This is a genomic window from Arthrobacter sp. FW305-BF8 (assembly GCF_021789315.1).
In the GTDB taxonomy this organism is placed as follows: Bacteria; Actinomycetota; Actinomycetes; order Actinomycetales; family Micrococcaceae; genus Arthrobacter.
Genome location: NZ_CP084561.1, coordinates 287,173 through 343,568 on the forward strand (window position 1 = coordinate 287,173; position 56,396 = coordinate 343,568).

Annotated in this window: 52 protein-coding genes, 2 pseudogenes and 2 riboswitches (2 of these 56 only partly in view); of the genes and pseudogenes, 20 read left to right on the forward strand and 34 right to left on the reverse strand. The window is 66.2% G+C overall.

Annotated features, from left to right (window positions below):
• Positions 1-121: the start of a DUF6919 domain-containing protein gene (locus tag LFT45_RS01295; protein ID WP_236806167.1), read on the reverse strand. 494 nt of this gene lie to the left of the window's left edge; 121 of the gene's 615 nt are visible here — the first part of the coding sequence; it begins with the start codon at positions 119-121; the stop codon falls past the left edge of the window.
• A gap of 189 nt (positions 122-310) precedes the next feature.
• On the opposite strand from LFT45_RS01295, the gene LFT45_RS01300 reads away from it, so the two are divergent.
• On the forward strand, positions 311-1,333 hold the full coding sequence (locus tag LFT45_RS01300) for an ABC transporter substrate-binding protein (RefSeq protein ID WP_236806168.1): 1,023 nt from the start codon (positions 311-313) through the stop codon (positions 1,331-1,333).
• 74 nt (positions 1,334-1,407) lie between these two features.
• Here the strand turns inward: LFT45_RS01300 and LFT45_RS01305 are convergent, their stop codons facing one another.
• The 3 genes from LFT45_RS01305 to LFT45_RS01315 all read right to left on the reverse strand — a co-directional run bounded on the left by LFT45_RS01305 (position 1,408) and on the right by LFT45_RS01315 (position 4,644).
• Positions 1,408-2,052, reverse strand: a complete 645-nt coding sequence (locus tag LFT45_RS01305) for an NADPH-dependent F420 reductase (protein WP_236806169.1) — start codon at positions 2,050-2,052, stop codon at positions 1,408-1,410.
• Positions 2,053-2,119: 67 nt separating this feature from the next.
• Positions 2,120-3,145, reverse strand: coding sequence for a LacI family DNA-binding transcriptional regulator (locus tag LFT45_RS01310; RefSeq protein ID WP_236806170.1), 1,026 nt, complete (start codon positions 3,143-3,145; stop codon positions 2,120-2,122).
• A 146-nt stretch (positions 3,146-3,291) separates the two neighbouring features.
• Entirely contained in the window at positions 3,292-4,644 is a 1,353-nt protein-coding gene (locus LFT45_RS01315) for an MFS transporter (RefSeq protein ID WP_236806171.1), read from the reverse strand.
• Between the two features lie 205 nt (positions 4,645-4,849).
• On the opposite strand from LFT45_RS01315, the gene hisD reads away from it, so the two are divergent.
• The 3 genes from hisD to LFT45_RS01330 are packed head-to-tail and all read left to right on the forward strand — an operon-like array spanning position 4,850 to position 7,961.
• On the forward strand, positions 4,850-6,196 hold the full coding sequence (gene hisD / locus LFT45_RS01320) for a histidinol dehydrogenase (RefSeq protein ID WP_236806172.1): 1,347 nt from the start codon (positions 4,850-4,852) through the stop codon (positions 6,194-6,196).
• 9 nt (positions 6,197-6,205) lie between these two features.
• Positions 6,206-6,952: an SDR family NAD(P)-dependent oxidoreductase gene (locus LFT45_RS01325; RefSeq protein ID WP_236806173.1), complete on the forward strand. Its 747-nt coding sequence runs from the start codon at positions 6,206-6,208 to the stop codon at positions 6,950-6,952.
• A 43-nt stretch (positions 6,953-6,995) separates the two neighbouring features.
• Complete coding sequence (locus tag LFT45_RS01330; RefSeq protein WP_236806174.1) at positions 6,996-7,961, forward strand: 3-hydroxyacyl-CoA dehydrogenase family protein; 966 nt, start codon at positions 6,996-6,998, stop codon at positions 7,959-7,961.
• Between the two features lie 25 nt (positions 7,962-7,986).
• Here LFT45_RS01330 and LFT45_RS01335 read toward each other — a convergent pair whose 3' ends face one another.
• The 6 genes from LFT45_RS01335 to gcvP form a co-directional block, all read right to left on the reverse strand.
• Positions 7,987-8,559: an MOSC domain-containing protein gene (locus LFT45_RS01335; protein WP_236806175.1), complete on the reverse strand. Its 573-nt coding sequence runs from the start codon at positions 8,557-8,559 to the stop codon at positions 7,987-7,989.
• Positions 8,560-8,603: 44 nt separating this feature from the next.
• A complete protein-coding gene (gene lipA, locus LFT45_RS01340; protein ID WP_236806176.1) occupies positions 8,604-9,623 on the reverse strand; it encodes a lipoyl synthase in 1,020 nt (339 codons plus the stop codon).
• A gap of 40 nt (positions 9,624-9,663) precedes the next feature.
• Entirely contained in the window at positions 9,664-11,076 is a 1,413-nt protein-coding gene (locus tag LFT45_RS01345) for an L-serine ammonia-lyase (protein WP_236806177.1), read from the reverse strand.
• A gap of 158 nt (positions 11,077-11,234) precedes the next feature.
• Positions 11,235-11,618 (reverse strand): glycine cleavage system protein GcvH, encoded by a 384-nt coding sequence (gene gcvH / locus LFT45_RS01350; protein WP_236806178.1) that lies wholly within the window; start codon positions 11,616-11,618, stop codon positions 11,235-11,237.
• A gap of 29 nt (positions 11,619-11,647) precedes the next feature.
• Positions 11,648-12,784 carry a glycine cleavage system aminomethyltransferase GcvT gene (gene gcvT, locus LFT45_RS01355; protein WP_236806179.1) on the reverse strand — a complete coding sequence of 379 codons (1,137 nt, stop codon included), beginning with the start codon at positions 12,782-12,784 and terminating at the stop codon, positions 11,648-11,650.
• A 3-nt stretch (positions 12,785-12,787) separates the two neighbouring features.
• On the reverse strand, positions 12,788-15,691 hold the full coding sequence (gene gcvP / locus LFT45_RS01360; protein ID WP_236806180.1) for an aminomethyl-transferring glycine dehydrogenase: 2,904 nt from the start codon (positions 15,689-15,691) through the stop codon (positions 12,788-12,790).
• A gap of 148 nt (positions 15,692-15,839) precedes the next feature.
• Positions 15,840-15,940: riboswitch (glycine riboswitch) on the reverse strand.
• A 204-nt stretch (positions 15,941-16,144) separates the two neighbouring features.
• Positions 16,145-16,242, forward strand: a riboswitch (glycine riboswitch).
• 145 nt (positions 16,243-16,387) lie between these two features.
• Between gcvP and cycA the strand changes: the two genes are divergently transcribed.
• From cycA to LFT45_RS01375, 3 genes are read left to right on the forward strand one after another with little or no spacing between them, the layout of a single operon-like run.
• Positions 16,388-17,887 (forward strand): D-serine/D-alanine/glycine transporter, encoded by a 1,500-nt coding sequence (gene cycA / locus LFT45_RS01365; RefSeq protein WP_236806181.1) that lies wholly within the window; start codon positions 16,388-16,390, stop codon positions 17,885-17,887.
• The gene (gene purU, locus LFT45_RS01370; RefSeq protein ID WP_236808772.1) at positions 17,887-18,843 is read left to right on the forward strand and encodes a formyltetrahydrofolate deformylase; all 957 of its coding nucleotides are present in this window, start codon (positions 17,887-17,889) and stop codon (positions 18,841-18,843) included. Before cycA ends, purU begins: the two co-directional genes overlap by 1 nt.
• Positions 18,844-18,874: 31 nt before the next feature.
• Positions 18,875-19,684: a methylenetetrahydrofolate reductase gene (locus LFT45_RS01375; RefSeq protein WP_236806182.1), complete on the forward strand. Its 810-nt coding sequence runs from the start codon at positions 18,875-18,877 to the stop codon at positions 19,682-19,684.
• A gap of 286 nt (positions 19,685-19,970) precedes the next feature.
• Here LFT45_RS01375 and LFT45_RS23220 read toward each other — a convergent pair whose 3' ends face one another.
• Genes LFT45_RS23220 through LFT45_RS01405 form a run of 7 tightly spaced genes read right to left on the reverse strand, consistent with a single transcriptional unit; the run spans position 19,971 to position 26,470 of the window.
• Positions 19,971-20,093, reverse strand: coding sequence for a hypothetical protein (locus LFT45_RS23220; protein ID WP_272912735.1), 123 nt, complete (start codon positions 20,091-20,093; stop codon positions 19,971-19,973).
• Positions 20,094-20,097: 4 nt separating this feature from the next.
• Positions 20,098-21,513: an NtaA/DmoA family FMN-dependent monooxygenase gene (locus LFT45_RS01380; protein ID WP_236806183.1), complete on the reverse strand. Its 1,416-nt coding sequence runs from the start codon at positions 21,511-21,513 to the stop codon at positions 20,098-20,100.
• Positions 21,514-21,523: 10 nt separating this feature from the next.
• Complete coding sequence (locus LFT45_RS01385) at positions 21,524-22,705, reverse strand: LLM class flavin-dependent oxidoreductase (RefSeq protein ID WP_236806184.1); 1,182 nt, start codon at positions 22,703-22,705, stop codon at positions 21,524-21,526.
• On the reverse strand, positions 22,702-23,547 hold the full coding sequence (locus LFT45_RS01390) for a DUF1684 domain-containing protein (RefSeq protein WP_236806185.1): 846 nt from the start codon (positions 23,545-23,547) through the stop codon (positions 22,702-22,704). Before LFT45_RS01390 ends, LFT45_RS01385 begins: the two co-directional genes overlap by 4 nt.
• A complete protein-coding gene (locus LFT45_RS01395; RefSeq protein ID WP_236806186.1) occupies positions 23,544-24,593 on the reverse strand; it encodes an ABC transporter substrate-binding protein in 1,050 nt (349 codons plus the stop codon). Before LFT45_RS01395 ends, LFT45_RS01390 begins: the two co-directional genes overlap by 4 nt.
• Positions 24,594-24,602: 9 nt before the next feature.
• Entirely contained in the window at positions 24,603-25,412 is an 810-nt protein-coding gene (locus tag LFT45_RS01400; protein ID WP_272912736.1) for an amino acid ABC transporter ATP-binding protein, read from the reverse strand.
• 5 nt (positions 25,413-25,417) lie between these two features.
• Entirely contained in the window at positions 25,418-26,470 is a 1,053-nt protein-coding gene (locus LFT45_RS01405; RefSeq protein ID WP_236806187.1) for an amino acid ABC transporter permease, read from the reverse strand.
• 260 nt (positions 26,471-26,730) lie between these two features.
• Between LFT45_RS01405 and LFT45_RS23320 the strand changes: the two are divergent.
• Together LFT45_RS23320 and LFT45_RS01415 are read left to right on the forward strand one after the other, a co-directional pair.
• Positions 26,731-27,291: pseudogene (locus tag LFT45_RS23320) on the forward strand (FAD/NAD(P)-binding protein); the annotation flags it as partial.
• A gap of 1,407 nt (positions 27,292-28,698) precedes the next feature.
• Positions 28,699-29,226 (forward strand): GNAT family N-acetyltransferase, encoded by a 528-nt coding sequence (locus LFT45_RS01415; RefSeq protein ID WP_236808776.1) that lies wholly within the window; start codon positions 28,699-28,701, stop codon positions 29,224-29,226.
• Here the strand turns inward: LFT45_RS01415 and LFT45_RS01420 are convergent.
• The 4 genes from LFT45_RS01420 to LFT45_RS01435 form a co-directional block, all read right to left on the reverse strand.
• A complete protein-coding gene (locus LFT45_RS01420; protein WP_236806188.1) occupies positions 29,175-30,464 on the reverse strand; it encodes an ammonium transporter in 1,290 nt (429 codons plus the stop codon). The genes LFT45_RS01415 and LFT45_RS01420 overlap by 52 nt on opposite strands.
• 233 nt (positions 30,465-30,697) lie before the next feature.
• Complete coding sequence (locus tag LFT45_RS01425; protein ID WP_236806189.1) at positions 30,698-31,879, reverse strand: hypothetical protein; 1,182 nt, start codon at positions 31,877-31,879, stop codon at positions 30,698-30,700.
• A complete protein-coding gene (locus LFT45_RS01430) occupies positions 31,876-34,086 on the reverse strand; it encodes a multicopper oxidase family protein (RefSeq protein WP_236806190.1) in 2,211 nt (736 codons plus the stop codon). The genes LFT45_RS01425 and LFT45_RS01430 overlap by 4 nt, the downstream gene beginning before the upstream one ends.
• 310 nt (positions 34,087-34,396) lie before the next feature.
• Positions 34,397-36,010, reverse strand: coding sequence for an FG-GAP-like repeat-containing protein (locus tag LFT45_RS01435; protein WP_236806191.1), 1,614 nt, complete (start codon positions 36,008-36,010; stop codon positions 34,397-34,399).
• Between the two features lie 82 nt (positions 36,011-36,092).
• Here LFT45_RS01435 and LFT45_RS01440 point away from each other — a divergent pair, with 82 nt between their 5' ends.
• The 7 genes from LFT45_RS01440 to LFT45_RS01470 all read left to right on the forward strand — a co-directional run bounded on the left by LFT45_RS01440 (position 36,093) and on the right by LFT45_RS01470 (position 44,218).
• Positions 36,093-37,103 carry a LacI family DNA-binding transcriptional regulator gene (locus LFT45_RS01440; RefSeq protein WP_236806192.1) on the forward strand — a complete coding sequence of 337 codons (1,011 nt, stop codon included), beginning with the start codon at positions 36,093-36,095 and terminating at the stop codon, positions 37,101-37,103.
• A 106-nt stretch (positions 37,104-37,209) separates the two neighbouring features.
• A complete protein-coding gene (araB, locus tag LFT45_RS01445; RefSeq protein WP_236806193.1) occupies positions 37,210-38,961 on the forward strand; it encodes a ribulokinase in 1,752 nt (583 codons plus the stop codon).
• The gene (locus LFT45_RS01450) at positions 38,958-39,668 is read left to right on the forward strand and encodes an L-ribulose-5-phosphate 4-epimerase (protein ID WP_236806194.1); all 711 of its coding nucleotides are present in this window, start codon (positions 38,958-38,960) and stop codon (positions 39,666-39,668) included. Before araB ends, LFT45_RS01450 begins: the two co-directional genes overlap by 4 nt.
• A 63-nt stretch (positions 39,669-39,731) precedes the next feature.
• Complete coding sequence (araA, locus tag LFT45_RS01455; RefSeq protein ID WP_236806195.1) at positions 39,732-41,252, forward strand: L-arabinose isomerase; 1,521 nt, start codon at positions 39,732-39,734, stop codon at positions 41,250-41,252.
• 11 nt (positions 41,253-41,263) lie between these two features.
• On the forward strand, positions 41,264-42,193 hold the full coding sequence (locus tag LFT45_RS01460; RefSeq protein ID WP_236808784.1) for an aldose 1-epimerase family protein: 930 nt from the start codon (positions 41,264-41,266) through the stop codon (positions 42,191-42,193).
• On the forward strand, positions 42,190-43,206 hold the full coding sequence (locus LFT45_RS01465; RefSeq protein WP_442863583.1) for a LacI family DNA-binding transcriptional regulator: 1,017 nt from the start codon (positions 42,190-42,192) through the stop codon (positions 43,204-43,206). The genes LFT45_RS01460 and LFT45_RS01465 overlap by 4 nt, the downstream gene beginning before the upstream one ends.
• Before the next feature lie 19 nt (positions 43,207-43,225).
• Complete coding sequence (locus LFT45_RS01470; protein WP_236806196.1) at positions 43,226-44,218, forward strand: NAD-dependent epimerase/dehydratase family protein; 993 nt, start codon at positions 43,226-43,228, stop codon at positions 44,216-44,218.
• Positions 44,219-44,313: 95 nt separating this feature from the next.
• Here the strand turns inward: LFT45_RS01470 and LFT45_RS01475 are convergent, their stop codons facing one another.
• From LFT45_RS01475 to chvE, 4 genes are all read right to left on the reverse strand, one after another.
• Entirely contained in the window at positions 44,314-44,523 is a 210-nt protein-coding gene (locus LFT45_RS01475; protein WP_236806197.1) for a hypothetical protein, read from the reverse strand.
• A gap of 34 nt (positions 44,524-44,557) precedes the next feature.
• Complete coding sequence (gene mmsB / locus LFT45_RS01480) at positions 44,558-45,871, reverse strand: multiple monosaccharide ABC transporter permease (protein WP_236806198.1); 1,314 nt, start codon at positions 45,869-45,871, stop codon at positions 44,558-44,560.
• Between the two features lie 5 nt (positions 45,872-45,876).
• Positions 45,877-47,406, reverse strand: coding sequence for a multiple monosaccharide ABC transporter ATP-binding protein (gene mmsA / locus LFT45_RS01485; RefSeq protein WP_236806199.1), 1,530 nt, complete (start codon positions 47,404-47,406; stop codon positions 45,877-45,879).
• A gap of 121 nt (positions 47,407-47,527) precedes the next feature.
• A complete protein-coding gene (chvE, locus tag LFT45_RS01490) occupies positions 47,528-48,652 on the reverse strand; it encodes a multiple monosaccharide ABC transporter substrate-binding protein (RefSeq protein WP_236806200.1) in 1,125 nt (374 codons plus the stop codon).
• A gap of 369 nt (positions 48,653-49,021) precedes the next feature.
• Here chvE and LFT45_RS01495 point away from each other — a divergent pair, with 369 nt between their 5' ends.
• Entirely contained in the window at positions 49,022-49,594 is a 573-nt protein-coding gene (locus tag LFT45_RS01495; protein ID WP_236808798.1) for a TetR/AcrR family transcriptional regulator, read from the forward strand.
• Between the two features lie 17 nt (positions 49,595-49,611).
• Entirely contained in the window at positions 49,612-50,520 is a 909-nt protein-coding gene (locus LFT45_RS01500) for a DMT family transporter (protein WP_236806201.1), read from the forward strand.
• Between the two features lie 17 nt (positions 50,521-50,537).
• On the opposite strand, the gene LFT45_RS01505 is transcribed toward LFT45_RS01500, so the two are convergent.
• The 7 genes and pseudogenes from LFT45_RS01505 to LFT45_RS01535 form a co-directional block, all read right to left on the reverse strand.
• A complete protein-coding gene (locus LFT45_RS01505) occupies positions 50,538-51,620 on the reverse strand; it encodes an SDR family oxidoreductase (RefSeq protein WP_236806202.1) in 1,083 nt (360 codons plus the stop codon).
• 131 nt (positions 51,621-51,751) lie between these two features.
• Positions 51,752-52,057 (reverse strand): hypothetical protein, encoded by a 306-nt coding sequence (locus LFT45_RS01510; protein WP_236806203.1) that lies wholly within the window; start codon positions 52,055-52,057, stop codon positions 51,752-51,754.
• Between the two features lie 327 nt (positions 52,058-52,384).
• Positions 52,385-52,834 carry a rhodanese-like domain-containing protein gene (locus tag LFT45_RS01515; protein WP_336885595.1) on the reverse strand — a complete coding sequence of 150 codons (450 nt, stop codon included), beginning with the start codon at positions 52,832-52,834 and terminating at the stop codon, positions 52,385-52,387.
• A 183-nt stretch (positions 52,835-53,017) separates the two neighbouring features.
• A pseudogene (locus LFT45_RS01520) lies at positions 53,018-53,092 on the reverse strand (TetR/AcrR family transcriptional regulator); the annotation flags it as partial.
• Between the two features lie 98 nt (positions 53,093-53,190).
• Positions 53,191-53,487: a hypothetical protein gene (locus LFT45_RS01525; protein ID WP_236806204.1), complete on the reverse strand. Its 297-nt coding sequence runs from the start codon at positions 53,485-53,487 to the stop codon at positions 53,191-53,193.
• A 78-nt stretch (positions 53,488-53,565) separates the two neighbouring features.
• Positions 53,566-54,621 (reverse strand): LLM class flavin-dependent oxidoreductase, encoded by a 1,056-nt coding sequence (locus LFT45_RS01530; RefSeq protein ID WP_236806205.1) that lies wholly within the window; start codon positions 54,619-54,621, stop codon positions 53,566-53,568.
• A 213-nt stretch (positions 54,622-54,834) separates the two neighbouring features.
• A complete protein-coding gene (locus LFT45_RS01535; protein WP_236808808.1) occupies positions 54,835-55,050 on the reverse strand; it encodes an AbfB domain-containing protein in 216 nt (71 codons plus the stop codon).
• Between LFT45_RS01535 and LFT45_RS01540 the strand changes: the two genes are divergently transcribed.
• Positions 55,025-55,345: an immunoglobulin-like domain-containing protein gene (locus LFT45_RS01540; protein ID WP_236806206.1), complete on the forward strand. Its 321-nt coding sequence runs from the start codon at positions 55,025-55,027 to the stop codon at positions 55,343-55,345. The genes LFT45_RS01535 and LFT45_RS01540 overlap by 26 nt on opposite strands.
• A gap of 63 nt (positions 55,346-55,408) precedes the next feature.
• Here LFT45_RS01540 and LFT45_RS01545 read toward each other — a convergent pair whose 3' ends face one another.
• A complete protein-coding gene (locus tag LFT45_RS01545) occupies positions 55,409-55,624 on the reverse strand; it encodes an AsnC family protein (RefSeq protein ID WP_236806207.1) in 216 nt (71 codons plus the stop codon).
• A 110-nt stretch (positions 55,625-55,734) separates the two neighbouring features.
• On the opposite strand from LFT45_RS01545, the gene LFT45_RS01550 reads away from it, so the two are divergent.
• Positions 55,735-56,268, forward strand: a complete 534-nt coding sequence (locus LFT45_RS01550; protein ID WP_236806208.1) for a GNAT family N-acetyltransferase — start codon at positions 55,735-55,737, stop codon at positions 56,266-56,268.
• Here LFT45_RS01550 and LFT45_RS01555 read toward each other — a convergent pair.
• A protein-coding gene (locus LFT45_RS01555; RefSeq protein WP_236806209.1) for an MFS transporter crosses the window boundary here: on the reverse strand, positions 56,234-56,396 show its final stretch. It continues 1,139 nt past the right edge of the window; 163 of the gene's 1,302 nt are visible here — the last part of the coding sequence; its start codon lies beyond the right edge, outside the window; the stop codon is at positions 56,234-56,236. The two genes, LFT45_RS01550 and LFT45_RS01555, sit on opposite strands and share 35 nt — an antisense overlap.

Consider the following 56,396-nt stretch of genomic DNA (forward strand, 5'->3'; position numbering starts at 1 on the left):
CCTCCAGCCACCGTGCGGTCAGCTCCCCGGCGGCGGCCAGGGTGCCCGCCTGCCGCCATACTTCGCGGTCTGCCAGGAGCCTGCCGTAGCCGTCACGTTCGGTGGTGAATTGATCGCTCATACTCGATGCTAGGCGCGGAACTGGGCTGTTGGGCAGGGCGAATGACGCCTTCGAACGCCGTGTGAATCGCGGTTACGCCGTGTATCTTCCGGTTTCCCCGCGCTTTGACCGCCGCTTTTTTGCTGCCGGATAGTTGCTGCCACAACCTTCGCATCAACTCCTTCCATCGCTACTTTCCAAGGGGCAACCATGGTCCGTCAGTCTCTCAAGTCCCACACTCCAAAGTCCCGTGCGGGCGCACTCAAGCCGGCGGTGGGCCTGGCCCTCGCCGCGACCAGCCTGCTGGCGCTTTCCGCCTGCTCCGATCCCGGGGCCGCGGCGTCCGCGGACGCGCCGGCCACCACCAACACCGCCACGTCATCAGCCAAGACCTTCAACCTCACGCCCGAACAGGACCGGTTTCCCGTCACCGTGGACCAGACGGCTGCGGCGCTGGTTCCCGAGTCGATCAAGAAGGACGGAAAGCTGACCGTGGCGGTCAGCCCGTTCGCGCCGCCGCTGGCCGTTTACGCCACCGACAACAAGACGCCGGTGGGCAACGAGGTGGACATCGCCGTCGCACTGGCCCAGACGCTGGGGCTGGAAGCCGAGATCGTTCCCACCGCCTGGGCGGACTGGCCCCTCGGCGTCGAATCGGGCAAGTACGAGGCTGTCCTCTCCAACGTCACCGTGACGGAGGAGCGCAAGCTCAAGTTCGATTTCGCCAGCTACCGGGACGACAAGCTCGGCTTCTACGCCAAGAGCGGCAGCGACATCACCAAGGTCGAATCCGCCCCGGACGTGGCCGGCAAGCGCGTCATTGTCGGCTCGGGCACCAACCAGGAGTCGATCCTGCTGCGCTGGGACGAGGAGAACAAGGCCAAGGGGCTGAAGCCGGTCGAGTTCCAGTACTACGACGACGACTCCGCCTCGAACCTCGCGCTGCAGTCCGGCCGTGCGGACCTGACGTTCGGGCCCAACGCCACGGCCGCCTACAAGGCCGCCACAGACGAGAAGACCAAATTGGTGGGCCTCGTGGACGGCGGCTGGCCGCTGAAGGCGAGCATCGCCGCCACCACCAAGAAGGGCAACGGCTTCGCCGCCGCCGCGGAGGCCGGCCTGAACCACCTGATTGAGGACGGCACCTACGGCAAGATCCTGGACCGCTGGGGCCTGTCGGCGGAGGCCGTGGCCAAGTCGGAACTGAACCCGGCGGGCCTGCCCAAGAGCTAAACCCCGGAATCGATTGCTCCGTAACTGCCCTTATCAGGCCCGAAAACGGCGGTTGCGGAGCAGCCGATGGGGTTTTAGGCGCCCGGAACCACCTTGAGTGCGGAGTTCCACTGGAACTCCGGCAACTGGTTGTTGGCCGAGAGCAGGATGTGGAGGAATCCGGCCTGCTCCAACTGCCGGGCGCGTCGCTGGGGCCCGACGACGATCGGCCGGAGGCCGCCTGCCGAGGCGAAGTCCGCGACGGCCCGCACGGCGTCCTCGTCGTCGCCCGCGATGAGGACGTCGAGCTGCTGGCCTGCGACGTCGCCGGCGACAAGCGTCCCGGCGAAGGTGGTGTTGAAGGCCTTCACCACTTTGGCCCCGGTGGATTTCTGGAGCTCTTCCGCCCCTGAACTGCCGTCGGGGACACTGAGGCCTTCGTAGGTGGACGTGTCCACCGGATTGGTGATGTCCACGTACACCTTGCCGTCCAGTGCACTGCCGTACCTGGCGACGACGTCCTTGGCCGGATCGAAGTAGACGGCGGGGATCACAATGGCACCACTAAGGTCGTCGCCCACCACGCCTGCGGTCACCTGGCCCCCAAGCTCGGCCGCGAGGGCCTCGGCCTTGGCCTTGTCCCCGTGCGCCAGCAGCTGGACGCTCTTGCCGCCCGCGATGGCGCGGGTGGCCAGTCCCCGGGCCATGTTGCCGGTTCCGATGATGGTGACGTCAGCCATTGTGTTCTTCCTTCCAGGGGGTCAATCCAGGGGTTAGGAAATCCATGTCTAGGTGGGCGACGTTACTTCAATCTCCAACAAAATCAATAGGCCGGGCAGCCGCCTCGGCGAGGCCGGTGCTGCCGCGGACGATCAAGTCGCATGGAAAATTCACCCTCCGCGGCGGCTCCCCCGGCGCATGGATGCGCTCCAGCAGCATCCGGGCTCCCACGCGTGCCATTTCGCGGCTGGGCTGGCGCACGGTGGTGAGGCTGAACGAATCCCAAGCCGCCATGTCGACGTCGTCGTACCCGATGACCCAACAGTCCTGCGCCGGAATCCGGTTGGCCTGCAGCGCGTCGAGGGCGCCGAAGGCCATCAGATCGTTGGCGCAAAAGACGGCCTGGGGCCTGTCGGCGCGGGCAAGCAGGCGGTTCATGACCTGCGCGCTGACGTCGTGGGAGAACCCTCCGTGGAAGCGGAAGTGTTCCGGAACGCCGTGGCCCCGCTCGGCCATCCTGTCCAGGAAGCCCTTGGCGCGCTCACGTGACGTGCTGGCGTTTTCGGCACCGCCGATGAAGGCCACCCGGGTCCTGCTGTTATCCAGGAGGTAGTCGGCGACGGCGGCACCGCCCTCGGTGTTGCTGCTGGTGACCTGGTCGCAGTGCAGGCCCTCCACCACGCGGTTGATCAGAACGATCGGGCTCTTCTTCTCAATGGCTGCCTGCAGCTCGACGGAATCTTCTGTTGCCGTCGTAAAGATGACGCCGTCGACTGCGTGTTCCCGGATGGCTTTGAGCGCATCGTGGTGACTGCCGCCGCCCGCGTTCCAGATCACGACACGGAAGCCTGCGGTGTCCAGCTCCCGGCTGAGTTCGTCGAGAACCTCCGGGTAGAACGGGTTGGTCAGGTCAGCGACCACCACGCCGATGGTGTTGGTCCGTCTTGTTTTCATGGCCTGCGCGCCGGCGTGGGGCACATAGCCCAGCGTTTCCATGGCCGCCTGGACACGGGCGCGGGTGGCAGGAGACAGCTTCGCGGGGGAGGACATCACCCGGGACACCGTGGCCTGCGATACGCCCGCCAGCTCTGCCACGTCGCGGCTTGTGACCATCGGGGCAATCTCCTTGCTATCTGCCGCGCCTGGCGCCGGCGTGTTGCGGATGCTTTGGTTTGTTGTTTCAGACTAGCCAATGTCCCAAGCCTGCACCGCCGGTCCCTGCGGAATGCAGGCCACCGGCGGCACAGTGGAAGAGGTGGCTACCGGCCCGTCGTGGGATCGTGCTCGGCACTCAGGCCTCGACGTAGCCGGACGCGGGGCGCCGTCTCCGGAGACCAAAGCGCACCGGCGATGGTGATGACGGACGTCACGATCATGTAGAGCGCGACCAGCCAGTACCGGTCGAAGTCCGGGCCGACCAGTGCGGTGGCGATCAGTGGTGCGAAGCCACCGGCGAAGACGGCGGCCACCTGAGGGCCAACCGATGCTCCCGAGTAGCGGAGCTTAGGCTCGAAGAGTTCGGTGAAGTAGGCGGGTTCCACGGAGTAGCAGAGGTCGCGGCCCACGTTGCAGGTCAGGATGAGCACGAGCAAAAGCATCAGGAAGTCACCGGTCTGCACGGCCCAGAAAAAGGGGAACGCCATCAGGAGCATGGTGGTTGCTCCCGCGAGGACCGTGTAGCGGCGCCCCCAACGGTCCGAAACCCAGCCCCAGAACGGGATGGAGAAGATGCCCAGGCCTGCCATGATCATGGTTGCCAGCAGGATGCTGTTCTTTTCCAGCAGTACTGCGGGACCGTACGCGAGCAGGAAGGTGGTGTAGATGTAGTAGTTCGCATTCTCGGCGAACCGCATCATGATGACTTTGAGGATGGTCAGCGGGCGGGTCTTGATGACCTTAACCACCGGCATCTTTTCGATCTCACCCTTGCGCTTGATCTCCTCGAACGCCGGGGATTCATCCACCTTGCTGCGGATGTAGAAGGAGAGCACCACCAGGAGGATGGAGACGAGGAACGGGATGCGCCATCCCCATGCCACAAAAGCCTCGGGCGAGATCAGGTAGCCCATGACGTAGAAGGCTCCGTTGGCCAGCAGCGTTCCCGCTGGTACGCCGATCTGCGGCCAGGAGCCGAAGAAACCGCGTCGCTTGGCCGGGGCAAATTCGGTTGCCATCAGGGCGGCCCCGCCCCACTCGCCGCCGACCCCGATGCCCTGCACGATGCGCAGGAGGACCAGCAGGATCGGTGCCGCGATGCCGATTGTGGCAAAGTTTGGTAGGCAGCCGATGAGGAACGTGCCGCCGCCCATCAGGCCCAGCGTGGCCATGAGCATTTTCTTCCGGCCCAGGCGGTCGCCGAAGTGGGCAAAGATGACGCCGCCGATGGGGCGCGCTGCGAAGCCGATGGCATACGTGCTGAAGGAGAGCAGAATCCCAACAAACGGACTGGCCTGCGGGAAGAACTGGCTGTTCAGGATGATCGCGGCGGCAACGCCGTACACGTAGAAGTCGTACCACTCGATGCAGCTGCCCAGCACTGAGGAAACCAGAGCTTTGCGGCGCATCTTCGGATCGATTGCCGGCGGTGCCGGTGTTGTCACGGGGGCGCTCATGTAGAGACTCCTTTGTCTTCGTCCGGACAGTGAGCCCAGCCACACCGGCTGGCTCGTGAATAGCAGTGTATACGTATGCAAAAAGCGGAAACAACCCCTTGTGCCAAAAAATGTATACGTATACACTCGATCAACATACAGGCCGGATGGCTTGGCCCAGGGCGCTACATATGTCGCCCATCAATGACGATGGAAGGTAATCCTGATGACGGTTACAAATGAAATCAGCTCGGCCGTGAAGTCCGCGATGCTGAAGGAGCCGGCCCGCAACAGCGTGGCCCGGGGGAGCACCCCGGAGGTCCGCGCCACTGTGGAAGCCGTCATTGCAGACATCCGGGAGCGCGGAGACGCAGCCGTCCGCGAGTACTCTGCCAAGTTCGACAAGCACGCCCCCGAGTCCTTCCTGCTCACTCAGGAGCAGCTCGAGGAGATCATGGCACGCGTCCCTGAGCAGACCATTGAGGACATCAAGTTCGTCCAGGAACAGGTCCGCGTCATGGCGCAGAAGCAGCGTGAGTCCCTTACCGACTTCGAAATCGAAACCATGCCCGGCGTGCTCCTCGGGCAGAAGAATGTGCCGGTCCAGGCTGCCGGAGCCTACATTCCCGGCGGGAAGTACCCTCTGCTGGCCAGCGCCCACATGACCATCATTACTGCCAAAGTTGCCGGCGTTGAGCGCGTCGCAGCGTGCACCCCGCTGATCCAGGGCGAAGTCCCGGATGCCACGGTGGCCGCGATGTACCTGGCCGGCGCCGATGAGATCTACCTGCTCGGCGGCATCCAGGCGGTAGCAGCGCTGGCCGTCGGCACCGAGACCATCAAGCCGGTGAACATGCTGGCCGGCCCCGGCAACGCCTTCGTCGCCGAAGCCAAGCGCCAGCTCTTCGGCGAGGTCGGCATCGACCTCTTCGCCGGGCCCACCGAAGTCCTGGTCGTGGCCGATGAGCACGCTGACCCGTTCATTGTCGCCGTCGACCTTCTGTCCCAGGCTGAGCACGGACCCGATTCCCCGGCCGTCCTCATCACGACCAGTGAGGAACTGGGCCGCAAGGTCATCGAGCACATCGACACGATCCTCGTGGACATGCCTACCCGCGACTACGCCGAGGCCGCGTGGCGCGACTGGGGCGCGATCCACGTCGTTGACTCCCTCGACGACGCCTACGTCCTGGCCGACGAGTACGCCTACGAGCACGTGCAGATCCTCACCCAGAACCCCCGCGAGGCCCTGGAGAAGATGCACGACTACGGCGCGCTGTTCCTCGGGGAGGGAACCTGCGTCTCCTACGGCGACAAGGTCATTGGAACCAACCACGTCCTGCCCACCCGTGGTGCTGCCCGCTACACCGGCGGACTCTGGGTAGGCAAGTACCTGCGCACCGTCACCTACCAGGAAGTGACCAACACCGAATCCAGCGCCTTCTTCGGTGAGCTCTGCGGACGCGCAGCAAGGGTGGAGCGGTTTGAGGGCCACGCACGGTCCGGAGACGTGCGCGCAGCGAAGTACCGCGGCACGTCATTGCCCTGGTCGGACCACACTTTCGACAGCTAAGGACCACGCGTGCCGAACTTCCGCCTCGACGGCAAGAAAGTACTGGTCACCGGGGCGGGCCGGGGACTCGGCAAGGCCATCGCTGATGACCTTGCCGAGTCCGGCGCCACCGTCTACGGGACCAGCCGCGACGCCGCAACGGCCCAGCAGATCAGTGAACGGTACGGGACGCCGGCCCTGGCCGTGGACCTGAGCAGCTCCGGCAACATCAGCGGGTTCGCCGAATCACTCCAGCGGGCCAGCGGCGGGATTGACCTGCTCGTCAACAATGCGGGCGTCAACGTGCCCAAGCCTGCCCTGGAGCTCACGGAGGACGACTGGGACACGGTCTTCGACACCAACCTCAAGGGCACCTTCTTCCTGACCACGGCCCTGGCACGGCACTGGGTGGCCGCCGGTACCCCTGGTGCCATCGTCAACATCGCCTCCCAGGCGGGGATCGTTGCCATTGAGGAACGGGCGGCCTACGGCACCAGCAAGGCAGGAATGATCCACCTCACCAAGATCCTGGCCCTGGAATGGGCTGCCGCGGGGATCCGGGTTAACGCCGTTGCCCCAACCTTCGTACGGACGGAACTGACGGCGTCGACCCTCAGCAGGCCCGACTGGGCAGCAGAACTGCTGTCCCGCATCCCGATCGGCCGCTTCGGCGAACCCGAGGACGTCGCCGGGGCCGTGGCGTTCCTGCTCAGCGACGCGGCATCGCTCATCACCGGCCACACTCTCGCCGTCGACGGCGGCTACACCATCCGCTGAACGGTCCATCCGACTGAAGCGGCCCATTCCTAGGAGCAGCAACGTGAACATCACGCAGACCATCTCGAAGACCGCCGTGGTCGGCGCCGGCTACATGGGCGGCGGCATAGCCCAGGTGCTGGCGCTGCACGGTTACCGGGTGACGCTCGGTGATGTCGACGGCGAAATCGCCGAACGTGCCCGCGTCCGCCTCGTGGACCAGGCCAGGGCTTTCGAGGCCCAGGGGCTGCTGCCTGCCGGCGCAGCGGACAAGGTCGGGGACAACCTCACGGCTGCCGCCAGCATCGAGGATGCTGTTGGAACGTCGGACTATATCGCCGAGGCGGTCCCGGAGGACCCAGTGATCAAGGCGGATATCCTCCGCCGCATTTCTGCAGCCGCCCCGGCGGATGCAGTCATCGGTACGAACACTTCCGCAATTCCGATCGGGGAGCTGGCCGCATCCGTCACCAGCCCGGAGCGGTTCCTCGGCGTCCACTGGATGAACCCGGCACCCTTCATCCCCGGCGTCGAACTCATCCCGGGGCCGGGAACCTTGCCTTCCGTCGTGGACCTTGCCGAGGAGCTCATCAGGACCCTTGGCAAGACGCCCGCGAGGGTTGCCGACACGCCGGGGTTCGTCGCCAACAGGCTACAGTTTGCGCTGTACAAGGAGGCGGCCCGGATCGTTGAAGAGGGCGTCGCAAACCCCTCCCAGATCGACGACGTCGTCAGCAACACCTTCGGGTTCCGCCTTGCGCTGTTCGGCCCGTTCGCCATCGGGGACATGGCTGGCCTGGATGTCTATGAGTCGTCGTTCCGGACCCTGGAAAAGGCCTACGGTGAACGGTTCGCCCCGCCCGCCGCGCTGACGGCCACGGTGGAGGAGGGCAACCTGGGCCTGAAATCCGGCCATGGGTTCCTGGACGTGGACCCGGCCGGCAGGGAAAGCCTTGTTGCCTACCGGGACAGTGCCTATGCGCGGCTCTCGCAGCTGCGCGCCGAGCTGGGCCGGGCCCCGGGCCTGTAGGCCGCTAACCCAGCCCCCGGCTCCCTTACGGCAGCCGGCTCGGCCGCAGCACGCTCGGAGCGCCCGCCTGTTCGGGCTCAAGTGGCACCGGGCTGACCAGCACCGCGGGTCCCCGGTGCAGCACGCCGTCGGACAGCGCGCGGCAGCGCATGCCCCCGCGCCCGCGCATGGCGGCGTGCGCGCCCGGCGCGAGCATCCGGTCCATCCACGCGCAGGGGTGGGCGGGCCGCCCGCCCTTGAATCGCACCACGTCGCCCCGGGATTCAAGCGCGAAGTCCTGGCCCAGGAGCGGGGCAAGGTGGGCACCCCTGAGGATCACGTTGCGCCGGGTCAGCAGCGGGTCGAAGGGGCCGGCGTCCAGTTCCACAGCCATGGCCTCAAGGGCCTCGACCGCGAACAGGGTGACGGCGGCGTCCATGTGGGCCGCCTTGCCGAAGAACCGGTCCCCAACGATGCCCTTGCCCGCCACGATCTCAACCTGGCCGGCATCCGCCGTCGGCACGTCAGCCGCGCCGTCGCGTGCGCGGCCGAAGTAGGCGTGCGCCGGTGAAACCAGCAGGTGCAGGACGTCCACGTCGTACCGGTAGGTTGCCGTCATGCAATAACGCTATACCCCAGTCAGGGCTGCGGTCGGGACAGAGGTCAGGCAGTCCGAGCGAGCAGGGAGCTGGCTTCCTGGCGGGTGGTTCCGGAGTCCTGGATGCCGTCGGCGATGTGGGCGAGTTCGGCGGGGATGTCCCGGCCCTTTTTGCGCATGGCGGTGGCCCAGAGCCGGCCGGCACGGTAGGAGGAGCGGACCAGGGGCCCGGACATGACGCCAAGGAAGCCGATCTCCTCGGCTTCGTGCTGGCGGTCCACGAATTCCTGGGGCTTGACCCAGCGGTCCACGGGGAGGTGGCGTTCGGAGGGGCGCAGGTACTGGGTGATGGTGATCAGGTCGCAGCCTGCCTGGTGCAGGTCGCGGAGCGCCTCGGAGATTTCTTCGCGGGTTTCGCCCATGCCCAGGATCAGGTTGGACTTGGTGACCATGCCCAGGTTCCGGCCCTGGGTGATGACGTCCAGGGAGCGTTCGTAGCGGAACGCGGGCCGGATCCGCTTGAAGATCCGCGGCACGGTCTCGACGTTGTGCGCGAACACCTCGGGCTTGGAGTCGCAGATCGCGGCGATGTGTTCGGGTTTGCCGGAGAAGTCCGGGATGAGCAGTTCGACGCCGGTGCCGGGGTTCAGTTCGTGGATCTTGCGGACGGTTTCGGCGTAGAGCCAGACGCCTTCGTCCTCGAGGTCGTCACGGGCCACGCCGGTGACGGTCGCGTAGCGCAGCTGCATCGACTGGACGGAGCGGGCCACCTTGGTGGGTTCGAACCGGTCCACGGGGGAGGGTTTGCCGGTGTCGATCTGGCAGAAGTCGCAGCGGCGGGTGCATTCGGAGCCGCCGATCAGGAAGGTGGCTTCCTTGTCTTCCCAGCATTCGAAGATGTTGGGGCAGCCGGCCTCTTCGCAGACGGTGTGCAGGCCTTCCTTCTTGACCAGGTTCTTGAGCTGGACGAATTCCGGGCCCATCTGGACCTTGGCCTTGATCCAGTCCGGTTTGCGTTCCACCGGGGTGGCCGCATTGCGCTGCTCGATCCGCAGCATTTTCCGGCCTTCTGGTGCCAGTGTCATTGTTCTCTTTCCCTAGTACTAAATCTGCAGGTGTGCTGAATCAGCAGGCCACGACGTTGACGGCGAGCCCGCCCATGGCCGTTTCCTTGTATTTGGAGCTCATGTCCTTGCCGGTCTCGCGCATGGTCACGATGACCTCGTCCAGCGAGACCCGGTGCGAGCCGTCGCCCCACAGCGCCATCTTGGCCGCGTTGATCGCCTTCGCGGCGGCGATCGCGTTCCGTTCGATGCAGGGCACCTGGACCAGCCCGCCAATGGGATCACAGGTCAGGCCCAGGTTGTGTTCCATCGCGATTTCGGCGGCGTTCTCCACCTGCGCCGGGGTGCCTCCCATGACTTCGGCCAGGCCAGCGGCGGCCATTGACGACGCCGATCCCACCTCGCCCTGGCAGCCCACCTCGGCGCCGGAGATGGAGGCCTGTTCCTTGTACAGCACCCCGACGGCACCGGCGGTTAGCAGGAACTTCACCACGACGTCGTCGCGGTCTTCCTGGCTGGCCTTGTCCATACCCGGAGCGAAGTGCAGCGCGTAGTACAGGACGGCCGGGATGATCCCGGCGGCGCCGTTCGTCGGTGCGGTCACCACGCGCCCGCCTGACGCGTTCTCCTCGTTAACCGCCAGCGCGATGAGGTTCACCCACTCCTGCCAGTACTTGGGGTCCCGGTAGTCCCCTCCGTGGTCACGGCCTTCCTTCAGCAGGCGTTCATGCCAGTCGGGAGCACGACGGCGGACCTTCAGTCCGCCGGGCAGCAGCCCCTCGCGCTTCAGGCTGACCTCGACGCAACCCTCCATCACGGAGTAGATGTGGAGCAGTCCCTCGCGAATTTCGTATTCGGTGCGGCTGTCTTCCTCATTGACCCGCATCACGTCGCTGATGCTCAATGACGTGTTTTGGCAGTGCTTGAGCAGCTCTGCCGCTGTGCGGAACGGCAGCGGCAGTTCCTTCTTGGACTCGTCCAGTTCCTGCTGCGCCGCATCCTCCTCGCCCTCGCGGACAATGAACCCGCCGCCCACGGAGAAGAACGTGGCCTTCCGGAGCTCGGAGCCGGCCGCATCAAAAACCGTAAATGTCATGCCGTTGGTGTGCCGCGGCAGCACGGTCAGTGGCCGCAGCACCATGTCTGCGACCCCGTACGGCAGCGGAACCGACCCGGCCAGCTGCAACGTCCCGGTCTCCGCGATCGAGCCCAGCCGTTCCTCGACCTCATCGGGAAGGATCAGCTCGGGGTGGAAGCCCTCCAGGCCCAGCAGGACCGCCGTCATGGTTCCGTGCCCGTGCCCCGTCGCCGCGAGCGAGCCATACAGGTCCACGCGCAGGGACGCCACCCGCTCGAGTACGCCGGAGGATGTCAGCTCCTCCGCAAACACCGCCGCAGCCCGCATGGGTCCAACGGTGTGCGACGACGAAGGGCCGATGCCGATCGAGAAGAGGTCAAAGACGCCAACAGCCATGGTCGGTTCCTAACTGGAGAGTTGTGGTCGGTTCGGGCTGGGGAGGGTTTGAGGTACGTGGGGGTGGAGTTTTTGTCCAGATAATGGGCTCAAAAGGGCCTCGAACTCGCGGTATCTGTACAGAAACTCCACGCCCCGCGAAGGGAGGGAGGAGCGAGCTAGAGTTCGCCGCCGTTTGCTGTTGCGTATTCTTCGGCCGACAACAGCGGGCCCTCTTCCGTGACTGCCACCTTGAACAGCCAACCGGCGCCGTAGGGGTCGCTGTTGATCAGGGCCGGATCCGTGACGACGCCGTCGTTGATCTCGGTCACTTCACCCGTGACCGGGGCGTAGAGGTCGGAGACCGACTTGGTGGATTCCACCTCGCCGCAGGTTTCGCCGGCCCTGACCGTGGAGCCGACCTCGGGCAGGTCCACGTAGACGATGTCGCCCAGGGCGTCGGCCGCGACAGCGGAGATCCCGATCCCCACAGGTCCGGCCCCGTCGGCAGCAACCCACTCGTGCTCGGCGGAGTACTTCAGTTCAGAAACAACTTTGCTCATGTGATTTTCCTTTGAGATCGAGGTGCTGGTTACTTGGAGCGCTGGTAGAAGGGCAGGGCGACCACTTCGAACCGCTCGGCCTTGCCCCGCAGGTCTACGTCCAGGACCGTGCCAACTTCGGAATAATCGACGTCGACATACGCCATCGCCACCGGGTAGCCGAGGGTGGGGGAGGGCTGGCCGGAGGTGATCTCGCCCACCAGCGTGCCGTCCTTGAGGACCGGGTAGTGGCCGCGGGCAGCGCGCCGGCCCAGGCCCTTGAGGCCCACGAGCCTTTGTCCAATGGTGGAACCGACGCCGGCTGCCTTGATCGCGGCCAGTGCTTCCCTGCCCACGAAGTCGCTTTCCTTCGCCAGCGACACCACCGGGCCCAGCCCCGCGGCGTAGGCATTGACGCGGCGCGAGAGCTCATTGCCGTAGAGCGGCATGCCGGCTTCCAGGCGCAGCGAGTCCCGGCAGGCCAGGCCCGCCGGGATCAGCCCGTGCGCGGCGCCCGCGTGCAGAAGCGCCTCCCACAACCCGGCAGCATCGTCGTTGGGCACGTAGATTTCGAAACCGTCTTCACCGGTGTAGCCGGTGCGGGCGAGCAGGAGGTCCTGACTGTTGACTTCGACTTCAACGGCCGCGTAGTACTTCAGCTCGGTCACCAGGGAGTGCTGTTCGGCCGGGACCAGCTGGAGCAGGATGGCTTCCGCGTTGGGCCCCTGCACGGCGATCAGCGACGTCTCGGCGGAGGCGTCCTCGACGGCGGCGTCGAACTTCGCTGCGCGCTCGGCGAGGGCGGCGGCCACCACCTTGGCGTTGCCGGCGTTGGGGACCACCAGGTACTTGGCTGTTCCGTCCGCAGCCGCGGGAAGGCGGTAGGTGATCAGATCGTCGATGATGCCGCCGTCGGCGTCACAGATCAGTGAGTACTTGGCCTTGCCGACGGCGATGGCGGACAGTTTGCCGGCCAGGGCGTAGTCCAGGAAGGCGCCGGCGTCCGGGCCCGTCACCCAGACTTCCCCCATGTGGGAGAGGTCGAACAGGCCTGCCGCGTTGCGCACGGCGTGGTGTTCGGCAAGCTCGGAGGTGTACTTGAGCGGCATCTGCCAGCCACCGAAATCGGTGAACGAGGCGCCGGCCTTTTTGTGCTGGTCGTAGAGGGCGGTGTAGTTCTCGGTCATTGGTCAGTTTTCCAATCCGGTGATTGAGCTTGTCGAAATCTCGAAGTCTTCGATCGGCGGGCAGGAGCAAACCAGGTTCCGGTCGCCTGCGGCGCCGTCGATGCGGCCCACCGGCGGGAAGTACTTGTCCTGCCTGAGTGACGGAACGGGGAAGGCGGCCTGCTCGCGGGGGTAGGAACGGTCCCACTGGGAACTGACGACGGCGGCTGCCGTGTGGGGTGCGTTGCGCAGCGGGGAGTTCTCCACGGTGAAGTCGCCGTTGGCGACCTGCTCGATCTCGGCGTGAATGGTGATCATCGCGTCGATGAACCGGTCGATCTCGGCCAGGTCCTCGGACTCGGTGGGCTCCACCATCAGGGTGCCGGCCACAGGGAACGCCAGCGTGGGGGCGTGGAAACCGAAGTCGATCAGGCGCTTGGCCACGTCCTCGGCGGTGACGCCGGTTTTCGCCGTGAGGCCGCGCAGGTCCAGGATGCACTCGTGCGCCACCAAGCCGCTGTCTCCCGTGTAAAGGACCGGGAAGAAATCGTTCAGCCGGGAAGCGACGTAGTTCGCGGCGAGCAGCGCGGACTTGGTGGCTTCGGTCAGGCCGTCGCCGCCCATGAGCTTTACGTAGGCCCAGGAGATGGGCAGCACGCCCGCGGAGCCGAAGCGCGAAGCGGAAATGGCGACGCCTGTTGATCCGACAGCGCCCGCTACACCACCTTCGAACGAAGCGTTGTTCGCATCGCCGGGCATGAAGGGAGCGAGGTGCGCCTTGGCCGCAACGGGGCCGACGCCGGGACCGCCACCGCCGTGCGGGATGCAGAAGGTCTTGTGCAGGTTCAGGTGCGAGACGTCGCCGCCGAACTTGCCCGGCTGCGCGAGCCCGACCAGGGCGTTGAGGTTGGCGCCGTCGATGTAGACCTGGCCGCCGGCCGCGTGGATGGCGTCGCAGACCTCGCGGACGTCGGCGTCGTAGACCCCGTGCGTGGACGGGTAGGTGATCATGATGCAGGACAGGGCGTCCTTGTGCGCCTCGATCTTGGCGTACAGGTCGGTGTGGTCGATGGTGCCGTCGGCGGCGGTGGCCACGACGACCACCTTCATGCCGGCCAGCACCGCGGAGGCCGCGTTGGTGCCGTGCGCCGAAGCCGGGATCAGGCAGATGTTGCGCTGGTCATCACCGCGGGACAGGTGGTAGCCGCGGATCGCCAGCAGCCCGGCGAGCTCGCCCTGCGAGCCGGCGTTCGGCTGGATGGACACCTGGTCGTACCCGGTGATCTCGGCGAGGTCCGCTTCCAGACCATCGATCAGTTCGCGCCAGCCCTCGGTCTGGGAATCCGGGGCGAACGGGTGGATCGATGCGAACTCCGGCCAGGAAATGGCTTCCATCTCTGCCGTGGCATTCAGCTTCATGGTGCAGGAGCCCAGCGGGATCATGGTGCGGTCCAGCGCCAGGTCGCGGTCGGAGAGCTTGCGGATGTAGCGCAGCAGCTGGGTTTCGGAGCGGTGCGTGTTGAACACCGGGTGCTCCAGGTAACCGGAGGTGCGCAGTACGGCTTCGGGGAGTTCAAATCCCGCTGCGTCCCCTACGGGACCGGCGCCGAAGGCGACGGCCACGGCGGACAGCACCTCCGCCGTCGTCGTCTCATCAATGGAGACGCCAACGGTGTCCGCATCGATGAGGCGCAGGTTGATCCCCCGGGCCTCCGCGGCGGTGATGACCTTGTGGGCTTTGCCGGGCACCCGCACAGTGAGGGTGTCGAAGAAGGAGTCGCTGACCAGTTCACGGCCCGCCGTCTTGAGCGCGGTGGCGAGGACGCGGGCGTTGTTGTGGACGGTCTCGGCGATTGCCTTCAGGCCGTCGGGGCCATGGTAAACGGCGTAGAAGGAAGACACGATGGCCAGCAGCGCCTGGGCGGTGCAGATATTGGACGTCGCCTTCTCCCGGCGGATGTGCTGCTCGCGGGTCTGGAGGGCCAGCCGGTAGGCGGGCGCGCCAGCGTTGTCCTTGGAGACGCCGACGATGCGGCCCGGGAGCGTGCGCTCCATGCCGGCCCGCACCGCCATGTAGGCGGCATGCGGGCCGCCGAAGAACAGCGGAACCCCGAGGCGCTGGGCGGTTCCGACGGCGATGTCGGCGCCCTGCTCGCCCGGAGGCGTGATCAGGGTCAGAGCCAGCAGGTCGGCGGCCACCGTGACCAAGGCGCCGCGTTCCTTGGCGGCGGCGATGACCCCGGTGTGGTCGAAGACGCGGCCCGAAACGCCGGGCTGCTGGAGGACGACGCCGTTGATGTCGCCGTCGGGAAGTCCCTTGGACAGGTCGGCGACCTCCACTTCGAAGCCGAGGGCTTCGGCGCGGCCCAGCACGATCGCGATGGTCTGGGGGAGGCAGTCGGAGTCCAGGACCGTCTTGCCGTCCTTGGCCTGCTTGTTCTTGTTGGCCCGGCGCATGAGCAGCACAGCCTCGGCCACCGCCGTCGCTTCATCCAGCAGCGACGCGTTGGCGACCGGCAGCGCGGTCAGGTCCTGGACCATGGTCTGGAAGTTCAGCAGCGCCTCCAGCCGGCCCTGCGAGATCTCCGGCTGGTACGGGGTGTACGCGGTGTACCAGGCCGGGGCTTCAAGGATGTTGCGGCGGATCACCGGCGGGGTGACGGTGTCGTAGTAACCCTGGCCGATCATCTGCACGGCGGTCTTGTTCTTGGCGGCCAGGCGGCGAAGCTCCGCCAGGACCTCAACTTCGCTCAGGGCGGCGGTGAGCAGCAGGGGGTTCTCCTGGCGGATGGACGCCGGAACGGCGGTATCCACAAGGCCGTCGACAGTGTCATAGCCGACAGTCTTGAGCATGGTGTCGATATCGGCCTTGCGCCGGGCGCCGATATGCCGGTCAGCGAAGGTTGATGGAAGAGATTGAATCGTCATGAGGAACTCCAGGTCTGGCCGGCCACGGGTGGCACGGCATGGATTGGGTTCCTCCCCGCTCTGTATTGGACCTGAGAGATTCCGCGGACATGATTCTCCGCTTGCACCGTCGGTGAGCCCGGTTACCCGAACTGCTTTCCAGAGTTGCCTAGCCGCGGCGGTACGGGGGCCTGAGAGATTCCTGGGGAGGATTTGCTCCTACGGCGCCTGCCCGGTGAATGACTGGGAGGACTCTCCCGCCACGGTTCGAAAGGCTATGAAGATGTGGGGTGATTCGGCTCACAGGTTACGGGACAATTCCGCCCAGACCAAATCGGAGGTCCCCGTTTGACATTTCTTCGTGACGGAGACCACACTGATCCGGTGGCCAGCGGGGCTGCACTGACCGGCCCGGGCCGGCAAGACGGCCGCCGCCGGCACACATACATTTTTTCAAATAACTGAAAATGCTTACGATCTGCGGCGGGAGAGCCCTGCCGGTACGTTCAGCAGGCGCCGTAGGAGCAAACCCTCCCCAGGAAACTCTCAGGCCCACGTACCGCCGCGGCGAGGCAACTCTGGAAAGCAGGCAGGCACGTCCTGTCTCACCGACGGTGCAAGCGGAAGACCATGTCCGCGGAATCTCTCAGGTCCAAGACAGAGTGGGGAGGAACCGAATCAGTGTGGCTATTTGCCACTTGAACGATGGAGTTCCTTATGACGATTCATCCCCCTGCCTCCCCAGCCGGTTCCTCAGCCGGTGAGGCTCCCCGCCTGGAGCGGCAGCTGAGCAACCGGCACATCCAGCTGATCGCCATCGGCGGTGCCATTGGCACGGGCCTGTTTATGGGCTCCGGCAAAACCATTTCCGCGGCCGGCCCGTCCGTGATCTTCGTGTACATGATCATCGGTTTCATGCTCTTTTTCGTCATGCGGGCCATGGGCGAGCTGCTGCTGAGCAACCTGAACTACAAGTCCTTCAGCGATTTCGCCGCCGACCTGCTGGGGCCGTGGGCGGGGTTCTTCACCGGATGGACCTACTGGTTCTGCTGGGTGATCACAGGAATTGCGGACGTCATCGCCATTGCCGGGTACTCCCGCGAGCTCTGGCCGGGATTGCCCCTCTGGATCCCGGGCCTGGCCACCGTGGCCATCCTGTTGCTGCTGAATCTCACCACAGTCAAGGCATTCGGTGAAACCGAATTCTGGTTCGCCCTCATCAAAATCATCGCCATCGCCGCCCTGATCATCGTGGGCATGTTCATGATCTTCAGTGGTTTCCAGAGCGACGCCGGACAGGCAAGCTTCACCAACCTGTGGAGCCATGGGGGCTTCTTCCCCAATGAATTCATGGGTTTTGTGGCCGGCTTCCAGATCGCTGTGTTCGCTTTTGTGGGCATCGAACTGGTGGGCACCACGGCCGCAGAGGCCAAGAACCCGGAGAAGAACCTTCCCAAGGCCATCAACTCCATCCCGATCCGTGTACTGCTCTTCTACGTGGGTGCCCTCATCATCCTGATGTCCGTCACGCCCTGGACCCAGTTCGCCGCCGGCCACAGCCCGTTCATTGCGATGTTCTCGCTGGCCGGACTCGGGGCCGCCGCCACGGTGGTCAACCTCGTGGTGCTGACCTCGGCGATGTCCTCGGCCAACTCCGGAATCTACTCCACCTCCCGCATGGTCTACGGCTTGGCCCAGGAAGGCGACGCGCCCGCCGCGTTCGGCAGCCTGTCCCGCCGCAAGGTACCCAACAACGCCCTGTTCCTGTCCTGCGTGCTTCTGCTCTCCGGCGTAGTGCTCATGTACGCCGGCCAGGACGTCGGCAAGGCGTTCGACATGGTCACCACCGTTTCGGCCGTCTGCTTCGTTTTCGTCTGGTCGATCATCCTCGCCAGCTACATCGCCTTCCGGCGCCGCCGCCCGCACCTGCACACGGCCTCAAAGTTCAAGATGCCGGGAGGCATCCCCATGGTGTGGGTGGTCTTCGCGTTCTTCGCCTTCGTGCTGTGGACTCTGACCACCCAGCCCGACACCCTGACCGCACTGCTGGTCACCCCTGTCTGGTTCGTCCTGCTCGGTGCGGCCTGGCTGGTTCTGCGCCGCCGGCCCGCGCACCTGGCCCGCTACGCAGCCTTCCAGGATGAACTCCAGGCTGAGGAGACCGCCGCCCGCGAGCATGCGAGCCGGCGTCTCGAGGAGAAGGAAAGCGTCAAGTGATGATCAGGACAGAGGAAAGGCCGACGGCGGCGGGCCGGGCCCGCGGGCCCCAGGATCCCGCTGCCGGCGGGGAGTTCGTGCTCACCTTCCACTGCCCGGACTCGCTGGGAATCGTCCAGTCGGTCGCGGATTTCCTGCTCAGGCAGGAGTGCTACATCGTTGACCTCAAGCAGTTCGGCGACCGCACCGCCGGGCACTTCTTCATGAGGGTCCACTTCGCCTCGACGAGTGACGCGACAGGTGACACGGCAGGTGACACCGCCGCCGTCGAACAGCCCGCCGTCGAACAGCTCCGAGACAGCTTCGCACCGCTCGCAGGCCAATGGAGCATGGACTGGCGTCTGGAGCGCCACGACCGCAAGCAGCGGATCCTGGTGATGGTGTCCAAATACGATCACTGCCTCAACGACCTGCTGGTCCGGGCCCGCAACGGCGAGCTGCCGGTGGAGATAGCGGCGGTAGTGTCCAACCACCCTGACCTGGAAGGGCTCGCAGCCTGGCACGGGCTCCCGTTCCACCACATCCCCGTGACGCCGGAGACCAAAGCCGAAGCGGAGGCCAGGCTGCTTGGACTGGTGGATGACTATGAGGTTGAGCTGGTGGTCCTGGCCCGCTACATGCAGGTTCTCAGCGACTCGGCCACCGCCCGGCTCGCCGGCAGGGCCATCAACATCCACCACTCCTTCCTGCCCAGCTTCAAGGGTGCCAAACCGTACCACCAGGCGCATGAGCGCGGAGTGAAGACTGTCGGCGCCACGGCCCATTACGTGAATTCAGAGCTTGATGAGGGACCGATCATTGCGCAGCAGGTGATTGAGGTCGACCACACCTACACTCCCGCGGACCTGGTGTCCGTGGGCAAGGACGCGGAGTGCAAGGCCCTGACGAATGCTGTTCGCTGGCACGCCGAAGGAAGAATCATCCTGTCCGGGAACCGCACGGTCATCCTCCGCTGACAAGCCCATCCAACCAGACCTGGAGTTGCTCATGACGAACCAATTGCCGGTGCGCCTGGAGATCATTCCCACCGACGGCATTGTTGCCGAAGTACAGACGCACGTTTCAGCCGGATCAACGCTGACGGTAACCTGCCTCCCGCACCACGGGGTCAAGGCCACCGTGGGGGCCTCGGTCCAGCTTGGCCAGCTGGGCTACAAGGTGATTCCCCACCTGGCCGCCCGGAGCATCGATGGCCGGGCGCAGCTGGCCGGAATGCTCCGTGACTGCGAGGCTGCGGGGATTACGGAGGTTTTCGCGATCGGAGGTGACGCTCCGGAGCCCGCCGGTCCCTACGGCAACAGCAGCCGGCTCATGGAGGACATTGCCGACCTGACCGGCGGGTCCATGGCCATCGGTGTCGCCGGATATCCCGAAGGCCATCCGAAACACAACGAGCTGCAGATGCTCGATGCACTGCTGGAGAAGCAGCATCTGGCCTCGAACGTGGTGACCCAGATGTGCTTTTCGGCGCCCAGGATCGGCTGGTACACGGAAATGCTGCGGCGCGAAGGCCTCGATCTCCCGATCTGGGCTGGGGTGGCCGGGGCCGTCCCGCGGGCCAAGCTGATCGCGCTCGCCACCAAGATCGGGGTCGGCCCGTCGCTGAAGTTCCTGAACCGGAAGGGCCCCCTCGCCCGCAGGCTCCTGAACGCCGGCAGCTATTCATCAGGGTCTCTGGTGTCCGAACTGGCCACGATGGATCCTGCACTTGCGGGCATCCACCTCTATACATTCAACAACGTCGAAACCCAGCCGGCAATGACCTGGAACCTTCCCGCGGGCGCCAAAGCCTCCTAGCCAAAGTCCGCAACCACAGCGCGAACGTACACTTGTGGCCCCTTTTCCGCCGGGAATTGGGGCCACAACTGTACGTTCGTGCTTTTTTCCTGGCCGCAACATCTTGCATTGTGGGCTGAACCCATAATGCGGGGCGTCGAGTCCGCCGTCGTCATCGAAGGCACCCCAGGTCAAACACACAGAACACGCCTACCTCGGCTTCTGACCCCGCAAACTCCCATCCGGCGCTCCGTAGGTGCCGTTTGGAGGGTGAAAAGGGCGCCTACGGAGCAATCGGCGGGGTTAATTACAGGAGCAGCTCGCGGACGGTCAGCTGGAGCCTGATCGTGTCGGCAGCCTCGTCTGACCCGCGGCTGCCCCACCCCGAGTCTTCCGCCTCGCGGTCTGCTGAGCCGTCGTCGCGTGCCACGCGCCTAGACCTCAAGTCCGACGGCGGTGTTCCCGACGGCGGCTTCTTGCCGGACCGGCGTCGCCAGGCCCAGGTTCTCCCGGAGCGTGGGGCCGGCGTACTCCGTGGGGTATACGCCGCGTTCCTGAAGTTCCGGGACGAGGTGGTTGACGATGTCGTCCAGGCCGGTGGGGATCAGCCACGGCGAGATGTTGAAGCCGTCCACCGCTCCGGTGCGGGCATACTCCGCCAGGCGGTCCGCCACCTCCGTGTAGGAACCGGTGAAGCTGGAGTCCCCGCGGCTGGTCCGGGCTGAGACGAACTGCCGGATGCTGAGGCCCTTGTCTTTGGCTTCGGCGCGCCACTGATCCGCCAACTGCTTCGCCTTGGCGCCGTGGAAGCCGCTGCCGCGGGTCTCGGAGGTCTCCTCCACCACGGGGTCGATGTCCGGCAGCGGCCCGTCCGGATCGAAGCCCTGGAGCTCGCGGCCCCAAAACTGTTCGAGATAGGCGATGGCCTGCTCGGGCCCGATCTGCAGGCTCCGCACCCAGTTCTTCTTCTCGCGGGCTTCCTGCGGGGTGGCCGCGAGAATGAACTCGCTGGCGGGCATGATCTTGAGGTCGTTCGCGCCGCGCCCGGCCTTGACCGTGCGCTCGACGATGTCGCGGCGGAAGTCGAGGGCGTCGTCGAGCTTAGGGTGGGCGGAGAAGATGACGTCGGCCTGCCGGGCAGCGAAGTCGCGTCCCTCCGGCGAGTCGCCGGCCTGGAACAGCACCGGCCGGTACTGGGCACTGCGCGGCAGCCGGGGCACGTAGTCCACCGTGTAGTGCTTGCCCTCGTGGCGCACGGGCCGGGCCGAACCGGGCGCGGCCCAGGCGGAGGCGCCGGGGCTCGAAGCGATGGCGCCGTCCTCCCAGGAATCCCAGATCCGCTTGGCCGTATTGACGAACGCTTCGGCGTGGACGTACCGGTCGGCGTGGTCCAGGTAGCCGCCGCGGCGGAAGTTCGCCCCGGTCCAGGCATTGTCCGTGGTGACCACGTTCCAGGCAGCACGGCCGCCGGAGAGCAGGTCCAGGCTGGACAGCCGGTGTGCCAGGTCGGCGGGGTCGTTGTACGTGGTGTTCTGGGTGGCCACCAGGCCGATGCGGCTGGTCACGGAGGCCAGCGCGGCCAGCATGGTTTGCGCGTCCGGCCGGCCGGCCACGTCCAGTGCATGCGGGCGGCCGAGGTGCTCGCGGAGCCGCAGCCCCTCGCCGAGGAAGAACGCGGCGAACAGGCCCCGCTCTGCGGTCTGCGCGATGCGGCGGAAGGACTCGAAGTCCGTCTGCGATCCGGACTCCGGCGATTTCCAGACGGTACCCGAATTCACGCCCTGGAAGAAGATGCCGAGCTGCAGCTGGCCGGAGGGCACGAAGCCGTTGCCGATGTGTGTGTCTGTCATGAGTCTCTCCCTAGCTATCGGCCGCGGACGATGCGCGTGCAGTTACTGATTCCGTGGCGGTGGCAGCGGTGTACCGGCTGGCCGGACGCTGCAGGCCCAGCAGGTGCCGGAAGCTGGAACCCGTCTGCTGCGGGGCGAGCACGCCCCGGCGCCGGAGGGCGGGAAGCACCAGCTGGGCCAGCTCCTCCAGGTCCACGTCCAGGACCGCCGGGTGGAGGCGAACGCCGTCGGCAGTCTCCAAAATGGAGGCCAGTAGCCCGGTGAGCTCCGCAGCGGTGCCGACGAAACGGGCACGGCTGCTCTGCCAGGGAGTGTGCGCATCCAGCTCGGCGAGGCGCCCGGCGGCGCTTTGCCCGCGGGCGTCGAGGACGACGTCGAGCTCGGCGATGATGGCCGCCGCGGGAGCGGCGGCGCGGGCCTCGGCGATCTCACCGGCCAGCAGCTCGGGCGTGGGTGCGGAGACGAGCACGGCGTCGGCCGCCCCTGCGGACAGCTGGTCAGCGCCCAGCAGGCCGGCTGGCGCGAGGACCGGCAGCTGGCCCTGCAGCGGCCGGGGAATGATGGACGGGCCCTTCACCGAGTAGCCGGCACCGCCGGACTCGACCGTGCTCTCGAAATCGACGTAATGCAGCTTGTCGACGTCGATGTATCGCCCGGTGGCGACGTCCCGGATCACGGCGTCGTCCTCCCAGGAATCCCAGAGCCGGCGGCTGACCTCGATCGAATCGGCCGCCTCCCGGGCCAGGCCGTCAGCAGAAACAAAGGAACGTCCGACGGCGGCGGCATCGGACGTCCGGTCCGAGGCGGCCACCAGCCAGCCGGCACGGCCGCCGGATACGTAGTCCAGGCTGGCCAGCTGCGTGGAGATGTGGAACGGCTCGGTGTAGACGGTGTCCACCTCGGGGACGAGCACGATGGAGCCTGTAACAGGCCCGGCAAAGGCGGCACGCTGCAGGGCGTTCAGCCGGCCAGGGATGTCCCGGCCGCCGGGATCGGAAGACGCGGGCGTCAGCGGTCCGTCCGCGAACGTGGCCACGTGGAACCCGGCCGATTCCGCGGCCAGCACCGTGGCACGGACGCGCGTTCCGTCGAGCAGTTCGGCGGGAGTGTGCCGCGCCTTGCGCCAGGCGGCGGGGTGCGCTCCGTCGCCGTCCAGTTCGAGGGCGAGGAAACCTTGGGCTGCAGTGCTCACTGTTCAGCCTGCCTTTCGTGGGGGTTCTGTTCGCCCGCTTCGATGGCCACAGTCAGGCGGTTTTCGGCCGGCGGCAGCGGGCAGGTGGCGAGGTCGGTGTAGGCGCACGGCAGGTTCACCGCGCGGTTGAAATCCAGGTTTACGCGGCCGTCGGCGTCCGGTGGGCCCACCGTGAGCGAGCGGTTCGCTGCGTAGGTGGTCTTGCCGGACGTTGCGTCCGTGAACAGCACAGACAACGTGCCCGGTGCGTGGCCGTTGAAGGCCGTGAGCGTGAGGTCCTCGCCTTCCAGCGTGAACCGGATCTCGCCGGGTGCCTCGTACACGTGCACGATGCCCTCGACGGCGGCCCCGACGGTCGTCGGCCGGGGCGACTCGAAGGCCACGTATTCGCCGTCGACGGCGTAGCGCGGGTCCGGGGCGTAGGCCGGCGTGCCGCGGTACTCGTTGAGCAGAGGGTTCTCCGGGTGCCGGGGCCGGACGATGTATTCACCGCCGCGCTTGGCGAGTTCGACGACGGCGGGACCCGCGGTGAGGTTGATGCCCTCCCGCTCGGCGATCGGATCGAAGACGACGGCCGTACCTCCGTCCTTAACTGAGTTGTCGTTCAGCTCCCGGCCGTCCCGCAGCAGGCTTTCACCGGCCTCCAAAACCACCGTGACGGCGTCATCCTGCACGCTCCAGAGGCCCGGAACGCCGTCGAGCCGGGAGGGTTCGGCACCCAGCCAGTGGAGGTGGGTGACGGCGAGGAAGCCGTGCGGATCGGCGCGGCGGCGCTCATGCGCGGCGTGCCACTGCTCCCACTCGGCCGCGAAGGCGGTGGTGGTTTCAACCTGGGACTTCACTTGGATGCCCCCGTCTCTGTTGTTCCCGTCTGCGTGGAAGCAAAGTTGGCCTCAGTCACCGTCTTGGATTCCGGCAGGGCTTCTTCGGACAATCCCCAGCGGTCCAGCACCTTGGCGTAGGAGCCGTCCTTGATGGCGGAGTTCAGCGCCTCGGTGATCACCGGCGCCAGCCCATTGCCCTTGAGCGAGGTGGCGGCCACCAGGGTCTCGGACGGCCAGCCGGCGTTGACCTTGCCGACGATCTTCAGGTCGTCCCGGGTGTTCTCCCGGTACACCGTGGAGGGGTACGGCGCGATGTTGAGATCGGTCCGGCCGGAGGACAATGCAAGGATGGTGTCGGCGTCGGACGAGTAGTACTGGAGCACAGCCGGATCCTTGCCCTCGGCTTCGAGCTCCTTGTTCCAGGCCAGCAGGATCTTCTCCTGGTTGGTGCCGGAGCCCACGGAGACCTTCAGCCCGGAGATGTCGTCGGCACCCTGGATGTTGTAGGACGAGGACTTCTTCGCCTCGAAGCCCATGTACGCCGCCCGGTAGCTGGCGAAGTCGAACAGCTTCACCCGGTCCTTGTTGATGCCCACGTTGGAGAACACGGCCTCGAAGTCGCCGGACTGGGTCTTCAGGGGCCAGTTCTCCCAGGATGTGACCTGGATGTCCAGCTCCAGGCCCAGCTTGTCCGCCACGAGCTGGGCGATGTCCAGCTCGGAGCCGATGGGCGTCTTGTCGTCCGTGGCGTGGAAGGACAGCGGGATGGAGCCGGCGGTGGTGGCCACCGTGAGCTTGCCGTCCTTGCCGATGAGCGCGGGCACCTTGGCTGCCAGTTCGGCGTCCTTTTCGGCGCGGATCCGCTGCTGGTCGGGGGAGGTGTTGTAGACGACGCCGTTGCGGGCCGCCGTCGTCGCCGCACCTGATGCGGCACCTGCTGGACCGCCCGAGGCTGCGGCGCCGGGGTCGGAGCAGGCGGACAGGGCCGCGGTGCTGAGCAGCGTGCCGAGAAGCACGACGGCGGGCAGCGCGCCGCTGGGGCGCTGGCTGGAGAAGAGTGCCATGGGGGGTCCTTAGATGTTGAAGGCGGGTTCGATCACCTTGGAGAAGAAACTCCGGGTGCGTTCTTCGCGCGGGTTCGTGAAAATGTCTTGGGGATTGCCCTGTTCGACGATCTGGCCCTGGTCCATGAACACCACGGTGTCCGCCACGTCGCGGGCAAAACCCATCTCATGGGTGACGATGATCAGGGTGGTGCCGGACTTGGCCAGCTCGCGGATCACGTCCAGCACCTCGTTGACCAGTTCGGGGTCGAGGGCGGAGGTGGGCTCGTCGAAGAGCAGGATCTTGGGGTCGAGGGCCAGCGCCCGGGCGATGGCGACGCGCTGCTGCTGGCCGCCGGACAGCTGGCGGGGATAGGCGCCGGCGCGGTCCCGCAGGCCCACCCGGTCCAGGAGTTCCAGGCCGCGCTCGCGGGCCTCCGCCTGGGACCGTCCCTGCGCGACGACGGGTGCCTCAGTCACGTTCTCCAGCGCCGTCAGGTGCGGGAACAGGTTGAAGTTCTGGAATACCATGCCGATTTCGGTGCGCTGTTTCAGGATGTCCCGTTCCGGCAGCTCGTGCAGCTTGTTGCCCTTGACCCGGTAGCCCACCAGCTGGCCGTCGATGGCGATGAACCCGGCATCCACCTTTTCCAGGTGGTTGATGGTCCGCAGCAGTGTGGACTTTCCGGATCCGGACGGGCCGACGATGACGGCCACGCCGCCGGGCTCCACCGTCAGGGAGATGCCCTTCAGGACCTCGGTGGTGCCAAATGACTTCCGGACCTTCGTGATTTCCACCAGTCCGCGGGTGGAGGCGGGGGCTTCAAGAGTTGTGCTCATCGGAATCATTTCCTTCCGGTGGTGCTGGCGGGTCCGGTGGTGCCGGCCGGTGCATGGGTGGCGAAGAACTTCCGGGCCTTCTGCAGCGGTGTGAGGGGCAGGGTGCGCACGGCTCCCTTGGAGTAGTGGCGTTCGATGTAGTACTGGAACACGCTGAGCACGGAGGTGATCACCACGTACCAGAGCGTGGCCACGAGCAGCAGCGGCAGGACCTGCTGGGTGCGGTTGTAAATCACCTGGACCGTGTAGAAGAGCTCCGAGTAGGCCAGGACGTAGACGATCGAGGTGCCCTTGACCAGGCCGATGATCTCGTTGAAGGCCGTGGGCAGGATGGCGCGCATGGCCTGGGGCAGCACGATCCGGGTGGACCTGCGCCAGGCGGGAATACCCAGGGCGGCTGCTGCCTCGAGCTGGCCCTGGTCCACGGACAGGATGCCGCCGCGGATGATCTCGGCCGAGTAGGCGGCCTGGTTCAGTGTCAGGCCGAGCACGGCGGCAGCAAACTGGCTGATCAGGGTGGTGGTCTGCGCCTCGAAGAAGCGGATGTCCGTGAACGGAATGCCTAAGCTGATCTTCTCGTAGAGGTAACCCAGGTTGTACCAGAGGAGCATCTGGACCAGCAGCGGCGTGGAGCGGAAGATCCACGAAAACGTCCAGGACACGGAGACCAGCAGCGGTGAAGCGGAAAGCCGCATGAGGGCGAGGATGAAGCCCAGGATGAAGCCGAGGACTCCGGAGATGGCCGTGAGCTTGAGGGTTTCCACCAGGCCGTTCACCACGGACTTGGCGGTGAACCACTGGGCCACCACGCCCCACTCCCAGCGCGGGTTCGTGGCCAGGGACCACGCCACCGCCGCTACTCCGAGCGCCACCAGTACGGTGCCCACCCAGCGCCACGGGCGGCGTGCAGGAACCAGGCGGTAGTCGGCGTAGTCGACGGCGGCACGAAGGTCCGCGGGGGCGGCCGGCACTGCCGGGGCTTGGGTCTCCCCGGTTTGGGTCTCGGGGGCCGGTTTCTCAGTGGGGGGTTGGGCCGTCCTGGTTGCTGCTGAACTCATGCGCCATCTCGCTTCTTCCGGCTGGTGCTTCGGGGGTAGTTGGCTGCAAATCTAGGCGCGCCCGGAAGGTCCGGCAAAGCGGTCCGTTGCAATCGTTCACGTGGCTTAGCGTGGCGTCATGAGTCGAATTCTTGCGTGGATTTACGCGCCGTTACGCGGGGTGAACGGCCGTGACAGGGCCCTCGACCGGCGGTTTGTCCAGACCCTAGATTGAGGGCCGAACCCGTTTTCAAGGGGCCCTTTCTCACCAGGAGTTTCCGATGCCAGCGCAGCACCCATCCGTGGTTTTCATTGGCGGTGGCCCGCGCACGGCCGGCATCCTCGAGCGGCTCGCGGCCAACCGGCGCGGGCTTGCGGACGACGCAGCGCAAATTCACCCCATGCAGATCCACGTCGTGGAGCCGCATGAACCCGGTTCCGGCAGGATCTGGCGCTATGACCAGGAGCCTGGCCTCATGATGAATTCCCAGGCGGCGGACGTCACCATGTTCACCGACTCCTCGGTGGTCTGCGACGGGCCGGCCATCGACGGGCCGGGGCTCGCTGCCTGGGCCGCCGGGATCCTGGACGGTTCCATCACCGACGCGCCGGCCATGCCGCCGCACCTGCAGGAACAGCTGCGCTCCCTGAAGGGCGATTCCTTTGCCACCCGCCAGATGCAAAGCAAGTACCTCGAGTGGTTCTTCCGCCGCGCCGTCCGCGCCCTCGGCAGCGACGCCCGGGTCACCGTCCACCGCGACACCGCTGTCAGCATCGATCCGCTGGGCGAACTGCGTGACGGCGGACCCGGCGAACAGCAGCCCGGCGACGGCGGGTACAGCGTGAGGCTGGCCAGCGGCGGCACGCTGCACGCCGACGTCGTGGTTACCGCGCTGGGGCACACGGACGCGGAACCGGATGCCCGCTCCGCCGGCTGGTCCGCGTTCGCGGCCAGGCACGGCGGGTTCCATGCGGCACCCAGCTACACCACCGACGTCGACTATTCCCCGATCGCCCCCGGCGAGGACGTCATTGTCTCCGGCATGGGCCTGGCCTTCGTGGACCTGCTGGTGCTTCTCACCGAAGGCCGCGGCGGCCGTTTCGAGGAGACGGCCGACGGCGGGCTGCGCTACCTTCCGTCCGGAGCCGAGCCAAGGCTGTGGGCAGGGTCGCGGCGTGGCGTGCCGTTCCACTCCAAGATCTCCGTGGCTCTGCGCGGAGAGCCGGCGGCGGCGCCGAGATTCTTCACCGCCGACGCCGTGGGCGCGCTCCTGGCGGAGCACGCCGAACTGGACTTCCGCACCCACCTCTGGCCCCTGATAGCGAAGGACGCCGGCTACGGGTATTACCGCGAGCTGTTCACCGGCAGCCCGGAGCGCGTTGCGCTGGGCTGGGACGAATTTGCCGGGCGCTTTGCCGCCCTTGACTGGTACAGCAGCGCGCGCCAGGAACTCGTCGCCGCAGCCGTGCCGGACGCGGAGCTGCACCTGGACCTCGAACGGCTGGACAAGCCGTTCAGCGGACGGTTCTTTGCCGGCCACGATGACGTCCAGGCGGCCTTGGCCGGCTACATCGAACGTGACCTCGAGCTGCGCACCGGACCGGATCACCCGGAAACGCTGGCGCTGTTCATGGCCCTGTTGAAGGTGTACATGGAGCTGGGCAGGATCGTCCCGCCCGAACGGCTGAACGCGCGCTCGCAGGAGGACGTCCACGGCTGGTGGCACGGGTTCTTCAGCTTTGTGGATTCGGGTCCGCCGCCCCGTCGCCTGCGCGAAATGCTGGCCGTACACCGTGCCGGACTGCTGCAGTTCCTGGGACCGGGCCTTGCTGTTGCCGCCGACGACGCCACCGGCGAGTTCGTGGCGACGTCGGGGCAGTCGCCGGTGACCGTCCGGGCGAAGGCCTTCATCGAGGCGCGGCTCCCCGGTCCCGCCGTGGCCCGTTCCGCCAACCCGCTGCTCCGCTCGCTGCATGGCACGGGCCTGGGCGCTGAGCAGCACCTGCTCACGTCCGACGGCGGCCACTCCACCGGCCGGCTCCTGGTCACCTCGGGCCACCGGATTGTGGGTCGCACCGGCGAAACCCGCAGCCGCCTGTTCGGAATCGGGCCCGGCACCTCCGGCTGGGGTGCGGGCGCGTTTGCCCGGCCTGGCACCAACGCGGCGCCGTTCCGGGAGAACGACGCCCTCGCGCGAAGGATCCTCACTGCAGTGTCACGCTCTCCGCTCACCGTCCTCGAGCTGCCCATGCACGATCCCCGCGTCCGGCCGCTCCTGGATGAGCTCGCCGTCGAGTACGACACCCGCTACGGCGACCTGTTCGGCCGGGGCGCGGCCGCGGAGGAACTGAACAGATACCCGGCCGCGGAATTCGAGGCGCCGGACGGCGCGTTGCTGATCATTCAGGAGAACGGCGAGTCCGTGGCGGGCGGCGCCTTCCGCCGGTACGACGCCGAAACCGCCGAATTTAAGCGGATCTGGACTCACTCGGCGCACCGGCGGCGGGGACTGGCCCGGCGGGTCCTGACAGAACTGGAGAGGCTGGCCGCGGAGCGCGGGTACCGCGGCGTCTTCCTGACCACGGGCCCGCGCCAGCCGGAGGCCAAGTACCTGTACCTGAACACCGGGTACGCCGCGCAGTTCGACCTCGCCGCCGACCCCGAGACCGTAGGGCCGCTGGCGTTCACAAAGGATCTGGCCGTCGTCCCTGCAGAGGACCCGGCTCAGGACGGGCGTGCGGCGCCCAGGTTCACGGGGTCTTCGTCTGTCAGGTAGGCGAATTCCGCGTGGGCCGCGAGGTCGATGCCGCGGAGCTCGTCCTCTTCGTGGATGCGCAGCCCCATGGCCATGTCCACCACCTTGGCAATCACCCAGGTCATGCCGAAGGAGTAGGTCAGCACGGCAACGGTCGCGACTGACTGAATGCCCAGCTGCTGCAGGCCGCCGCCGTACAACAGGCCGCTGATGCCGTTGGGCGCGCTGCTGGTGGCGAAGATGCCGATGAGGAGCGTGCCGATGATGCCGCCCACGAGGTGCACGCCCACCACGTCCAGTGAGTCGTCGAAGCCGAGGCGGAACTTCCATTCGATCGCCAGCGAGCAGACAGCGCCGGCGATCGCGCCGATGGCCACGGCGCCCAGCGGACTGACAGCGCCGCAGGCAGGAGTGATGGCCACAAGCGCGGCGATCAGGCCTGAGGCGGCGCCCATGCTGGTGGTGGCCCCGTGCCTGATCCGTTCAGCGAGTGCCCAGGCGAGCAGCCCCGCCGCGGCGGCCACCGCGGTGTTGAGGAACACCACGGACGCAGCGTGCCCGGCGGCCAGCGCAGAGCCTGCGTTGAAGCCGAACCAGCCGATCCAGAGCAGGCCCGCGCCCACCAGCACCAGGGGCCGGCTGTGCGGCTTGGAGTGTTCCATCTTGGGCCAGCCGGAGCTGCGGCCCAGGACCAGGGCCAGGGCGAGGGCGGCGGCGCCGGCGTTCATGTGCACTGCTGTTCCGCCGGCGTAGTCGATGGCCTTGATGCCATTGGCGATCCAGCCACCGGTCACCGAGCCGTCGGCGGAGTTGAACGCGAAGACCCAGTGCGCGATGGGAAAGTAGACCAGCGTGGCCCAGACGCCGGCAAACATCATCCACGCGCCGAACTTCATGCGCCCGGCGGCGGCACCGGCAACCAGGGCGGTGGTGACGCAGGCGAAGAACAGCTGGAAGGACGTGAACAGCGCTGCCGGCAGGGCGGCATCGGGATTATCCTTCAGCATCGACTCGAGGCCTGCGTACTCCGTAACGTCCCCGATCAGGCCCAGGCCGTTCACGGAATTGCCAAAGGCCATCGAGTATCCAAACAGTGCCCACAGCACGGCAACCAGGCTGGCTCCGCCGAAGCACATCATCATCATGTTCAGGATCCGGCGGGACCCCACCATGCCCCCATAGAAGAGGGCCAGGGCGGGAATCATCATGCACACCAGTGCGGAACTTGCGAGGATCCAGGCAACATCTCCAGCGTTCATTTCGAACTCCACTCAAAAAATCGGTGGGTGGCATTTTGCTGAGACCCGGACGAATGCCGTTAGTCCCCACAACATAGGACTCCGGAAACCGCGGTAGGTTTCGGGCATGTAAATTGCTTGTTACCACTGTTGGCGGGTCACCGCTTTTGCTCGTTAAAACGACGGCGGCCGGCCCCCGTCAGGGCCCGCCGCCGTCGCGTCTGTGTTGGATCACGTTGTGCAGAAAAGCGCTCCTAATGCGTGACGCTGTGGGTGCTGTTCCCTGAGGTATCCACATCGCCCAGCCAGCCGGGCACGGCGCCTGCCACGCCCAAGGATCCAATGGCGATCACCCCCACCACCGCCAGCGCACGGAGGTGGGCGGACGCGGTCGTCTGCCTCTCCGGCCCGCCGGTTTCGCTGCGCCTGGCGCGGAGCAGGACGACGGCGATCGCCAGGGTGCCCAGCTCGAGGAGGCAGGCGGCCACGTCGGCGAGGCCAACAGGCTCGGGCACATTGGGGTTGGGACCGAAGGGTAGCCCCGACGCGCGGGACCACGCCCACAAGACCAGCGGCACCACGGAGGCAACCACGACGGCACCGAGGACATTCACACCGGGCCGTCGCAGCAGCAGGACGCCGCCGGCCACCTCTGCCAGCGCCAGGGCAAGGAAGAAGACGCTGGCCACCACCCAGTGATTGAAGTGGTCCGGTATGGCCGCGAGATGGATGGCGGCGCAACCGAGCAGTGCCACCGCCGCCATCGTCTGCCTGAGGTCCGTGGCGTCTGTCCCGCCGAGGGTCCGGCCGCCTCTCCAAGCGGGGCGCAGGACATCCTTCCGCCGCCCCTTCTGCCTCCGGCTGACGTCCAGTCGCCCGCCCCGGATCGCCACAGTCCACCCGGTCACCACGAGGTTGGTGAGCAGGAGCAGGCCGACGCCATAGCCAAAGGCGGCCAGCTGCAGCCCCAGGGATGCCTGATCCAGCTGTTCCACGGACTGGACGGAGGACGCGTGGTGGAGGGAGCCCATGAGGTCGTGCTGCAGGGCGTAGTCCCAGGCTTCACTGGCGGCCAGTATGACGGTCCCGGCCACTGTGCCGGCGGCGGCAACCAGCAGGGCGGTTGTCAGGAAGGCCTTCTTGCCGGCAAGTACCGGCCCGAACCACCGCAGCGCCAGCGTCACGGCGGCGAGGACCGCCAGGACAAAGGCCGGCAGCAGTACAGTTGATTCCCGAAGCCAGCTCGCAAAGGGCTCCTGGGTGCGCTCGATGGCCCCCACGGCGCCCCGGAGCGACACCATCCAGAACCCGTCGGCGTAGGCCATCATCGCCGCCAGCGGGATGACCGTCAGCCACGGTACCGCGGGGCGGGCCGGCGCCGAAGCGCCGGTCCCGCTGCTGCTCCAGTGGGCGGTGCCCGCGGGGGCCGCTGTCATGGCGTGATCTCCCAGCCAAACATCATGGCGTGGTCCTCGTGTGCCAGGTTGTGGCAGTGCGCCACGTACGGTCCCACAAAGTCCCTGAAGCCGCGGTAGATGATCACCGACTCGCCGGGATCCAGGGCCACCAAGTCCTCACGCGACACATCGTCCGGATGGCCCTTGTCGCCGCCGCGGGTCACGTCCCTGTTGTTCCGCATGACGGTCCGGTGTTCCTCCATGTGCAGGTGGAACGGATGGACCCAGCCGCCGCCGCCGTTGCGGATCTCCCAGAGGTTGAAGCTGCCCTTCTTCTGCTGCGCAAGCGGTGAGCGGCCGGCACGGTTCTTCAGGCTCGTCGCCACGGTGTTCGGGGTGAAGGGCTTGCCGTTGATGAGCCACTCGGTTTCGCCGCCGCCCGAGCCGCGTTCCACCTCGAATATCAGGCGGTTGTCCAGCATGGTCTGCCAGTTGCTCGGCAGCGGCGGAAGATCGCGCATCTTCGTGGGGATCTTGCTGTCATCGGGAGCGTCGTCGCCGATCACGATCTTCAGTACGGGCACCTTGTAATTCGGGTCAGGCGAGAACCGGGAGGAGTTGCTCCACATCCGGCCGTTGGGCATCTTCATGACGTTCGTCAGGTAGATGACGTCGCCCTTGGTGGTGGGCGTACCGTCCTGGTACCGGCTGAAGTCCACCACCACTTCACGCCGCTTGGCCGGCCACAGCTCGAAGGAATCGCGCTTGATCGGGAACGGCAGCAGGCCGCCGTCGGACGCGATCTGGGTGAACTGCATGCACTGCTGGGCGTCCGGGATCCTGTACTGGCCCTCCAGTTCGTCGCCCTTGTAGCCGAGGGATACAGCTGTCTTGGGGCCCTTGGTGGAACTCATGAGCTTGAACTCGTAGATGCGGGCGATGGATGCGTCGAGGAAGCGGAAGCGGTACTTGCGCCGCTTCACCTCCAGCACCGGATTGGCGGTTCCGTTCACAGTGAAGATGTCGCCCACGAAGCCGTGGTTGGGGAAGTGCTTGTAGAACGTCTTGCCCCACCATTCGGGGTGCTTGGCCGGGTTCTTGGCGTCCGGGAACTCCTTCTGTACGTCGTGGATGTCCTTGTGCATGGTGACGCCGTCGTCCAGCCTGCAGTCGTAGAAGGCCAGCGGAATGTCGTAGTCGACGTCGAAGGATCCGTCCGAGTTGTCCTTGCGGACGCCGGGGAGCCGCAAACCCTTGGTCTCATCGCCCATGTCCATGCTGCCCTTCGGGTCATAGATGGGGTAGAGGCCCACCATGCCCTTGTAGACATTGGACCCCGTGTGGTCCATCCGGTGGTCGTGGAACCAAAAGAAGCTCTGCTTCTCGCGGTCGTCATTGCCGGCCGGCCAGTTCAGGTACAGGTTGTCGCAAAATGTCCCCGGCAGGTAGCCCTCATACTTGGGCCCGGAGACCATTGAGTAGTGCGGATTGCCGTCGCTCTCGGGCGCAGTGTGGCCGTTGTGCAGGTGGGTCAGGAAGGACCAGTCGGGCGAACCGAAGTCCTGGCGGTCCAGCCCCTTTTCGTTCTTATCCAACTGGTTCTCGAACCGGACCAGCACAGGCTTGCCATACTCTGCGTTGATCATCGGCCCGGGAAAGGTCCCGTTGAAGCTGTAGATGGTGCTGTATGGCAGCTTCCTGATTGTGCCGGCCGGGTAGGTCTTGCCCTTGTCGTCGAACGAGATTGTGGGCCGTCCGTTGGCGTCGATGGGCAGCACATCCGACTTGGTGAATGCATGCTCGCCCAGTTTTACATCGATCTTGTACACGAGAGGGTCGGGGGATCCGATCTGATTCGGCCAGATCTGATGCCGCTCATTCTTGAACGAGCTCTGCTGGCCCTGGCCGGGGCCGGGCGGTTCGTCCCATTCGGTGTAGCCCTTGGTGGAGCTATCACCCACGGCCGGCGTGGGAGCCAAGGCCTTGGGAATGGTCAGCTCCTCGTCGAACGGCTTCAGAATCAGCGGGCTGGTGGGGAACGATTCCACATAGAACAGCAGGTCCCCGAGGGCAGTGGACGAGGCCGCGAACGCGCCGTCAGGCGAAAGGAGCCCTTTCTGCGCAAGCAGGGGGCCCGCCCAGCCCTGCGCGGCCACGAGGGCCGCCCCGGCACCTCCGGCCGCACCCAGCCGCAAGATATTGCGGCGGGACACTTCGTTTGTGGTTTTTGCGGATTCTTCTGACATGGGTATGCGCCTCCTTCGGGGCAAAAAAGAATGGCCTGGTGGGCCCCGGTATTAGAGCTGTCTCAGGGTCCTGTCCCGGCGGTTTCTTCACCGGGTAGTCCTGGCCTTGCGGAAGCCGGTTGCGCCTGTCGTTGCCCCGCGCAACTACTGTGCGGGCCGGGGCTTGGGAAAACATTGGACGAATGCGGTGCATACCCCCTCAATGAGACGGGTATAAGGGGGTGGTCGTTCCAAGGCCGCGGCCAAGTGAAGAAAGAGCACGGGCCGGAAAAGCGGGGTTGCTGGTTAAACGTTGAATCAGAAGCCCGGGCTAGAAGAGCGGGGCGAGCCCGTTCCACCCGGCGCCGATGCGCACCCGGGAGGCGAACTGGAAAGTGCCGAGCCCGGGGTAGAGCCACAGGACGCCGGCGGCGTCGCGCGCCAGCAGGTCCGGGTTGCGGTCGCCGTTGAAGTCGCCGGGACTTACGACGGCGGTCATGACGTTCCAGCCGGAACCCACCCGGACGCGGGGGAGCCAACCGCCCGTACCCGTGCCGCGGTACAGCCACAGGACGCCGGTGGCGCGCTCGCGGGCCAAGACGTCGACGCTGCCGTCGCCGTTCATGTCGCCCGGGCCCACCAGGGCGTTGAAGATGTTCCAGCCGGAGCCCACGCGGGTCCGCGGCAGGAAGCCGCCCGTGCCGTTGCCGCGGTACAGCCAGAGAAAACCGGTGGCAGACTCTCGGGCAAGGATGTCCACACGCTGGTCACCGCTGAAATCACCCGGCCCGATGATGGCGCTGATGGCGTTCCAGCCGGCGCCGATCCTGGTCCGGGGAAGGAATCCGCCGGTGCCGTTGCCGCGGTACAGCCAGAGGATGCCGGTGGCATCCTCCCGGGCGAGGACGTCCAGCGCGCCGTCGCCGTTAAGGTCGCCGGGAGTCTCAAGGGCGCTGTAGCCCCGCCAGCCGTTACTGATCCGCACGCCGGGGAGCGGACTGCCGCGGCCGTTCCCCCGATACAGCCGCAGTTCAGCCGTCGCCGTGACCCGGGCCAGAATGTCCGTGTTCCAGTCCCCGTTGAAGTCGGCCGTCGAGCGGGACAGGGTGGACGCCGGAACCGGCAGGGGAGTGAAAGCGTAGGGGTCGCAGGTCAGGTCGTAGTCCCGGGTGTCGTCGTACCACTGGGAAAGGTACACGCGGCCGCCGGAGAAGCTTGGGGTGCGGCAAAGATTCAGGGCTTCGGCGGGGAAATCCAGCCGTCCGGCGGTGGCCCACACCGGAACGCCGGAGAGCCGCCAGGAACCGGTGATGCTGGCCCAGCCCGAAGCGAACGAGTACAGGCCATAGGAATAGCCGGAATCCCGCAGCCCGCGCATGAGGCCCTCGATGATGTACCGGTTTTCGCGCTGCTGCGCCGCGCTCGCCGTGGGCCAAGGCTGGGCCGGGCGTGGTTCGACGTCGATCCACACCACGCGCGGCGCAAACGGAACCCGCGCCAGGCTGGCAACCGCAAACCGTGCTTCGGCGTAGCCGACGTTGGAAAGCTGCCCCGCCCGGGTGGCTGCCGACCACGGTCCCGAGGACCGGTGGGCGGTGAGCTGGGCGGCCGTGGGGAAGGCGGCCATGGTGTAGGCCTGGGCCGGTTTCCGGTTGCTGGACGCCCAGGCAACCTGGCTGGCCAGGCACGGGTTCTCCGTGAAGGGCAGTCCCTTCGTCAGCCCGATCACCACGAACTGGGACGCCGCCGGCGGGAGGGGCAGGCCAAAGCCGCCCATCGACGTCGGGCACTGGGGCCAGGAGATGTCATGGCCCTTGAGTGAAACTGCGCGTGCAGGAGCGGCGCCGGGCAGGTACCCAAGGAGGAAGGCGAGCAGGAGCAGGAGGCCCGTCAGCATGTGCCGTGCGGAAGATCCGGCCCCAGAATGATGAACTTTTCCGTTCATCGCCAGCGCTCCTTTGCTCCCATCAGTTTACGTCCCGCCGCGTCTATTCGTGCTTCCGGCTTGGGTCGCGCACAATTACCCCATGGCAAAAACCAGTGCCCGGATGCCCCGGCTTGAGGATGTGGCTGAGCGTGCGGGAGTCTCGCACCAGACCGTGTCGCGGGTGATCAACAACCACCCCAACGTCAGCAAGGCCACGCGTGAGCGCGTCGAGGCGGCCATTGCCGAGCTGGGTTACCGGCGCAACACCGCGGCGCGGAGCCTGGTGACCCGGAAGTCGCAGACCATAGGAGTGCTGGGCAGCGAGCTTTCCCAGTACGGTCCGGCCAACACCTTGCTGGGCGTTGAGCATGCCGCGCGCGATGCCGGCTACTTCGTCAGCATCGCGGCCCTGCGGGCAGTGAGCCGCGAGGCCATCTTCGATGCCATCCGGCACTTCCTGGATCAGTCGGTGGACGGCATTGTGGTGATCGTGCCGCATTCCGAGACGCTCCTTGCCCTCGAGGAACTGAAACCCGGGGTGCCCGTGGTGGCCGTGGGATCGCTGGGCAGCGAGTCGGTGAGCGGCGCCATGGTGGACCAGAAGCGGGGAGCCGAGCTCGCCGTCGGGCATTTGATTGAGCAGGGCCACCGCCGGATCGGCCACATTGCCGGCCCGCAGGACTGGATCGACGCCGTGGCGCGCGCCGAGGGCTGGAGCGCGGCCCTGCGCGCGGCCGGCCTGGATGACAATCTTGTGGTCGAGGGCGACTGGAGCGCCGGCAGCGGCTATGAGATCGGGCGGAAGCTGGCTGCGGAACGGACCGCAACGGCGCTGTTCGTGGGCAATGACCAGATGTCCCTGGGCTTGCTCCGCGCCTTCAGCGAAGCGGGCGTCCGCGTGCCGGAGGACGTCTCGGTGGTGGGCTTTGACGACCAGCCGGAGTCGGGCTATTTCACGCCACCCCTTACCACCGTGCGGCAGGACTTCGAGGAGCTCGGCCGGCGCTGCATGGATCTGATGCTGAGCGCCATCGAGAACGGGGACACGGTGAGCACCACGGTGGTGGAGCCAGAACTCGTGGTCCGCGGGAGTACCGCCGCCCCTGCCTGAGGGCACCGGTCCCGAGTCAGTGATCGAGGGCACTTGACGCAGCAAGTTGTTAGCGCTCACAATAGTTTCAGCCCGGAAAGCAAACGGGCCTTTATCTGGAGGATTCATGGACGTCACAGCAGACGGCAGCGAAAACTATGTCATCGGGGTGGACTACGGCACCCTGTCCGGCCGGGCCGTGGTTGTGCGGGTCCGGGACGGCAAGGAACTCGGCAGCGGCGTGTTCGACTACCCGCACGCGGTAGTCACCGAAGCGCTCCCCGCGGATGTCGCTGGTGCTGCTGATGGAACAGCCGCCAGGCTCCCCGGTGAATGGGCCCTGCAGGTACCCAACGACTACCGGGACGTGCTGCGGCACGCTGTTCCCGCCGCGATTGCGGACGCCGGAATCGACCCGGCCGCCGTCGTTGGAATTGCCACGGACTTCACCGCCTGCACCATGGTTCCCGTCAAAGCCGACGGCACCCCGCTCAACGAACTGCCCGGCTACGCCAACCGGCCGCACGCCTACGTCAAGCTCTGGCGCCACCACGCCGCGCAGGGCCAGGCCGACAGGATCAACGCCCTGGCCGCCGAGCTGGGCGAGTCCTGGCTGCCGCGCTATGGCGGGCTGATTTCGTCCGAGTGGGAGTTTGCCAAAGGACTGCAGCTGCTGGAGGAGGACCCCGAGGCTTACGCCGAGATGGACCATTGGGTGGAGGCTGCCGACTGGATCGTCTGGCAGCTCTGCGGCAACTACGTCCGCAACGCCTGCACCGCCGGCTACAAGGGCATCTACCAGGACGGGCACTACCCGTCTGAGGAGTTCCTCGCCGCCCTGAACCCGCAGTTCAAGGACTTCGTGAGCGCCAAGCTGGACCACACCATCGGCCGCCTGGGCGACGCCGCGGGTTACCTGACCGCCGAGGCCGCCGCCTGGACCGGACTGCCGGAGGGCATCGCCGTCGCCGTGGGCAACGTGGATGCGCACGTCACCGCCCCGGCAGCGAAGGCTGTGGAGCCGGGCCAGCTCGTGGCCATCATGGGCACCTCCACCTGCCACGTCATGAACGGCGCGGAGCTCCATGAGGTGCCGGGAATGTGCGGCGTGGTGGACGGCGGCATCGTCGACGGGCTCTGGGGCTACGAGGCCGGACAGTCCGGCGTGGGCGACATTTTCGGCTGGTTCACCAAGTACGGTGTCCCGCCCGAATACCATCAGGCCGCGGCCGACGCCGGGCAGGGCATCCACGAATACCTGACGGACCTGGCGTCCGGGCAGGCGATCGGCCAGCACGGCCTGATCTCCCTCGACTGGCACTCGGGCAACCGCTCCGTGCTGGTGGACCACGAGCTTTCCGGCGTGGTTGTGGGTCAGACCCTCGCCACCCGGCCCGAGGACATCTACCGGGCGCTGCTCGAGGCCACCGCCTTCGGCACCCGCACCATCGTGGAGGCTTTCCGGGATTCCGGCGTTCCGGTGAAGGAATTCATCGTGGCCGGCGGCCTGCTGAAGAACAAGCTCCTGATGCAGATCTACTCCGACGTGACCGGCCTCCAGCTCTCCACCATCGGTTCCACCCAGGGCCCGGCCCTGGGTTCGGCCATCCACGCGGCCGTTGCCGCAGGGAAGTACGCCGATGTCCGGGCCGCGTCCGAGGCGATGGGTGCCGCACCGGGCGCCGTCTACACTCCGATCCCGGAGAACGTCGCGGCGTACGACGAACTGTTCCGCGAGTACCGGACCCTGCACGACTACTTCGGCCGGGGAACCAACGAGGTCATGCACCGGCTCAAGGCCATCCAGCGCAACGCTGCGCACCTAAACACACAGTCCCTGCAAACTGAGTCCCTGACCACTGAGGAGATTTCGGCGTGAGCGCACTGCTGGAAACCATTGCCCGTATCCGCCGTGAGGTCTGCGAACTGCACGCCGAGCTGACCCGGTATGGCCTTGTGGTCTGGACGGCAGGGAATGTCTCCGGCCGGATCCCCGGCTACGACCTCATGGTCATCAAGCCCTCCGGCGTCTCCTACGACGACCTGGCCCCGGAACTCATGGTGGTCACCGACCTCTACGGCATCCCGGTCAGCAGCCTGAGCGCAGACGCCGACGGCGTTCCGGCCCAGTGGGACAACCCGGACCTCACGCCGTCGTCCGATACCGCCGCGCACGCCTACGTCTACCGGAACATGCCCGACGTCGGCGGCGTGGTCCACACCCACTCGACCTACGCCACGGCTTGGGCAGCGCGCGGTGAGGAGATCCCGTGCGTGCTCACGATGATGGGCGATGAATTCGGCGGCCCCATCCCGGTGGGCCCGTTCGCGCTCATCGGCGACGATTCGATCGGCCGCGGCATTGTGGAAACACTGCGCGGATCCAACTCCCCGGCGGTGCTCATGCAGAACCACGGCCCGTTCACCATCGGCAAGGACGCCCGCTCGGCAGTCAAGGCCGCCGTCATGTGCGAGGAAGTGGCCCGCACGGTCCACGTTTCCCGGCAGCTCGGTGAACCGCTGGCCATCGACCCGGCCCAGATCGAGTCGCTCTACGACCGCTACCAGAACGTTTACGGCCGCTAGTTCCGGCCCCACCGCGGCCCCCACACCGCGGCCTCACACCCAAGATTTTCAAAGGAGACACCAATGCCCAGCGCCCACAACACCTCTCTCGAGCACTACGAGGTCTGGTTCCTCACCGGCAGCCAGCACCTCTACGGCGAGGATGTTCTGAAGCAGGTGGCGGCCCAGTCCCAGGAGATCGCCGCCGCCCTGAACGAGTCCTCGGACGTCCCGGTCAAGCTCGTCTGGAAGCCCGTGCTGACGGACTCGGACGCCATCCGCCGGACCGCGCTGGAAGCCAACTCGGACGATTCCGTGATCGGCGTGACGGCCTGGATGCACACGTTCTCCCCGGCCAAGATGTGGATCCAGGGCCTCGACCTGCTCCGCAAGCCGCTGCTGCACCTGCACACCCAGGCCAACGTGGAACTGCCGTGGGCGGACATCGACTTCGACTTCATGAACCTGAACCAGGCCGCGCACGGCGACCGCGAGTTCGGCTACATCCAGTCCCGGCTGGGGGTACCGCGCAAGACCGTGGTGGGCCACGTGTCCAACCCGGAGGTCGCCCGCCAGGTGGGCGTCTGGCAGCGCGCCTCCGCCGGCTGGGCCGCCGTCCGGAACCTGAGGCTGACCCGCTTCGGGGACAACATGCGCAACGTCGCCGTCACCGAAGGCGACAAGACCGAGGCGGAGCTGCGCTTCGGCGTCTCGGTCAACACCTGGTCCGTCAACGAGCTCGCCGACGCCGTGCACGCCGCCGCGGAGTCCGACGTCGACACTTTGGTTGCCGAGTACGAGCGGCTTTACGACGTAGCGCCGGAGCTCCGCTCCGACGGAGCGCGCCATGAGTCCCTCCGCTACAGCGCCCGCATCGAGCTCGGACTGCGCAGCTTCCTCGAAGCCAACGGCTCCGCCGCCTTCACCACATCCTTCGAGGACCTCGGCGAACTGCGGCAGCTGCCGGGCATGGCCGTCCAGCGGCTCATGGCCGACGGCTACGGCTTCGGTGCCGAGGGCGACTGGAAGACCGCCATCCTGATCCGCGCCGCCAAGGTCATGGGCGCCGGGCTGCCTGGTGGCGCCTCGCTGATGGAGGACTACACCTACCACCTGGTGCCCGGCCAGGAGAAGATCCTGGGCGCCCACATGCTGGAGGTCTGCCCCTCGCTGACGGCCTCCAAGCCGCGCGTCGAAATCCACCCGCTGGGCATCGGCGGCAAGGAAGACCCGGTCCGCATGGTCTTCGACACTGACGCCGGCCCCGGTGTCGTCGTCGCCCTGTCCGACATGCGCGACCGGTTCCGCCTGGTCGCCAACGCCGTCGACGTCGTCGACCTCGACGAGCCGCTGCCCAACCTGCCCGTAGCGCGGGCCCTCTGGGAACCGAAGCCCGACTTCGCCACCTCCGCCGCAGCCTGGCTGACGGCCGGGGCCGCGCACCACACCGTCCTTTCCACCCAGGTGGGCGTGGACGTGTTCGAGGACTTCGCCGAGATCGCGCAGACCGAGCTGCTCACCATCGACGAAGGCACCACCCTCAAGCAGTTCAAGAAGGAACTGGCCTGGAACGCCGCCTACTACAGGCTGGCCGGCAGGCTGTGACCGAGCCCGGGGTGGCGGCCGAGTTCAAGATCCGGGCGGGCGAGTACACCGCCGTTGTCACGGCGCAGGCCGGTGCGCTGCGGGAGCTGCGCCACCGGGGACGGGACCTCATCGTTCCGTTCCCGGAGGGCGGGCCCATTCCCGACTACAGGGGCATCGTCGCTGCGCCCTGGCCGAACCGGATCGCCGACGGCAGGTACACGTTCGACGGCGCCGAGTACGAGGTTCCGGTCAACGAAACCGACCGCGGCTGCGCCCTGCACGGGCTGGCGTTCCCCCTCGACTGGGACCTGGAGTCGCAGAACGAGTCGTCGGTGACGCTGTCCTGCACGCCACAGCCGACGGCGGGATACCCGCACGAGGTGCGCCTCGTCGTCGAGTACCGGCTGGCGGAGGACGGCCTGCACAGCCGGGTCACGGCGTCGAACCTTGGCGGTACCGTGGCACCGTACGGCGTCTGCCCGCACCCCTACCTGGTGGCTGGACCCGCGCCGCTCGATGAGTGGACCCTTCAGATCCCCGCCGGGCGGTTCCTCGAGGTCACCCCGGACCGGCTGCTGCCCAAGGAAACGCGCACCGTGGAGGGCCATGAGTTCGACTTCCGCACGCCGCGCGCCATCGGCACCACAGAGATCGACCACGCGTTCACCGACATAGCGTTCGATGGCGGTGCGTCCGACGGCGGTACGCCCGACGCCGGCGGGCAGGCCCGCGTGCTGGTCCGGGACCCGGGCGGGACCGGCGTCGGAATGGCCTGGGACCGCACCTGCCGGTGGCTCCAGATCCACACCGCCGACAAGCAGCCGCCGGCCCCCAACCGGCTGGGCCTTGCCGTGGAACCCATGACCTGCCCTCCTGATGCCTTCAACAGTGGCGTGGACCTGATCCGGCTGGAGCCGGGCGCCGCGCACGAGGCATCCTGGAGCATCTTCGCCACGTGAGCGCTCAGGCAACGCCACGTCCTCCCGTCATGGAGGACGTGGCACGCCTCGCGGGCGTGTCCCACCAGACCGTGTCGCGGGTGCTCAACACCCATCCGAATGTCAGTGCCCAGACCCGCAGGCGTGTGGAACGTGCCATCGCCGAGCTGGGATACCGCCGCAACACCGCAGCGCGCAGCCTGGTCACCCGGCGTTCACAGGCCATCGGGGTCCTGGGCGCCGGCACGGCCCACTACGGCCCGGCAAACACACTGCTGGGTGTCCAGCAGGCAGCCCGGAACGAGGGCTATTCCGTCAGCATGGCCAGCCTCAGCGAGGTGACCACCGCCGGCATCCACGATGCCCTCGAACACTTCCTGCTGCAGTCCGTGGACGGGATCGTTGTGATCGTCCCGCACGAGACGATGCTGAAATCGCTGCACACCATTGCACTGTCCGTCCCGCTGGTGGCCGTGGGGTTCGGGGCGGATGAGCACCTGACGGTCGCGGCCGTGAACCAGCGCGTTGGTGCGGCCCTTGCCGTGCAGCACCTGGTCAACCTTGGCCATACCGCGATCGCGCACGTTTCCGGGCCGCAGGACTGGATTGACGCCGCGGCCCGGACAGAAGGCTGGCGGCGCACGCTGGAGCAGGCCGGCCTGCCGGAGGGCGTGCTGATCCACGGGGACTGGAGCGCCGAAAGCGGCTACCGCGCCGGACAGGAACTGGCAGCGGCAGGCAACGTCACCGCCGTGTTCGCGGCGAACGACCAGATGGCCCTGGGTGCGCTGCGCGCGTTCAGCGAGGCAGGCCTGCGCGTGCCGGAAGACATCAGCGTGGTGGGGTTCGACGACCAACCTGAGGCCGCCTACTTTGTCCCGCCGCTGACCACAGTGAACCAGGGCTTCAAGGAGCTCGGCGCGCGCTGCATCCGGATGCTGCTGTCCGACATGGCCCATGGCCCCTCGGCAGCGGCTTCGGTCCTCAACCCCAAGCTCGTGGTGCGGGGCTCCACGGCGCCGCCGGCAGGCTGACACCCTTACTGTGGATGCCATGGGTTTAGAAATTATTGTCATCGGCGGCAGCGGCCACATCGGCACCTTCCTCGTCCCGCGGCTGGTGCGGGCTGGCCACGAGGTCATCAACATCAGCCGCGGGACCTCCAGGATCTATGCCGACGCACCGGAATGGCAGCAGGTGCGCCACGTCATTGCCGACCGGCAACAGGAAGACCGGGACGGCACTTTCGGTGACCGGATAGCGGGACTGCAGGCCGACGTCGTCGTCGATCTGGTCTGCTTCACGCTCGAGTCTGCGACCGCGCTGGTCAGCCGCCTCCGCGGCGAGATCGGGCATTTGGTGCACTGCGGCTCCATCTGGCGCTACGGCAAGAGCCTCAAGCTGCCCATCGCCGAAGGTTCCGATTCGGCCGCCGCACCGTTTAACGAGTACGGCATCCAGAAGGACCGGATCGCGCGGATGCTGAAGGAAGAGACGGCCGACGGCGGTCTGGTCACCACATCCCTGCACCCCGGCCACATCGTCGGTCCCGGCTGGCACCCCACCGGTCCGCTCGGGAACCTCGACCCGGCCGTCTGGCACACGCTTTCGGCTGGTGAGATCCTGCAGGTCCCCGGCAGCGGGGCCGAGATGATGCACCACGTGCACGCCGACGACGTCGCCCAGGCGTTCGAGAAGGCCATCGGGCACCGGAACGCGGCCGCCGGGGAGGACTTCAACATCGTCGCGCCCACCGCGCTCAGCGTCCGCGGCTATGCCGAGACCGCCGCCGCCTGGTTTGGGCAGACGGCGAGGCTGGAAACAGTCACCTGGGACGAGTTCCGCCGGTCCACCACAGCAGACTATGCCGAGTCCAGCTGGGGCCACCTCCACCGCAGCCATTGCTTCACCATCGAGAAGGCCAGGTCCCTCCTCGGCTACGCGCCGCGGTACGAGCCCGAACAGGCCGTACTCGAATCCGTGAACTGGCTCATCGAGCACGGCCAGCTCCGCGTCTCCCGTCCGCTGGGCACCCTGGCGGGCTGAACCGCCGTCGACCTTCCCTGCTTTTAAACGCCTTTTAAACGCCGAGTCCCTCCCGCGGTGATACCGGGGAGGGACTCGGTGTATTTGCTAACGCGTCAGTGGATGACTTCGCGCGTCATGCCGAACGGGACCTGCTCGGAAAGTGCGGCCGTATAGTTTCCGGGCCGGTGACGCGTGACCAGGATGCCGTGCGTGCCAGTGAGCATCGCCAGGTCCTGGAGGTCCTTCACGGCTGCTTCGAGGTGCTCGTCCAGGGCGTGCCGGCTCGTGACGCGGATGTCGATGGAATCGAGGGAGGCGGTCATGGCGTGTCCTTTCTGCTGGCGGGAGGCTGGTTGGTTAGGTGTTCTCAGGCGAACGGCTGCCGGCCGCCACCGGCGCGGCCGGTTCGGCCGGTGCCGCGGTTGCTGCCGGTGCCTTGGTTTCGGTGGCGGGCGGCGTGGTCCTGAGCTTGAAGCGCTTGGCGATGGACGATCCGCCGCCGGCGCGGTTCTTGTTGAAGATGTCGAAGCCGACGGCGAGCAGCAGCACCAGGCCCTTGATGAGCTGCTGGTAGTCGGTGCCGAGGCCGAGTATGGACATGCCGTTGTTCAGGACGCCCATGATGAGGCCGCCGATCATGGCCCCGGCCACGGTTCCGATGCCGCCCTGAACCGCCGCGCCGCCGATGAAGGCGGCCGCGATGGAGTCCAGTTCGAAGCCCGTGCCGCCGGCGGGCTGCGCCGAGTTCAGGCGGGCCGTGAAGATCAGGCCGGCCAGGGCGGCGAGGACGCCCATGTTCACGAAAAGCCGGAAGGTCACAGCCTTGGTCTTGATGCCGGAGAGCTCGGCCGCGTGCAGGTTTCCGCCGATGGCGTAGGTGTGGCGGCCGAAGATGCTGTTGTTCATCAGTGCCGAGTAGGCGATGACCAGGCCGGCGAGGACCAGCAGCACGATCGGGGTGCCCCGGTAGCTGGCGAGGAGGAACGTGATGATGAGCATCAGCACGGCGATGAACGCGGTCTTGGTGGCGAACCAGGCCATGGGTTCGTTTTCCAGGTTGAACTTGCGGCGGACGCGGCGTTCCTTGATGGACTGGAACAGGAGGGCAGCGGTGCCGCCGACGCCGAGGATCACGGTGAGCCATTCGAGCACCGAGGTGCCGCCGGAGATGTCCGGGAGGAAGCCGCCGCCGAGGGCGCGGAGTTCATCCGGGAAAGGGGTGATCTGCTGGTTCTTCAGGGTGATCAGGGTCAGGCCGCGGAAGATCAGCATGCCGGCCAGGGTGACGATGAACGCGGGAATGCCGACGTAGGCGATCCAGTACCCCTGCCAGGCACCCACGAGGGCGCCGACGAGGAGGCACGCCGGGATCGCTGCCCACCAGGCCCAGCCCCAGTGGACGATCATGACGCCGGCGACGGCGCCGATGAACCCGGCGATGGAGCCGACGGAGAGGTCGATGTGCCCGGCGATGATGACCATGACCATGCCGATGGCCAGGATGAGGATGTAGCTGTTCTGGACGACGAGGTTGCTGACGTTCTGCGGCTGGAGCAGGATCCCGTCGGTGAGGACTTGGAACAGCAGGACGATCAGGATCAGGGCGACGAAGATGCCGACCTGGCGGAGGCGGCTTGCCAGGAAGCCGAGGGATTCTCGTAGGGCGGACATGTCCGTTATTCCTTCTCTTTTGTCATGTAGTGCATGAGGGTTTCCTGGGAGGCCTCGGCGATGGGGACTTCGCCCGTGACGTGGCCCGCGGACAGGGTGTAGATCCTGTCGCAGATGCCCAGGAGCTCGGGGAGTTCGGAGGAGATCACAATGACGGCCTTGCCCTGGGCGGCGAGCTCGGCGATGATCGTGTAGATCTCGAACTTGGCGCCGACGTCGATGCCCCGGGTGGGCTCGTCCAGGATCAGCACGTCGGGGTCGGAGAACATCCATTTGCTCAAGACCACTTTTTGCTGGTTGCCGCCGGAGAGCTTGCCGGTGATGGCCGCGACGGACGGGGCCTTGATGTTCATGCTCTTCCGGTAGCTGTTTGCCACCGTGGTTTCCTGGTTGCCGTCCACCCAGCCGCGTTTGGAAAGCTTTGCCAGGGCCGCCATGGAGATGTTGCGCTTGATGTCCTCAATGAGGTTCAGGCCGTAGTGCTTGCGGTCCTCGGTGGCGTAGGCGATGCCGTGGCGGATGGCCTCGGGGACGGTGGAGGTGTTGATTTCCTTGCCGTGTTTGAACACTTTTCCGGAGACGGCCCGGCCGTACGTCCGGCCGAAGACGCTCATGGCCAGTTCGGTGCGGCCGGCGCCCATGAGGCCGGCGAGTCCCACCACTTCGCCCTTGCGGACGTTGAGGCTGGCGTTGTGGACCACGGTGCGGGTGTGGTCCTGCGGGTGCTGGACCGTCCAGTCTTCGATGCGCAGGACTTCCTCGCCGATCTGCGGTTCGCGTTCGGGGTAGAGGCTGTCCAGGTCGCGGCCCACCATGCCGCGGATGATGCGCTCCTGGGTGATCTCGCCCTGGTCCACGCGCAGGGTCTCGATGGACTTGCCGTCGCGGATGATGGTGACGGCGTCCGCTACCTTGCGGATCTCGTTGAGTTTGTGGCTGATGATGATGCTGGTGACGCCCTGGCCCTTCAGGTGCAGGATCAGGTCCAGCAGGTGGTCGGAGTCCTCGTCGTTCAGGGCTGCGGTGGGCTCGTCCAGGATCAGCAGCTTCACCTCCTTGGACAGCGCCTTGGCGATTTCGACTAGCTGCTGCTTGCCCACGCTGATGTGCTGGATGGGCGTGACCGGATTTTCGCTCAGGCCCACCCGGGCCAGCAGCTTGGCTGCTTCCAGGTTGGTCTTGCGCCAGTCGACCCAGCCGCGGGAGGCCAGTTCGTTGCCCAGGAAGATGTTTTCCGCGATGGACAGGTACGGGCTCAGTGCCAGCTCCTGGTGGATGATCACGATGCCGCGCTTCTCGCTGTCGCTGATGGACGCGAAGTCGCACGGTTCGTTCTCGAAGAGGATGTCGCCCTCGAAGGTGTTGTGGGCGTAGACGCCGGAGAGCACCTTCATCAGGGTGGACTTGCCTGCCCCGTTTTCGCCGCAGATCGCGTGGACCTCGCCGCGGTTCACGTCCAGGGTGACGTCCTGGAGGGCCTTGACGCCGGGGAAGGTCTTCGTGATCCCGCGCATCTGAAGAATGGGTACGTTCATTGGTTATTTCCCGCTGATCTGTTCGATGAGCTGATCTGTTTCGGTGGGTCGATCTGTTGGGGGTGCGGGGGCGCCTGCGGCTGCAGGCGCCCCCGCCGTGCTGCTATTTGGTGCGATGCTGCTACTTGATGTCAGCGTCGGTGTAGTAACCGGAGTCGATCAGTTCCTGCTTGTAGTTGTCCTTGGTGACAATGACGGACTTCAGCAGGTACGCCGGGACAACCTTGACCTTGTTGTTGTAGGTCTTAGTGTCGTTGACCTCGGGCTCCTGGCCCTTCAGGACGGCGTCCACCATCTTCACGGCCTGCTCGCCGAGCTTGCGGGTGTCCTTGAAGATCGTGGAGTACTGCTCGCCGGCGACGATGGACTTCACCGAGCCCTTTTCCGCGTCCTGGCCGGTCACTACCGGCAGGGCGCCCTTGGAGTAGCCGCCGGTGCTGGTCAGGGCGGAGATGATGCCGATGGAGAGGCCGTCGTAAGGTGACAGCACGCCGTCGAGCTTCTTGCCGGAGCCGTAAGCGGCGGTGAGGATGTCTTCCATCCGCTTCTGGGCGGTTGCGGCCTGCCAGCGCAGGATGGCCGCCTGCTCGAACTTGGTCTGGCCGCTGGGAACCTTGAGGGTGCCGGCATCCAGGTACGGCTTCAGGGTGTCCATGGCGCCGGTCCAGAAGAAGTTGGCGTTGTTGTCGTCCGGGCTGCCCGCGAACAGTTCCACGTTGAACGGGCCCTTGCCGTCGACCTTCTTGCCGGAGGCATCCACCAGGCCAAGGCCGGTCAGCAGGGACGTTGCCTGCTGGACGCCCACCTCATAGTTGTCAAAGGTGGTGTAGTAATCAACGTTCGGAGTGCCGTTGATGAGCCGGTCGTAGGCGATGACCTTGACGTTCTGTTCCTTGGCCTTCGCCAGGACATCTGTCAGCGTGGTGCCGTCGATGGCCGCGACGATCAGGGACTTCGCACCCTTGGTCAGCATGTTCTCAATCTGGGATACCTGGGTGGGAATGTCGTCATTGGCGTACTGGAGGTCCGTCTTGTAGCCGAGCTTGGCCAGGGAGTCCGAGACGTTCTTGCCGTCAGCGATCCACCGCTCCGACGTCTGCGTCGGCATGGAGATTCCCACCAGGGCGCCGGCAGCGTCGGCGCTGCTGGTTCCGGTGGTGGCGCCGGGGCGGCTGCCGCAGCCGGTGGCCCCCACCGTCACAGCCAGGACGACGGCGACGGCGCCCAGCAGTTTCTTGATTCTCACGTTATTCTCCTTCCGTGGCCTGGTTAAGCCACGAATCGGTGCTTGAGCGGAAAGCGTATGTACTTTCCGCCGTCGCCGGCCACTCGTGTCCGGCGTACCGAGGCCGTTCCGCAGGACCGGCACCGGAGGGCTGTCATTCCGGAGCGGAGACCCCGGCTGCTCCAACATTTCTGTTAGCGCTAACAATCTTGGACAATATTATCCGTGGTGGCGCTGTGAAGCAAGACACAAATTGGTGACGACGGCGGCTCCCGCCCGGCCCGGTTCCGTCGCCTCTTGAGGGCGGAGAAGGTGAGTAGGTAGACTGGTCTACCTACTCATCTTAGTGTTGGAGGTATTTCCGTGGCTGCATCTGAAGTCCGGCCGGCAATGAAGCGGCGGCCTGCCCGCGCGTCGCTCCTCGAGGCTGCGGCGCGGCTCTTCTATGCCGACGGGGTTTCCGCAACGGGCATCGACTCCATTACGGCTGCGGCCGGTGTGGCCAAGAAAAGCCTTTACAACAACTTCACTTCCAAGGCGGATTTGGTGGCGGCCTACCTCGCTGCCCGCCATGAGGAATGGCTAACTCTCTACCGGGGGCGGGTTGCGGCGGCGGCCACTCCCCGGGAACGGGTTCTGGCAGTGTTCGACGCCTACATTGACCACGCGAACTTCGCCTACGAACACGGCTTCAGGGGCTGCGGGCTGCTGAATGCCGCCGCGGAACTGCCCGCGGGGGCTCCGGGGCGGCAGGCCGTGCGGCAGCACAAGGAAGAAGTCGAGGGCCTCCTGCGCAAGCACGTCGCGGAGCTGCTGCGTGGGCAGGATAAGACGGCTGCCAGAGTGGCCCGGCACCTGGCCTTCCTGCTGGAGGGTTCCATGGCCAGGGCGGGCCTTGAAGGCGAAGACGGCTGCCTGCAGGAGGCCCGGATGATCGCTGCCCAGATGTTGGAGCAGCTGTGAGGGCGCTGCTTGGCCGTATGAACGGGCCCCTTCTCGGTGCCATTTTCGTTGTGGGTGCGTCGGCGCTTTGGGGCACGACGGGAACGGCTGCCACGTTCGCGCCGTCCGTGAGTCCGCTCGCCATCGGTGCGGTGGCGATGGGCATGGGCGGGCTGCTCCAGGCACTCTGCGCGGTGCAGCCGATAGCGTCCCATTGGGTCAACCTCCGCGGCCGGTGGCTGCTCGTCGTACTGGGGGCGGCCGCCGTCGCGGTTTACCCTCTCGCCTTTTACAGTTCCATGCGCCTAGCTGGCGTGGCGCTCGGAACGGTAGTCTCGATCGGCTCGGCTCCGCTGGCGTCGGCGGTTATCGAGCGGTTGGCGGAGAAGAAGGTGCTGACCCGCCGCTGGATGCTCGGCGCGCTGATCGGGGTGGCAGGCGCCGGGCTCCTGAGTTTAGCCGGTGACAGTGCGGAACGTCCCGGCGCCCTTGCCGGCACCTGGGCGGTGCCCACTGGTGTCGGTCTGGGGCTGGTGGCGGGCGTGACCTACGCGCTGTATTCGTGGGCCGCCCACCGCCTGATCAGCGGGGGAGTGCCGTCCCGGGCCGCCATGGGTGCGGTGTTCGGGCTGGGCGGACTGCTGCTGATGCCCGTGCTCGCCATGACAGGCCGGCCGATCCTTGAGTCGTGGACCAATTTCGCGGTGGGGGCCTACATGGCGCTTGTGCCGATGTTCGCAGGCTACGTCCTGTTCGGATGGGGGCTGGCCCGCGTCCGCGCCAGCACCGCAACGGGCCTTTCCCTCATGGAGACCGTCGTCGCCGCCGTGCTGGCGGTCGTGGTCGTGGGGGAGCGTTTGCCGGCGCTGGGGTGGGTCGGCGTCGTTATGGTGCTGGGAAGTCTGTTCGTCCTGACGCCCCGGGCGACCGCCAGCGCGCTCCCCTAACCGCTTCTGTCAGGCGGTCAGGGGATTATCTTCTCGGCGCGGTAACGGTCGAAAAGCCGCTGGAAGGAGTCTTCCGTGCGTCTGTAGCCGGTAAAGCCGGCCAGGCGGCTCTTGCTCATGTCTGCGAGAACCTCCATTTGGCGTCCCAGATCGGCGTCCGTGTGCCACCACGATGCCACCCGTGACAAGTCGGCCTCGGCGAGACCGTGAGTGGCGGCGATTTTGCCCCATTCCTGGTTCATGCCGTGCATCTGTTCCTCAAGCGGCCGCGGCGAACCCTCGTAGCCTTCGGCTTTCACACCAAAGTAAGCAGCCAGCTTCGGCCACATCCAGCGCCACCTGAAGACGTCCCCGTTGACCACGTTGTAGGCCTGATTGCCCGCGTTTTCTGTGGTGGCGGCCCAGATCATGTGCTCGGCAAGGAGTTCACCGTCGGTCATGTCCGTGAGGCCGTTCCATTGCGTCTCGGATCCGGGGAAGACGAAGGGCTTGCCGAGCTCCTTGCATAAGGTTGCCTGTGCCGCCAATGTCAGGCCCATGTTCATTGCGTTACCCACGGCATGACCGATCACAGTGTGCGAACGGTGCACGGACCAACGGAAACCCTGACGTTCCGCTGCCGCCCACAGCTCGTCCTCCTGCGCGTAATAGAAGTTCGGTGCCGGCAACCGGGGCTCTTCCTCGCGGAAGGGGGTGTCCGGAATGGGGCCGGCCCCGTATGACTCGAACGGGCCCAGGTAGTGCTTTAGGCCGGTCATCAGTGCCACGTGTTCGACGGGGGCATCGTTCAAAGCATCGAGCAGGTTGCGAAGCATCGCCGCGTTGACGGCGATGTTTTCTTGCTCGGTGTCCTGCCTCGCCCACGCGGTGAAAAACACGTGCGTGGGATTCTCATTGCGAAGTGCCAGGGCGAGGCTGTCCGCTGACAACAGATCCGCTGCGATGTGCCTGGCGGGCGAACCGGTTACCGGATTCCTGGACAGCGAAAGAACTGTCCAGCCACCATTCCGATTCAGTTGCTCAACAATGGCCGAGCCAGCGATGCCGCTGGCGCCTACAACCAGCGCCGTCCTCGGGTGATTGACGGTGGGGGTGGTCATCGGTACCTGACTTTCTTGCTCATGCCCGCCAGTGTAGCCTTCGGGGCACGGCCGTCGCGGGGTCAGTTCCCTTACCTGTTTCAACCCGTCCTATTTGAATCCCGATAATGGGGATTCCGGTGACCCGAGGATCAGGACGCCATGGTGGTCTGGAGTGCACTCGGCAGCCGAATACAGAGCGCGAGGTGGGAACCGACCTGGAGGGCTTTCTGCAGGCGCGGAAGGTGGAGTTCGATGTCTCGTGCGACGGCACTTGCGGCGGCCCAGTCGCCCAGCGCCAAGGCCAGCTCAAGTTCACTGCACAGCTGGTTCATTCGTAGCGCACCGACCAGCCACGATTTCGTCTTCAAGTTCAGTGAAGCATCCAGTGCCAGATCCCTGTCCCGGGCACGAACGGTGCACACGATCTGTTCAACGAACCCGGGGAGAAGGGCCATGTAATCAGCGGTAAATGACTCTGCCGCCGCCAGTGAAGCTTGCCCCACGAGTTTCTGGAGGTGTTGTACTTCCAGCGTCAGCCTAACTCCCTCGTTCAGTTGTTTCCCCCTGCGCACTACGCAACTCCTTCCCCGCCCACATCGGGTGTGCATCCCGGTCCAGGTGCCAGAAGCCGTATCATTTCGGCGGCTGTCAGCCTGATGTCCTGCACCCTTGCAGGCTATGGCCAGTGTGCTTGGCCGGCATCAATGATGGCGCAGCCAACGCGCAGTATGAGATCAAGAAATTGCAAGCCTTACGGCCGGGTGCATCTTGTCCGGTGTAGTTTAGTCGGACTGCCTGCACAGTGCTGCCCAGGCTTGAAAACCGCCGATAAGGTCGGTCGCGCGCGTCAGCCCCAGCCGCTGCAGGGTGTGTGCTGCGAGGCTGGAGCTGTAGCCCTCATTGCAGACGACTACGATCCGCCGTGCGGGGTCGTCAGCGATCGGGAGGCGGTGGGGGCTGGAAGGGTCGAGCCGCCACTCGAGCACGTTTCGGTCAATGACGAGGGCACCGGGCAGCTCACCGTCGCGGTCTCGCTGATCGGCCGGCCGTGTGTCAACAACAAGGGCGCCCGCTGCCATCTCCCGCTCAAGATCCGAAGCGTGAACACGCTCGAGCCCGATGCGGCTCTCAAGCAGCAACTGGTTGATCGTAAGAGTCCCGGGGGAGTGGCTCGGATCTAAACTGCGTTGGCGGGCCGCGTCGCCGTCGTCGGAGATAGGACCCTGCTTCACCGTTTTCCTCGCTTTTTCTGCCGGTCTATCGGTCGTTCCACCATGAAGCGAAATGATGAGCTACTTTGGGCGTCAATTTCAAGGGTATGGAGGGAGTCAGGTCAAGTGGAGATGCGATCGAGCCTCCAGGTTCAAGATTGAAACGGCGACGCTGGTGATGAATTTGCGGTCGGGTCGCGGCGGCGCGAGGACGAGATCGTCCTTGGATGGGAAGTGACGGTGGAACGTCGACTTGGCAACCCCTGATGACTGGATCAATTCGTTGACGCCGACATCCCGTAGACCCCCGGGAGGGTGACTGTGGCATCAGTCAGTGTTGGTGCCTTCATGACACAGCCGACGGCAGGCGCCCGTCCCTAGGGCATGATTTTGTATACGTCGATAACAGTTTCCTCAGGCATGGAGGTAAAACCACCCTCGATTCCCTGCTGGAAACGAGGAAGAAGCGTATTGTCCCGGAACTGTTCCCAGCTCGCCTTGGAATCGTGGACAGCCATAATCGTCCAGCCGCCCGTCGAAGGACCGGCGGCATGAAAGATCTGCCCGGCGGGCAAGCGCCCTTCCCCCGGATGAACAGCGGCAATAGAGGCTTCGTACTGCTCCTTAGTGCCCTCTGCAAAGAAATGCACAATCCCGTATGCGGTGGCGTTCATAGCTGCTCCTCTGGATGATATGAATGGCAGGTGCAACCATGCTGGACCCTTCCTGACTCCGCGGCAATGGGCACCAGATCATCCACTGGGGGTGGACCCGGTCTGCGGAGTCCATCCGAGGGCGGGACCCAATTTGCCGGCGATGTCGGTAAGGATCTGGACGTAATCCTCGTGGTCGAAGCTGAAGGGCAGTGCGAAGGCCACCTCGTCGACTTCCCGGAATCCTGCGTGGGCGTACAGCTGCTGGGCGATGTCATCGCTGGTGCCGATGAGATCCGGGGCGAACAGCATGCCCTTTGGCCCCTGCAGCGCCCGTGTGCGGGGAGTCCGCTCATCGACGTACCGCTGGTACTTTTCCCGCTGACCAGTCGATGCTGAATCGGTCGGGATCACCACCAAGCCCTGGGAGACCCGGGCCGGCGCATGCCCGTGGGCTGACGCGGCGGCTTCCCGGAAGGCCCGAATCTGCGATTGCTGAGCGCGGGCAAAGTCCGGTTCCTGATCCGTGCCGGGAAAGAGCACACTGCTGGAGAGCAGATTGAAGCCGTTTGCCCCGGCCCAGACGGCCGACTTCATGCTGCCCGCCCCATACCAAAGGCGGTCCCGCAGCCCGGGAGAGTGCGGCTCGACGCGGTTGGAGAATTCCTCGACCACGCCTTGCTTGCCGGAAAAGTCCCGCACCGGTTCCCCTGCGATCAGGCGGGCAAGCCGATCCACGCGGCCGTAGCCAAAGTCCTCCAGCTCTGAGGAATCCGGGTACAGCTCGTGCTTGACTGTGTCGTAGTGCATTGGTTCCCCCACGCTCAGCCCCGGATTGATGCGTCCCCCGGCGAGCAGGTCCACGGTGGCCAGGTCTTCGGCCAGGCGCAAGGGGTTTTCCCAGGCCAGCGGGGTTACCGCGGTTCCCAGCTCGATCCGGGAGGTGCGCTGGCTGGCGGCGGCCATCATCGCAATGGGGGAGGAGATGCCGAACTGCAGATGGCGGTGCCGCAGCCAGGCGCTGTCGAATCCAAGCCGCTCACCAAGTTCGATGATGTCTAAAGTGGATTGGTGGCCCGCGGCGGGAGCCGCCGGATCGAACAGGCCAATAGTCAGGAATCCAAGCTTTTGTAAGGGACGTGAGGTGTCGGGCATGGGCTTCCTTCGGGATCGGAGTACGGCTAATCCTCAGAATATGCGCCCGACCTGGCGGTTCTGCCAGCGGACACAAGAATGCAGGGCCGGCGGATTAACCGCCGGCCCTGCATTCACCGCAACCTGCATCAGGCAATTACCACATCACCAGCGAGTCACACTTACCAAAGCGCCCCGGAGCCGGAGCGTGCCGGAGTCTCTAGGAGCGCAACCTTAGGAGCGCAGGAAGAACGTGGCCGCAGTCCGCTCGTCCTTCCCCACCTTCGCCAAAACGAGGCCCCCGTTCCGAAGCGCCAGATAGGAACCCGGCACGTCGACCGACTCGAACGAGGCGCCGGCAGCATCGGAGAGGCCGCCCCGCTGCAGGAAGGCCGACGACGACCCCTCCCGGGAAGAAGCGGCGGTGACGGTGACGCCCTCGTGCGCCAGGAATGCACTCTCGGCCGACGAGGTGCGGGAGCTCGGTTACGTTTCCCCGGAGCAGCGCGTTGCCCTCGATCTGCAGGACCTGTCGCTGTGGGACACCTCTGCGGTAACCGCCAACCTGAAGCTGCCTCTGACCGGGCCGAACGGCTCGGCCTATGCCTGGTCCTCCTCGGATCCGGCCACCGTGTCCACCCAGGGAGCCGTGACCTGCCCGGGCCACGGAACGCGGGCTCCGCGCCACGGCACGGTCCTGCCCGTCACCAAGGCGGAGCTGGATAGGCTGCACGCGCAGCTGTGATGAAGTTCTGGATTACTGAGCCAGGGGGCTTCGCCGGTACCGGCGCAGCCCCTTGGCCTATTTCTATTTCTTGCCGTACTTCTTGTGGACAGCCTGCTTGCTGACGCCGAGGGCATTCGCAATCGCCTCCCAGGACAGACCCGCCAGGCGTGCCCGCCGGACCAGGGCTGCTTCCGCCCGTCCGATTTCGCGATGCAGCTCAGCAACGGCCTGCAGGCCATTCACCGGGTTGTCGCCGTCCATGGATCCCACCAATGTTCTCAACCGGTCCACCTCCATGGCGTCAACCTTAGTTGACGAATCTCGTCGCGTCAATGAAGGTTGACGTCAATCCCGGGCCTACAATCCTTTGTAGTGATTTTCGCCCGCCCGCAAACATCGGAGTTTCTATGATCCGGAAAGCCCTCGCCGGCGATGCTGCTGCCCTGGCTGACCTGGCGGCGGCCACTTTCCCGCTCGCTTGCCCGCCGGGATCCTCGCCGGAGGACATTCGGCTCCACCTCGAGCGGACGCTCAGCGAGGGCAACTTCGCCGAGTACCTCGCCGACAGCAAGATCGCCATCCTGGTGATCGACCAAGCCGGCCGGCTTGACGGGTACACCCTGCTGGTCGACCGGCAGTCAATGGACCCTGACGTGCTCGGCACCTTGGGTGGACAGCGCTCGGTCGAGCTGAGCAAGTGCTATGTGCATCCGGACCACCACGGACGGGGCGCTGCCTCCACGCTCATGCAGGCCTCTTTGGACCGGGCCGCGGAGCAAGGGGCAGCAAGTGTCTGGCTCGGGGTCAACAGCCAGAACGCCAAGGCCATCCGGTTCTACGAAAAGTCAGGCTTCACCAAAGTCGGGACGAAGTCATTCACCCTGGGGGACTCCGTGGAGAGCGACTTCATCCTGGAGTGCCACCTTCCGCGGAAGGGCTGACGACGGCGCTCCCGTGAGGCGCGCGCCTCCTCGGGAAGGAGGCGAGTAGCTGCTGCCGCAAAGTCAGCCGGCTGCTCCGGACCACCACGATCACTGCGAGCAATCCTGTCAGCAGCACGACGGCGCCG

Coding starts and splice junctions, on each gene's coding strand:
- LFT45_RS01300 (WP_236806168.1), top strand. CDS start 311: ATGGTCCGTCAGTCTCTCAAGTCCCACACTCCAAAGTCCCGTGCGGGC.
- LFT45_RS01305 (WP_236806169.1), bottom strand. CDS start 2,052: ATGGCTGACGTCACCATCATCGGAACCGGCAACATGGCCCGGGGACTG.
- LFT45_RS01310 (WP_236806170.1), bottom strand. CDS start 3,145: ATGGTCACAAGCCGCGACGTGGCAGAGCTGGCGGGCGTATCGCAGGCC.
- LFT45_RS01315 (WP_236806171.1), bottom strand. CDS start 4,644: ATGAGCGCCCCCGTGACAACACCGGCACCGCCGGCAATCGATCCGAAG.
- hisD (WP_236806172.1), top strand. CDS start 4,850: ATGACGGTTACAAATGAAATCAGCTCGGCCGTGAAGTCCGCGATGCTG.
- LFT45_RS01335 (WP_236806175.1), bottom strand. CDS start 8,559: ATGACGGCAACCTACCGGTACGACGTGGACGTCCTGCACCTGCTGGTT.
- lipA (WP_236806176.1), bottom strand. CDS start 9,623: ATGACACTGGCACCAGAAGGCCGGAAAATGCTGCGGATCGAGCAGCGC.
- LFT45_RS01345 (WP_236806177.1), bottom strand. CDS start 11,076: ATGGCTGTTGGCGTCTTTGACCTCTTCTCGATCGGCATCGGCCCTTCG.
- gcvH (WP_236806178.1), bottom strand. CDS start 11,618: ATGAGCAAAGTTGTTTCTGAACTGAAGTACTCCGCCGAGCACGAGTGG.
- gcvT (WP_236806179.1), bottom strand. CDS start 12,784: ATGACCGAGAACTACACCGCCCTCTACGACCAGCACAAAAAGGCCGGC.
- gcvP (WP_236806180.1), bottom strand. CDS start 15,691: ATGACGATTCAATCTCTTCCATCAACCTTCGCTGACCGGCATATCGGC.
- cycA (WP_236806181.1), top strand. CDS start 16,388: ATGACGATTCATCCCCCTGCCTCCCCAGCCGGTTCCTCAGCCGGTGAG.
- purU (WP_236808772.1), top strand. CDS start 17,887: ATGATCAGGACAGAGGAAAGGCCGACGGCGGCGGGCCGGGCCCGCGGG.
- LFT45_RS01375 (WP_236806182.1), top strand. CDS start 18,875: ATGACGAACCAATTGCCGGTGCGCCTGGAGATCATTCCCACCGACGGC.
- LFT45_RS01380 (WP_236806183.1), bottom strand. CDS start 21,513: ATGACAGACACACACATCGGCAACGGCTTCGTGCCCTCCGGCCAGCTG.
- LFT45_RS01395 (WP_236806186.1), bottom strand. CDS start 24,593: ATGGCACTCTTCTCCAGCCAGCGCCCCAGCGGCGCGCTGCCCGCCGTC.
- LFT45_RS01400 (WP_272912736.1), bottom strand. CDS start 25,412: ATGAGCACAACTCTTGAAGCCCCCGCCTCCACCCGCGGACTGGTGGAA.
- LFT45_RS01405 (WP_236806187.1), bottom strand. CDS start 26,470: ATGAGTTCAGCAGCAACCAGGACGGCCCAACCCCCCACTGAGAAACCG.
- LFT45_RS01415 (WP_236808776.1), top strand. CDS start 28,699: ATGCACGATCCCCGCGTCCGGCCGCTCCTGGATGAGCTCGCCGTCGAG.
- LFT45_RS01420 (WP_236806188.1), bottom strand. CDS start 30,464: ATGAACGCTGGAGATGTTGCCTGGATCCTCGCAAGTTCCGCACTGGTG.
- LFT45_RS01425 (WP_236806189.1), bottom strand. CDS start 31,879: ATGACAGCGGCCCCCGCGGGCACCGCCCACTGGAGCAGCAGCGGGACC.
- LFT45_RS01430 (WP_236806190.1), bottom strand. CDS start 34,086: ATGTCAGAAGAATCCGCAAAAACCACAAACGAAGTGTCCCGCCGCAAT.
- LFT45_RS01435 (WP_236806191.1), bottom strand. CDS start 36,010: ATGAACGGAAAAGTTCATCATTCTGGGGCCGGATCTTCCGCACGGCAC.
- LFT45_RS01440 (WP_236806192.1), top strand. CDS start 36,093: ATGGCAAAAACCAGTGCCCGGATGCCCCGGCTTGAGGATGTGGCTGAG.
- araB (WP_236806193.1), top strand. CDS start 37,210: ATGGACGTCACAGCAGACGGCAGCGAAAACTATGTCATCGGGGTGGAC.
- araA (WP_236806195.1), top strand. CDS start 39,732: ATGCCCAGCGCCCACAACACCTCTCTCGAGCACTACGAGGTCTGGTTC.
- LFT45_RS01470 (WP_236806196.1), top strand. CDS start 43,226: ATGGGTTTAGAAATTATTGTCATCGGCGGCAGCGGCCACATCGGCACC.
- LFT45_RS01475 (WP_236806197.1), bottom strand. CDS start 44,523: ATGACCGCCTCCCTCGATTCCATCGACATCCGCGTCACGAGCCGGCAC.
- mmsB (WP_236806198.1), bottom strand. CDS start 45,871: ATGTCCGCCCTACGAGAATCCCTCGGCTTCCTGGCAAGCCGCCTCCGC.
- mmsA (WP_236806199.1), bottom strand. CDS start 47,406: ATGAACGTACCCATTCTTCAGATGCGCGGGATCACGAAGACCTTCCCC.
- LFT45_RS01495 (WP_236808798.1), top strand. CDS start 49,022: ATGAAGCGGCGGCCTGCCCGCGCGTCGCTCCTCGAGGCTGCGGCGCGG.
- LFT45_RS01500 (WP_236806201.1), top strand. CDS start 49,612: ATGAACGGGCCCCTTCTCGGTGCCATTTTCGTTGTGGGTGCGTCGGCG.
- LFT45_RS01505 (WP_236806202.1), bottom strand. CDS start 51,620: ATGACCACCCCCACCGTCAATCACCCGAGGACGGCGCTGGTTGTAGGC.
- LFT45_RS01510 (WP_236806203.1), bottom strand. CDS start 52,057: ATGGCCCTTCTCCCCGGGTTCGTTGAACAGATCGTGTGCACCGTTCGT.
- LFT45_RS01525 (WP_236806204.1), bottom strand. CDS start 53,487: ATGAACGCCACCGCATACGGGATTGTGCATTTCTTTGCAGAGGGCACT.
- LFT45_RS01530 (WP_236806205.1), bottom strand. CDS start 54,621: ATGCCCGACACCTCACGTCCCTTACAAAAGCTTGGATTCCTGACTATT.
- LFT45_RS01545 (WP_236806207.1), bottom strand. CDS start 55,624: ATGGAGGTGGACCGGTTGAGAACATTGGTGGGATCCATGGACGGCGAC.
- LFT45_RS01550 (WP_236806208.1), top strand. CDS start 55,735: ATGATCCGGAAAGCCCTCGCCGGCGATGCTGCTGCCCTGGCTGACCTG.